This window comes from Pseudomonas versuta (assembly GCF_001294575.1).
Lineage (GTDB): Bacteria > Pseudomonadota > Gammaproteobacteria > Pseudomonadales > Pseudomonadaceae > Aquipseudomonas > Aquipseudomonas versuta.
Window position 1 is genome coordinate 2636354 of sequence record NZ_CP012676.1, and the last position, 54419, is coordinate 2690772.

69 protein-coding genes and 1 tRNA gene (2 of these 70 running past the window's edge) are annotated in these 54419 nt (G+C 57.3%); 25 read left to right on the forward strand and 45 right to left on the reverse strand.

What is annotated here, in order from left to right; all coding sequences use genetic code 11:
- The 17 genes from AOC04_RS23490 to AOC04_RS11580 form a co-directional block, all read right to left on the reverse strand.
- Window positions 1-836 carry the start of a phage tail-collar fiber domain-containing protein gene (locus AOC04_RS23490; protein WP_073514935.1) on the reverse strand. Its footprint begins 1033 nt before the window's first position, so the window shows 836 of its 1869 coding nt (coding positions 1-836); the start codon lies at window positions 834-836; the stop codon falls past the left edge of the window.
- On the reverse strand, window positions 833-1435 hold the full coding sequence (locus tag AOC04_RS11500) for a phage tail protein I (protein ID WP_060693469.1): 603 nt from the start codon (window positions 1433-1435) through the stop codon (window positions 833-835). Before AOC04_RS11500 ends, AOC04_RS23490 begins: the two co-directional genes overlap by 4 nt.
- Window positions 1432-2319 carry a baseplate assembly protein gene (locus AOC04_RS11505; RefSeq protein WP_060693471.1) on the reverse strand — a complete coding sequence of 296 codons (888 nt, stop codon included), beginning with the start codon at window positions 2317-2319 and terminating at the stop codon, window positions 1432-1434. The genes AOC04_RS11500 and AOC04_RS11505 overlap by 4 nt, the downstream gene beginning before the upstream one ends.
- Window positions 2316-2642 (reverse strand): GPW/gp25 family protein, encoded by a 327-nt coding sequence (locus AOC04_RS11510; protein ID WP_060693473.1) that lies wholly within the window; start codon window positions 2640-2642, stop codon window positions 2316-2318. Before AOC04_RS11510 ends, AOC04_RS11505 begins: the two co-directional genes overlap by 4 nt.
- A gap of 6 nt (window positions 2643-2648) precedes the next feature.
- On the reverse strand, window positions 2649-2873 hold the full coding sequence (locus AOC04_RS11515; RefSeq protein ID WP_237178866.1) for a hypothetical protein: 225 nt from the start codon (window positions 2871-2873) through the stop codon (window positions 2649-2651).
- 56 nt (window positions 2874-2929) lie between these two features.
- Window positions 2930-3493: a phage baseplate assembly protein V gene (locus tag AOC04_RS11520; RefSeq protein WP_060693474.1), complete on the reverse strand. Its 564-nt coding sequence runs from the start codon at window positions 3491-3493 to the stop codon at window positions 2930-2932.
- Window positions 3490-4020, reverse strand: coding sequence for a hypothetical protein (locus tag AOC04_RS11525; protein WP_060693476.1), 531 nt, complete (start codon window positions 4018-4020; stop codon window positions 3490-3492). Before AOC04_RS11525 ends, AOC04_RS11520 begins: the two co-directional genes overlap by 4 nt.
- Entirely contained in the window at window positions 4013-4678 is a 666-nt protein-coding gene (locus AOC04_RS11530) for a hypothetical protein (protein ID WP_060693479.1), read from the reverse strand. The genes AOC04_RS11525 and AOC04_RS11530 overlap by 8 nt, the downstream gene beginning before the upstream one ends.
- Entirely contained in the window at window positions 4675-4995 is a 321-nt protein-coding gene (locus AOC04_RS11535; RefSeq protein ID WP_060693481.1) for a head-tail joining protein, read from the reverse strand. The genes AOC04_RS11530 and AOC04_RS11535 overlap by 4 nt, the downstream gene beginning before the upstream one ends.
- A gap of 2 nt (window positions 4996-4997) precedes the next feature.
- Window positions 4998-5993: a major capsid protein gene (locus AOC04_RS11540; protein ID WP_060693483.1), complete on the reverse strand. Its 996-nt coding sequence runs from the start codon at window positions 5991-5993 to the stop codon at window positions 4998-5000.
- Window positions 5994-6056: 63 nt separating this feature from the next.
- Window positions 6057-6401 carry a head decoration protein gene (locus AOC04_RS11545; RefSeq protein ID WP_060693485.1) on the reverse strand — a complete coding sequence of 115 codons (345 nt, stop codon included), beginning with the start codon at window positions 6399-6401 and terminating at the stop codon, window positions 6057-6059.
- A complete protein-coding gene (locus AOC04_RS11550) occupies window positions 6398-7510 on the reverse strand; it encodes a head maturation protease, ClpP-related (RefSeq protein ID WP_060693488.1) in 1113 nt (370 codons plus the stop codon). Before AOC04_RS11550 ends, AOC04_RS11545 begins: the two co-directional genes overlap by 4 nt.
- Window positions 7507-8991, reverse strand: a complete 1485-nt coding sequence (locus AOC04_RS11555) for a phage portal protein (RefSeq protein WP_060693490.1) — start codon at window positions 8989-8991, stop codon at window positions 7507-7509. Before AOC04_RS11555 ends, AOC04_RS11550 begins: the two co-directional genes overlap by 4 nt.
- Window positions 8991-9197: a phage head-tail joining protein gene (locus tag AOC04_RS11560; protein ID WP_016781386.1), complete on the reverse strand. Its 207-nt coding sequence runs from the start codon at window positions 9195-9197 to the stop codon at window positions 8991-8993. The genes AOC04_RS11555 and AOC04_RS11560 overlap by 1 nt, the downstream gene beginning before the upstream one ends.
- A 2-nt stretch (window positions 9198-9199) precedes the next feature.
- Window positions 9200-11209, reverse strand: coding sequence for a phage terminase large subunit family protein (locus tag AOC04_RS11565; protein ID WP_060693492.1), 2010 nt, complete (start codon window positions 11207-11209; stop codon window positions 9200-9202).
- A gap of 3 nt (window positions 11210-11212) precedes the next feature.
- Window positions 11213-11821: a hypothetical protein gene (locus AOC04_RS11570; RefSeq protein WP_060693494.1), complete on the reverse strand. Its 609-nt coding sequence runs from the start codon at window positions 11819-11821 to the stop codon at window positions 11213-11215.
- 611 nt (window positions 11822-12432) lie between these two features.
- Complete coding sequence (locus AOC04_RS11580; protein ID WP_060693500.1) at window positions 12433-12777, reverse strand: phage holin family protein; 345 nt, start codon at window positions 12775-12777, stop codon at window positions 12433-12435.
- Between the two features lie 101 nt (window positions 12778-12878).
- Between AOC04_RS11580 and AOC04_RS11585 the strand changes: the two genes are divergently transcribed.
- Window positions 12879-13175 (forward strand): hypothetical protein, encoded by a 297-nt coding sequence (locus AOC04_RS11585; RefSeq protein WP_060693503.1) that lies wholly within the window; start codon window positions 12879-12881, stop codon window positions 13173-13175.
- Between the two features lie 505 nt (window positions 13176-13680).
- Here AOC04_RS11585 and AOC04_RS11590 read toward each other — a convergent pair.
- From AOC04_RS11590 to AOC04_RS11605, 5 genes are all read right to left on the reverse strand, one after another.
- Entirely contained in the window at window positions 13681-14040 is a 360-nt protein-coding gene (locus AOC04_RS11590; protein WP_060693505.1) for a PA0613 family protein, read from the reverse strand.
- Window positions 14033-16249: a virulence-associated E family protein gene (locus tag AOC04_RS11595; RefSeq protein WP_060693507.1), complete on the reverse strand. Its 2217-nt coding sequence runs from the start codon at window positions 16247-16249 to the stop codon at window positions 14033-14035. Before AOC04_RS11595 ends, AOC04_RS11590 begins: the two co-directional genes overlap by 8 nt.
- Window positions 16239-16457, reverse strand: a complete 219-nt coding sequence (locus AOC04_RS23495; RefSeq protein WP_073514933.1) for a TraR/DksA C4-type zinc finger protein — start codon at window positions 16455-16457, stop codon at window positions 16239-16241. Before AOC04_RS23495 ends, AOC04_RS11595 begins: the two co-directional genes overlap by 11 nt.
- Window positions 16450-16968: a phage regulatory CII family protein gene (locus tag AOC04_RS11600; protein ID WP_060693510.1), complete on the reverse strand. Its 519-nt coding sequence runs from the start codon at window positions 16966-16968 to the stop codon at window positions 16450-16452. The genes AOC04_RS23495 and AOC04_RS11600 overlap by 8 nt, the downstream gene beginning before the upstream one ends.
- Window positions 16969-17309: 341 nt before the next feature.
- Window positions 17310-17540, reverse strand: a complete 231-nt coding sequence (locus tag AOC04_RS11605) for a helix-turn-helix transcriptional regulator (protein ID WP_418054947.1) — start codon at window positions 17538-17540, stop codon at window positions 17310-17312.
- Window positions 17541-17688: 148 nt separating this feature from the next.
- Here AOC04_RS11605 and AOC04_RS11610 point away from each other — a divergent pair, with 148 nt between their 5' ends.
- The 11 genes from AOC04_RS11610 (at window position 17689) to AOC04_RS11650 (ending at window position 22754) form a co-directional block, all read left to right on the forward strand.
- The gene (locus AOC04_RS11610) at window positions 17689-18390 is read left to right on the forward strand and encodes an XRE family transcriptional regulator (protein WP_237178867.1); all 702 of its coding nucleotides are present in this window, start codon (window positions 17689-17691) and stop codon (window positions 18388-18390) included.
- A 92-nt stretch (window positions 18391-18482) separates the two neighbouring features.
- Window positions 18483-18662, forward strand: a complete 180-nt coding sequence (locus AOC04_RS11615) for a hypothetical protein (protein ID WP_060693516.1) — start codon at window positions 18483-18485, stop codon at window positions 18660-18662.
- Window positions 18659-19252 carry a hypothetical protein gene (locus AOC04_RS11620; protein ID WP_060693518.1) on the forward strand — a complete coding sequence of 198 codons (594 nt, stop codon included), beginning with the start codon at window positions 18659-18661 and terminating at the stop codon, window positions 19250-19252. The genes AOC04_RS11615 and AOC04_RS11620 overlap by 4 nt, the downstream gene beginning before the upstream one ends.
- 8 nt (window positions 19253-19260) lie before the next feature.
- Entirely contained in the window at window positions 19261-19545 is a 285-nt protein-coding gene (locus AOC04_RS11625) for a phage antirepressor KilAC domain-containing protein (protein ID WP_060693519.1), read from the forward strand.
- A 25-nt stretch (window positions 19546-19570) separates the two neighbouring features.
- Window positions 19571-19711, forward strand: a complete 141-nt coding sequence (locus AOC04_RS23955) for a hypothetical protein (RefSeq protein WP_167344882.1) — start codon at window positions 19571-19573, stop codon at window positions 19709-19711.
- Window positions 19704-20030, forward strand: a complete 327-nt coding sequence (locus AOC04_RS11630) for a pyocin activator PrtN family protein (protein ID WP_060693521.1) — start codon at window positions 19704-19706, stop codon at window positions 20028-20030. The genes AOC04_RS23955 and AOC04_RS11630 overlap by 8 nt, the downstream gene beginning before the upstream one ends.
- Before the next feature lie 42 nt (window positions 20031-20072).
- Window positions 20073-20210, forward strand: a complete 138-nt coding sequence (locus tag AOC04_RS23800) for a hypothetical protein (protein ID WP_157883480.1) — start codon at window positions 20073-20075, stop codon at window positions 20208-20210.
- Window positions 20207-20944 carry a hypothetical protein gene (locus AOC04_RS24190; RefSeq protein ID WP_237178868.1) on the forward strand — a complete coding sequence of 246 codons (738 nt, stop codon included), beginning with the start codon at window positions 20207-20209 and terminating at the stop codon, window positions 20942-20944. Before AOC04_RS23800 ends, AOC04_RS24190 begins: the two co-directional genes overlap by 4 nt.
- A gap of 49 nt (window positions 20945-20993) precedes the next feature.
- Window positions 20994-21341, forward strand: coding sequence for a hypothetical protein (locus AOC04_RS11640; RefSeq protein WP_125863001.1), 348 nt, complete (start codon window positions 20994-20996; stop codon window positions 21339-21341).
- A gap of 88 nt (window positions 21342-21429) precedes the next feature.
- Window positions 21430-21642, forward strand: a complete 213-nt coding sequence (locus AOC04_RS11645) for a hypothetical protein (RefSeq protein ID WP_060693524.1) — start codon at window positions 21430-21432, stop codon at window positions 21640-21642.
- Window positions 21642-22754, forward strand: coding sequence for a phage integrase Arm DNA-binding domain-containing protein (locus AOC04_RS11650; protein WP_060693526.1), 1113 nt, complete (start codon window positions 21642-21644; stop codon window positions 22752-22754). Before AOC04_RS11645 ends, AOC04_RS11650 begins: the two co-directional genes overlap by 1 nt.
- Before the next feature lie 87 nt (window positions 22755-22841).
- Here the strand turns inward: AOC04_RS11650 and AOC04_RS11655 are convergent.
- The 9 genes from AOC04_RS11655 to thrS form a co-directional block, all read right to left on the reverse strand.
- Window positions 22842-22918 (reverse strand) — tRNA-Pro (locus AOC04_RS11655).
- Window positions 22919-22996: 78 nt separating this feature from the next.
- Window positions 22997-23353 (reverse strand): MerR family transcriptional regulator, encoded by a 357-nt coding sequence (locus AOC04_RS11660; protein ID WP_019829202.1) that lies wholly within the window; start codon window positions 23351-23353, stop codon window positions 22997-22999.
- Entirely contained in the window at window positions 23334-23636 is a 303-nt protein-coding gene (gene ihfA / locus AOC04_RS11665; RefSeq protein WP_002553164.1) for an integration host factor subunit alpha, read from the reverse strand. The genes AOC04_RS11660 and ihfA overlap by 20 nt, the downstream gene beginning before the upstream one ends.
- Before the next feature lie 3 nt (window positions 23637-23639).
- Entirely contained in the window at window positions 23640-26018 is a 2379-nt protein-coding gene (pheT, locus tag AOC04_RS11670; RefSeq protein WP_060693529.1) for a phenylalanine--tRNA ligase subunit beta, read from the reverse strand.
- A gap of 26 nt (window positions 26019-26044) precedes the next feature.
- The gene (gene pheS, locus AOC04_RS11675) at window positions 26045-27061 is read right to left on the reverse strand and encodes a phenylalanine--tRNA ligase subunit alpha (protein ID WP_048369332.1); all 1017 of its coding nucleotides are present in this window, start codon (window positions 27059-27061) and stop codon (window positions 26045-26047) included.
- A gap of 109 nt (window positions 27062-27170) precedes the next feature.
- The gene (gene rplT / locus AOC04_RS11680) at window positions 27171-27527 is read right to left on the reverse strand and encodes a 50S ribosomal protein L20 (RefSeq protein ID WP_003442184.1); all 357 of its coding nucleotides are present in this window, start codon (window positions 27525-27527) and stop codon (window positions 27171-27173) included.
- A gap of 28 nt (window positions 27528-27555) precedes the next feature.
- On the reverse strand, window positions 27556-27750 hold the full coding sequence (gene rpmI, locus AOC04_RS11685; RefSeq protein WP_003442181.1) for a 50S ribosomal protein L35: 195 nt from the start codon (window positions 27748-27750) through the stop codon (window positions 27556-27558).
- Window positions 27751-27809: 59 nt separating this feature from the next.
- Window positions 27810-28361 (reverse strand): translation initiation factor IF-3, encoded by a 552-nt coding sequence (gene infC / locus AOC04_RS11690; RefSeq protein ID WP_171970586.1) that lies wholly within the window; start codon window positions 28359-28361, stop codon window positions 27810-27812.
- Window positions 28361-30283 carry a threonine--tRNA ligase gene (gene thrS / locus AOC04_RS11695; protein ID WP_060693531.1) on the reverse strand — a complete coding sequence of 641 codons (1923 nt, stop codon included), beginning with the start codon at window positions 30281-30283 and terminating at the stop codon, window positions 28361-28363. Before thrS ends, infC begins: the two co-directional genes overlap by 1 nt.
- A gap of 361 nt (window positions 30284-30644) precedes the next feature.
- On the opposite strand from thrS, the gene AOC04_RS11700 reads away from it, so the two are divergent.
- Entirely contained in the window at window positions 30645-30947 is a 303-nt protein-coding gene (locus tag AOC04_RS11700; RefSeq protein ID WP_060693533.1) for a hypothetical protein, read from the forward strand.
- Between the two features lie 293 nt (window positions 30948-31240).
- Window positions 31241-31453 (forward strand): cold-shock protein, encoded by a 213-nt coding sequence (locus AOC04_RS11705; RefSeq protein ID WP_003179963.1) that lies wholly within the window; start codon window positions 31241-31243, stop codon window positions 31451-31453.
- A gap of 70 nt (window positions 31454-31523) precedes the next feature.
- Here the strand turns inward: AOC04_RS11705 and AOC04_RS11710 are convergent, their stop codons facing one another.
- Both AOC04_RS11710 and AOC04_RS11715 read right to left on the reverse strand, forming a co-directional pair.
- Window positions 31524-31832: an I78 family peptidase inhibitor gene (locus tag AOC04_RS11710; RefSeq protein ID WP_060693535.1), complete on the reverse strand. Its 309-nt coding sequence runs from the start codon at window positions 31830-31832 to the stop codon at window positions 31524-31526.
- A 160-nt stretch (window positions 31833-31992) separates the two neighbouring features.
- The gene (locus AOC04_RS11715) at window positions 31993-32298 is read right to left on the reverse strand and encodes a hypothetical protein (protein ID WP_060693537.1); all 306 of its coding nucleotides are present in this window, start codon (window positions 32296-32298) and stop codon (window positions 31993-31995) included.
- A 162-nt stretch (window positions 32299-32460) separates the two neighbouring features.
- Between AOC04_RS11715 and AOC04_RS11720 the strand changes: the two genes are divergently transcribed.
- A complete protein-coding gene (locus AOC04_RS11720) occupies window positions 32461-32661 on the forward strand; it encodes a hypothetical protein (protein WP_060693539.1) in 201 nt (66 codons plus the stop codon).
- A gap of 17 nt (window positions 32662-32678) precedes the next feature.
- On the opposite strand, the gene AOC04_RS11725 is transcribed toward AOC04_RS11720, so the two are convergent.
- Genes AOC04_RS11725 through AOC04_RS11755 form a run of 7 tightly spaced genes read right to left on the reverse strand, consistent with a single transcriptional unit; the run spans window position 32679 to window position 39637 of the window.
- Window positions 32679-33707, reverse strand: a complete 1029-nt coding sequence (locus AOC04_RS11725; RefSeq protein ID WP_060693541.1) for a nucleoside hydrolase — start codon at window positions 33705-33707, stop codon at window positions 32679-32681.
- Between the two features lie 22 nt (window positions 33708-33729).
- A complete protein-coding gene (gene rbsD / locus AOC04_RS11730) occupies window positions 33730-34134 on the reverse strand; it encodes a D-ribose pyranase (protein WP_060693543.1) in 405 nt (134 codons plus the stop codon).
- Entirely contained in the window at window positions 34131-35051 is a 921-nt protein-coding gene (gene rbsK / locus AOC04_RS11735) for a ribokinase (RefSeq protein WP_060693545.1), read from the reverse strand. The genes rbsD and rbsK overlap by 4 nt, the downstream gene beginning before the upstream one ends.
- An 11-nt stretch (window positions 35052-35062) precedes the next feature.
- Window positions 35063-36097, reverse strand: a complete 1035-nt coding sequence (locus AOC04_RS11740) for a LacI family DNA-binding transcriptional regulator (RefSeq protein ID WP_060693547.1) — start codon at window positions 36095-36097, stop codon at window positions 35063-35065.
- A 3-nt stretch (window positions 36098-36100) separates the two neighbouring features.
- Window positions 36101-37078, reverse strand: coding sequence for an ABC transporter permease (locus AOC04_RS11745; RefSeq protein WP_060693548.1), 978 nt, complete (start codon window positions 37076-37078; stop codon window positions 36101-36103).
- Window positions 37075-38628 carry a sugar ABC transporter ATP-binding protein gene (locus AOC04_RS11750; RefSeq protein WP_060693551.1) on the reverse strand — a complete coding sequence of 518 codons (1554 nt, stop codon included), beginning with the start codon at window positions 38626-38628 and terminating at the stop codon, window positions 37075-37077. The genes AOC04_RS11745 and AOC04_RS11750 overlap by 4 nt, the downstream gene beginning before the upstream one ends.
- Window positions 38629-38683: 55 nt before the next feature.
- Window positions 38684-39637, reverse strand: a complete 954-nt coding sequence (locus AOC04_RS11755) for a sugar ABC transporter substrate-binding protein (RefSeq protein ID WP_060693552.1) — start codon at window positions 39635-39637, stop codon at window positions 38684-38686.
- A 431-nt stretch (window positions 39638-40068) separates the two neighbouring features.
- Here AOC04_RS11755 and AOC04_RS11760 point away from each other — a divergent pair, with 431 nt between their 5' ends.
- The 5 genes from AOC04_RS11760 to lpxO all read left to right on the forward strand — a co-directional run bounded on the left by AOC04_RS11760 (window position 40069) and on the right by lpxO (window position 44331).
- Entirely contained in the window at window positions 40069-41145 is a 1077-nt protein-coding gene (locus tag AOC04_RS11760) for an asparaginase (RefSeq protein ID WP_060693554.1), read from the forward strand.
- Window positions 41146-41348: 203 nt separating this feature from the next.
- Window positions 41349-41600, forward strand: coding sequence for a DUF1654 domain-containing protein (locus AOC04_RS11765; RefSeq protein WP_060693556.1), 252 nt, complete (start codon window positions 41349-41351; stop codon window positions 41598-41600).
- Between the two features lie 4 nt (window positions 41601-41604).
- Window positions 41605-42294, forward strand: a complete 690-nt coding sequence (locus AOC04_RS11770) for an endonuclease (protein WP_060693558.1) — start codon at window positions 41605-41607, stop codon at window positions 42292-42294.
- Between the two features lie 127 nt (window positions 42295-42421).
- Window positions 42422-43135: a GntR family transcriptional regulator gene (locus AOC04_RS11775; RefSeq protein ID WP_060696936.1), complete on the forward strand. Its 714-nt coding sequence runs from the start codon at window positions 42422-42424 to the stop codon at window positions 43133-43135.
- 296 nt (window positions 43136-43431) lie between these two features.
- Window positions 43432-44331 (forward strand): lipid A hydroxylase LpxO, encoded by a 900-nt coding sequence (lpxO, locus tag AOC04_RS11780; RefSeq protein ID WP_060693560.1) that lies wholly within the window; start codon window positions 43432-43434, stop codon window positions 44329-44331.
- An 83-nt stretch (window positions 44332-44414) separates the two neighbouring features.
- Here the strand turns inward: lpxO and AOC04_RS11785 are convergent, their stop codons facing one another.
- From AOC04_RS11785 to copC, 3 genes are all read right to left on the reverse strand, one after another.
- Window positions 44415-45785, reverse strand: a complete 1371-nt coding sequence (locus AOC04_RS11785; protein WP_060693562.1) for a GntT/GntP/DsdX family permease — start codon at window positions 45783-45785, stop codon at window positions 44415-44417.
- 92 nt (window positions 45786-45877) lie between these two features.
- On the reverse strand, window positions 45878-46729 hold the full coding sequence (gene copD, locus AOC04_RS11790) for a copper homeostasis membrane protein CopD (protein WP_060693564.1): 852 nt from the start codon (window positions 46727-46729) through the stop codon (window positions 45878-45880).
- A gap of 4 nt (window positions 46730-46733) precedes the next feature.
- On the reverse strand, window positions 46734-47108 hold the full coding sequence (copC, locus tag AOC04_RS11795; RefSeq protein WP_060693565.1) for a copper homeostasis periplasmic binding protein CopC: 375 nt from the start codon (window positions 47106-47108) through the stop codon (window positions 46734-46736).
- Between the two features lie 135 nt (window positions 47109-47243).
- Here copC and AOC04_RS11800 point away from each other — a divergent pair, with 135 nt between their 5' ends.
- Entirely contained in the window at window positions 47244-47789 is a 546-nt protein-coding gene (locus tag AOC04_RS11800; RefSeq protein ID WP_060693567.1) for a histidine phosphatase family protein, read from the forward strand.
- Between the two features lies 1 nt (window position 47790).
- Here AOC04_RS11800 and bkdR read toward each other — a convergent pair whose 3' ends face one another.
- Complete coding sequence (gene bkdR / locus AOC04_RS11805; protein ID WP_003442107.1) at window positions 47791-48279, reverse strand: Bkd operon transcriptional regulator BkdR; 489 nt, start codon at window positions 48277-48279, stop codon at window positions 47791-47793.
- 206 nt (window positions 48280-48485) lie between these two features.
- Here bkdR and AOC04_RS11810 point away from each other — a divergent pair, with 206 nt between their 5' ends.
- Genes AOC04_RS11810 through lpdA form a run of 4 tightly spaced genes read left to right on the forward strand, consistent with a single transcriptional unit; the run spans window position 48486 to window position 53450 of the window.
- A complete protein-coding gene (locus AOC04_RS11810; protein WP_060693569.1) occupies window positions 48486-49718 on the forward strand; it encodes a 3-methyl-2-oxobutanoate dehydrogenase (2-methylpropanoyl-transferring) subunit alpha in 1233 nt (410 codons plus the stop codon).
- 4 nt (window positions 49719-49722) lie between these two features.
- Window positions 49723-50778: an alpha-ketoacid dehydrogenase subunit beta gene (locus AOC04_RS11815; RefSeq protein ID WP_060693571.1), complete on the forward strand. Its 1056-nt coding sequence runs from the start codon at window positions 49723-49725 to the stop codon at window positions 50776-50778.
- Window positions 50779-52059 (forward strand): dihydrolipoamide acetyltransferase family protein, encoded by a 1281-nt coding sequence (locus AOC04_RS11820; RefSeq protein ID WP_060693573.1) that lies wholly within the window; start codon window positions 50779-50781, stop codon window positions 52057-52059.
- Window positions 52060-52061: 2 nt separating this feature from the next.
- Window positions 52062-53450, forward strand: a complete 1389-nt coding sequence (gene lpdA, locus AOC04_RS11825) for a dihydrolipoyl dehydrogenase (RefSeq protein ID WP_060693575.1) — start codon at window positions 52062-52064, stop codon at window positions 53448-53450.
- A gap of 64 nt (window positions 53451-53514) precedes the next feature.
- Here lpdA and AOC04_RS11830 read toward each other — a convergent pair whose 3' ends face one another.
- Window positions 53515-54419: the 3' portion of an ABC1 kinase family protein gene (locus AOC04_RS11830; RefSeq protein ID WP_060693577.1), read on the reverse strand. Its footprint extends 736 nt past the window's final position; the window shows 905 of its 1641 coding nt (coding positions 737-1641); its start codon lies off the right edge, out of view — the gene reads right to left on this strand; its stop codon occupies window positions 53515-53517.

Here is a 54419-nt window from a genome sequence, read left to right on the forward strand (position 1 = left end):
CGATCACCAACCGCCTGGGTAGGAGCGTTCTGCCCCGCAGCCCATTGGAAGGTCAGCGCTGTCGTGCCCAGCACGATGGGGGCGTCAGTGATCAGATGCCATTGGGTATCGGCGTTAACGGCCCCTTGCTCGACGTGCACTGTGAGGCCCGAGGTCACCTTCGCGCTGGTGTCGGCATCCGGGGTTCGCTTCCAGACATCGGCCGTCAGGTACAGGCCATTGTCGTGGGCAGCGGCCTGATTTTTCACCAGTACCCGCGAGCCGGGCGGCACCACGACACCGTCAACCGTTTGCACGCCGGACAACACCACCGGCCCGGTGGTGGCCACCAGCACCGACTGTTTCATATCCAGGGTGTTGATGGCTTCATCCACGTATTGGCGTGTCGCAAGCACCACGCTGGGATCGATCTTGAGCATGACGTTGGCCGCACTGGTGACGATGAAGTTCATCCGCACCACTTGGGTCTTGCCGCTGCCCTGGGCCAGCAAGGGTTTGAAGCTCGGCGCGCAGTTGGCTACCGCCACCAGGTCGCCGTCCTGGTCGTACAGGCCTATTTCACGAATCCACCAGCCGCCGACATTTTCCGGGATCACTTGCTCGGCGATGATCACGTTGCTGTTTTTAGGGTCGATCTTGACCTGATTCAGCGGTGCCCGGCGCTGCTCGTTAATCAGTCGGGTTTGTGTCCGGTCGGGGATCGGGTCGGTGCCGTTGGCGTCACCTACCCCCATCTGCGAGAACGTCCAGGGGATGCCCAGCGCATCGGCATTCGCTTGCTTGGCTTCCCCGATGGCGGTGAGGATCGCCATGAACTGGCTGCTTTGATCAATCATGGGTATACGTCCAGGGTTTCGGTTTGGTGTTCACGGCCTGTCGGGCCGAAGTGGCCGGTGACCTCGATGTCTAGCAGTGCCGGCGGATAGACGTCGATTTCTTCGCCTTCGTAGAGGCCGGCAAAGAGGTTAAGGCTGCCGGTGGTTTCGAGGCTGATCACCAGCTCGGTCAGCAGCCGACTGAGGGGTTTGGCGTCGTCGATCAGGGCAACCAGCTCCTGATACATTTCTTCGGTAATGCCGGTGTCCAGCACCCCGACCTTGAGTGCGAAAGTGCCGGGCACACCCAGCGGCACGGTCTGCCACCATTCGATCACTTCCAGCAGGTAGCCCAACGGTTCAACCACACGCCGTAACGCACCGATGGTGCCCTTGCGTGCATGGATCAGGAACGCCGATTCAATGGCTGCGCGCTTGGTCTGCTCGCTCCATTTGTTGTCCCAGCGATCCACCGACCACGCCCAGGCCAGCTGGTGCAGCAAGTGCGCCGGACAGGTCCGGGCGTTGTACAGGGTGGGGATTGGAATGCCCGGGGAGTGGTCAGTTGCCGCTTCGATACCCCGTTCTAACTGCGTGCTGTTGAGCGGTAGCAAAGTCATCCTGCACCGCCCTGGATCACGCTGAAGCCGGTGCAGTACGCCGCTTGGTGCGTAGCCCGGGGGATGTCGACCCAGCCCGGTAAATCGACGCGGCTGACGCCGGTGATGTGCAGCTGGGCGTCAATCGCCGAGCGCGAGACTTCTACCCCCAGCCGCCGACGCGGGTTGATCCAGCTCTGCAGGCGACGAGTCGCCTCGGCCAGAATCGCATCGTTTTCCGAGCCGGTACCGGCCATGTGCACCACGGCATCAATCCGGTATTCCAGGACCTCGGCGCTTTGCACGGTGAGCCGGTCGCCCACCGGCCGGATGTCTTCGTCGCTGAGGTGCAGCAGTACCTTGTCCAGCAGAGACTGGTCGGCCACGCCGTTGCCCTCCAGGTGCAGCACCGTGACCACCACGTGGGCCGGGCTCGGGCTTTCGGCCTGGGCATCGGCCACCAGCGCCGAGGCGTTACGCGCATGCAGGATGTAGCTGTTGCGCGGCCCGGCGGTGGTCAGCCCTTCGTACACCAACTGGATGCGCTCGCGTAAGGCGTCGTCCAGCTCCATGACCTTGGGCACCGGTGGCACGCTTTGGGCATCCGCTTCCTGAATCACCAAACGCTTGAGCCGCACGTTGGCCGCCAGATGATCGAGGTCAGTGCCCCGGGCATAGGCCAACAGCAAGGCCTTGGCCGCATCATTGATCCGGGCCCGGGTTTGCAGCCGGCGATAGGCCCCCAGCTCCAGCAACTTGACCACCGGATCACTTTCAAGCTGGGCGTTCCAGTTGTCGCCCATGTAGGCGCGAAACACGCTCAGTTCTTCCTGATACACCTCTTCAAAGTCCAGCGACTCCAGCACCTGCGGGGGTGGCAGGGCCGACAGGTCCACAGTGCTCATGCCCTTACCTCCATCTCTACGCTGTCGCCCAGGTACAGGCCCTTGAGCTCAAAGCTGATTACGCCACCGAGCACTGCCGTGACACGCACGGCGTGCAGCTTGAAACGCGGCTCCCACAGGTTCAGCGCGTGGGCGACCTCGGCCTGTACCGCGCTTTTCCAGCCTGCCGTGATCGGCATGTCGACAAACCGACGTAGCTGGCAGCCATAGGCCGGGCGCATTCGCCGACTGCCCACCGGGGTGGTGAGGATGTCGGCGATGGATTGGCGCAAATGCTCGACACCGGAAAGGGCCGCGCCGGTGTGGCGATCCATTCCGATCATCGCGGGTTACTCCGTGAGGCGTTCAAAGTCCGGGTGGGTGCTGAGGTACTGCAGCTGGGCCTCACTGGCCGCACTGGCCTGGCCCTTGGCGACCGGCAGCGGGCTGCCGTCGGGCAGGATCAGGGTGCGCGAGGTGTAGACCTTGTCGCGGAATACACCGCCCGATTGATTCTGCGGGGCATTCTTTTGCAGCGAGGGCGCATCAGGTTTGTCTTCAGTGATCTTGGCCATGTGTTTCTCCAGGCATAAAAAATCCCGCACGGAGCGGGTTGTTTGAAACGGGTCGATCAGTGCTTGTGGTTCGGGGTGTTGCCGGCGGTGTCGATGATCATGCCGAGCCCGGTGATGTCCTGGGTGACGGTCAGGGTGCCGTCGATCTTGACCGGACCGATCAAGTCGATGGCACCCGCCATTACGGTAACGGCACCGTCAGTCAGCACCGCCGTAGTCCCGCCCACCGCGATGGTGACCGTGCCGCCGGGCAAGGTGATGGTGTAGCTCCTGGCCTGCCAGTCGTAGACCAGTGAGCCGCCATCATCAAAGCGCCAGACTTCGACGTGGTCGCGGTTGTCCGGCGGCGGCCCGGCATCGCCGTACAACCCCGGGACAAAGGTGCCCATGCCGGCCTGACCGCTCGGGCCCAACAACACGCCCTGCTCCCCGATGCTCGGTGCCCGCCAATGCCGGGCCTTGCCCGCCGCGACGCTGTGCCAGCGCACCCAGGCACTGGTCCAGTCGCCGGTGGAAACACGGCAGGCGGGTGGCGAGGCCGCAAGATCCACCGCCACCACATAGCAAGGCAGCAGCATGGCCGCGATCATGCGGTCATGTTCGGCACTGGCATAGCTCATTCCATCGCCTCCGGAGGGGTGTAGTTACCTTCGTTGCCCGGGCCGGTATCAGGCGAGAAGCCCCAGACCAATGTGCCCGGTGGCTGATCGGGCCACGGCCATTCCTGCTCGCCGAGGTAGAGGGTTTGCGTCCACTCCACCAGCCACACGGTGTAGCCGTCCAGTTCGGGGCGGGTCCAGTCTTGGCTCGACCGTTGGAACTCGGCCGGCTCAACGGGCAAACCCCAGGACTGCATGCGCAACAGCACCGCCAGTTGCGTCGCCAGCTGTACCGCCTGCCGGTAATGATCGGCGCGGATCACGTCGACAATCACCCGCGCTTCGAAGGTGATGCTCAGGGTGGTTTCACCGGTACCGATATCCTGCCCGGGATTGATCTCGCCGATGTCGAGAAACACCGCTGGCAGCGGGATGTGATTACCAATGTCCGGCCAGAAACTCACCAGCTCGACACCGGGCAAGTGCTGCTGGATCTGCTGCTCGATGGCCTGGTAGAGAACGTCGAGGCTTAACGGTTGCTCAGACACGGCTCGCCCCCTTCAGGTATTTTCTCAGCTCGAAGTTCATCTCACTCTTAAGCAGACGCAACAACTCAGCGTCAACCTGGCGGCTCCAAGCCTCAAAATGCGGCCGCACCGCATCCAGTGAAATCTTGGCCTTGGCCAGCGGGTGGCGATCACTGTTTTCTGCAATCCAGCCCGAGCTAGGCCCTTTGCGTGAGGTGATCTCGCTGTCGGGATAGTCGGCCTTGTCGAAGTGTTTACTTGCCGTTCGTATCCAGATATCGGCCTGACTGCCGTAGACCTTTTTATAGAAGGCACCGCGATAGCGCCGGCCGGCCACCGTTACCCCTGCTCTGGTCTGCCGCGCGGGCCCTGCCCGACTGGCTTCCATTGGATTGATGCCGAACCAGAGTTTGCCGCGCAATGCACCGCCATCGACCGGGTAACTGCGAAGGCGCTGTCGCACGGCCCTGACCGCAATCTTTTCCTGTTTCCCTACGGCACTGGCTATGCGGGTACGCAACCAGCGCAGGGTTTTGTTGATCGCGCGACGCTGTGCATTGGCTGCTGCTTTGGGCACCAGAATGGCCAGGTCCGCGAACGCTTTTAAATCCTCGGCCCTGGGCTGGATGTGCAGCGTGCCGCTGTCCTTTTTTACTTCACTGAAACTGCCGATACTCATGGGCGTTTCCTTAAGATCAGGGAGACCAGGCCGTCGCCGCTGGGCTCCAGCTGCAGCAAGTCGTAATCACCGCCGCCATCCAGCGCCGGCAGGTCGATGGTGACCCGCAAGCCCTTGGTCAGTCCGTCCGAGTCCGCGACCCGCACCACAAAATGCGGTTCGCGAATCGAGGTGTTGAGACGGCCAATCTGCGGTTGTTTCCACGGGGCCGAGAACATCCCCAGCACCGGCTCGGCGCGTCCTTCGATGTGCCCGGTGTCGCCCAGCACGTCGAAGATCACGTCGTCGATGCTCGCCACCAGGTCGCGAATGCCCACGGTTATAGCTCCAGCAGGATCTGCGCTTTGGGCCGGGTGCAGATATGCAGCGGGTTGGACTGGGCCTCCCCGGCCATGCCTTTGTTGAACGGCATCGGCTCGATCTTGCTGTAGTACGGGATACCCTGGGTGTTGACCGTTTCCATATAGTCGGCCGGGGCAAAGGCCGAGATGTAGAGGTCGGGTACGCCTTCGGGGACCAGCAGGGCTTTGTCGTCGTGGACAAAAGGCTGGCCCGCAATACGACCCCGGTAGCGCTCCCAGGTGATGCCGCCAAACTCAAAGGTTTCGCGTGCATCCGCGCGCAACACGACCGCCTGCTGGGTGTTTTTGTAGGTGTCCACGACATCCGGATGGGTAACCAGCGCTTCCCAGAAGGTCTTGCCACAAAACGCGCGGGATCCGCTGGTTGTTGTGCTTCCCAAAGCCTCTTCCTGCAGATCCAGTGCTCTCATGCAGCGAACACGCAACTTGTCTTTGCCAGCAGCAAACTCCATTGACAGCGTCTGTTGCTCTACCCCGAAACGATCAAAAATATCCAGCAATACGGTACGGCCGTCAGCATCCAGAATTTTGCCGTTCAGCGCCCCCATGCGCTGATATTCATGGGTGACGTCCAACTGGCGGCGGGCCTTCAACAAGCGCGCATTGACCACATCCTGCACCGCCTGCAGCTCACTACGAGTGCCGAAGGCACGAATGCCCTGGATCTCGTCGGCTTTGATGGTGAAGCGTTCCGGCAGGTGCACGGTGTTGAACGGGATCAGCGTGCGCTTGCTGGCAGCAACCACCAGACCCGAAGTACCGCGCTCACCAGCCGGTACCAGCGCCAGGGTGTCGCCGTCTTTTTCGATCTGCACGGTCAGGGTGGTAATGCCCTCTTCCTGAAACAGGCCGAGGCTGCTCAGGCGCCCAGGCAGGTATTGTTGTTCGTTGATGGCAGCGGTCAGCGACGAAACCGAAAATGCTTCGTCGTCAAAGATGGCGATGTCGGCCATTGGGGACTCTCCAGAATGTAAAAACCCCGCTCGATGGCGGGGTGCATTAAAGGGGCGATCGGCTTAGCGCACGATCACGAAATGTTCAGCCAGCGACTTCTCGCCCTCCGGATCAAGGCCGCTCAGGTGCACTTCACTGACCTCGGCCAGCCGCACCACCGCGCGACCACGACGAACGATGTCGGACTCCCCCAACGGGCCATACAAAATGGCCACTGCCTTCTCGCTGCCGTCTTCGGCAGTGGGCTCATAGGCGGCGAACTCACCCGAAGCCGTCACCTGCCCGAGGACCTGGCCCGCATTCAACGCGGGGCCTGCAGCGACGTTGATCGCTTCGCGGGAGATATTGCCGGCGCCTTCGGACAGCAAGAATTCGCCCGCGTGCATCGGTTCTTTTTTAATGGTCATGCTTTTACCCCTGTCTGGGCGGCGCGACGGGCCGCGTAGATCGCATTGGTGTCAGGCTGCTTAGCCTGGGTTTTCGGCGCTGGGTCATCGCTGATCGGCAGGCTGTTATCGATTTCAAAACCGCCGCCGCTGACCAGCTTGTCGAACAGCCGGCCGCGTACCGCCTCAGCCGTCAGCCCGGCGGCGACAAACTCTTGAGTGAACTCCGGCAAGCGCGCTGCCACGCACAGGTCGCGCACGGCCTTGGCGTTGCTGATTGCGGCGTTAACCGTGGCCTCGTCGGCCAGTTTGGTGGTGTTGATCAATGCCTCGATCAGGTTGCTGATCCCGGCCGTGTTGCAGCTTTGAGTGATCAGCAAGGCCAGCTTGGCCGAGTCCACAACGGGCGGTTTTTCGGGTTCAGGCTCGATAGGCGTTGGTTCGGGCGGTTCTTCCAGCTGGGCCAGCAAGGCTTGCGGTGCGTGCTGATAACGCTGCAGCGCGCCACCCTGTCCCAGACAGGCTTTGACGCTGACGCCCTCGCCCACCGAATCAGCCAGACCCAAGGCCACCGCTTCGCTCGCCGTGAGCCAAGTCTCGGCATTGACCATGCGCCGCAGCTCGACCTCATCAATGTTCGGCGCCTTGGCCTTGTAGGCCGCGATGATGGCTTCCATCGCCTGATCCAGCGCCGTAGCCACCTTGCGCAAGTCTTCGGCGTCACCGGCGGCGTAGGTCCACGGGTTGTGAATCATCAGCATGGCGTTGGACGCGATCACCACCTTGTGCGCGCCGCACACCGCGACACTGGCCGCACTGGCTGCCAGCGCATCGACCCGACCGGTGCAACGCTCGCCCAGGCGCGACAGCGCGTTGTGAATGGCCAGACCGTCAAACAGGTCGCCGCCGATGCTGTTGAAGGCGACAACGATCGGCGAAACGCCGTCATCCATGGCCGCGAGGTCGCGCACAAACTGATTGGCGGTGATGCCCCAGGTACCGATCTCGCCGTAGACATAGACCTCGATGCTGCGGGCCTCGGCCTCGCCGCTGGCCTTGAGGCTGTACCAGTGCTTGTTTTGCGGCGCCGGTGGGTCACCAGCCTTGTTGAAAATGCGTAGCCTGTTCATGGTTTCTCCTTGTCGGCAGGCTCTTCTGGCAAGTCGACGAGCGTTTTGTAGTTGAGGCCCAGGTCACGGGCGCGGGCCTGATCGGCAGCGTTTTCAGCGTCAACGGTTTCGGCGTCATAGCCCGAGCGCAGGACCATTTCGCTGCGGGAGTTGAAGCCCGCGTTGACCTCCATCATTCGCGCCTGAATGTCCTGCACCGGCTGGATATAGGCCCAGCCCTGCGGTACCCAACGCGTGCGCAGGTATTCGCGGCGCCGTTGCGCGTAGTCGTCCAGCTTGAGGCGACCCGCCAGCACCGCCATGTCCATCCAGGCCGCACGCACCGGGCGGCACAACTGGTGCACGTACACCCCGAATTGCAGTTGCTCCAGGCGACGGCGGAATTCGTTGAGTACGACCCGCAACGCCCGGTCGTTGACCTCGCGCATGTCGCCGGTGAGGATCTCGTATGGGGTGCCGGTACCGGCTGCAGCGGCCATCAATTGTTGGCGCATAAAGTCCGGGTAGTTGTTGCCGGCGTCCGGCGGCTTGGAAAACTCCACCTCTTCGCCGGGCCCCAGTTCCTGCATGGTGCCGGGCTCCAGCGCGACCATCGGCGTGAAGCCATCGCGATCTTCGGACAACAACGCTCCGGTCATCGGGTCGCGGGGCTGCTGTGAGGTTTCAGGTGGTGGTCGGCTGATAAACCCGGCAAACAGGTTGGCCACCTCCTGACGAAACAGCACCGCATCGTCGTAGTTGTCCAGGCTGCGCAAGCGCTTAAGCACCGGCGCCAGACGCGGCACCCCGCGCAACTGGCCGGGCTCGACCGGTTCAAAGATGTGCAGCACCTGCTCGGCCGGCACCCGCACCAGCTGGTTGTAACCGGCGTTGAGGGATGAGGCATCACGGGGGTGAACGCGGTACATCCAATACGCCACCCGCTGGTGAGCCGGGTTGAATTCGATCCCGGCGCGGATGCTGTTGCCGTTTTTGGCTGGCTCAAACTTGTCGTGGGGCACAAACTCGGGGGCCAGTACCTGGAGCTGCAGCGGTACCGCCAGATCCTCAGTCTGTGCGCGAGGTCGAAGTCGAACGAAACACTCACCTGACGTTTCGACAGTGCGGGCAATCAACGCCTGCTGGCCGTAGAAGTCGGTCAGGCCATCGGCGTCCGACTCATCGACCCAGTCCTCCCACAACTCCTGCTGCAGTTTGCGCATGGCGTCGTCCTCGATCTTGGGTCGAGGGGTGATGCCGGTACCGATCAGGTTGCTGACGCGTTTGTCGATGACGTTGAACGCGTACGGATCGTTGCGCACCGCCGCCCGCGAACGGGCCCGCAGGTTGCGCAAGGCCGGGGTGTTTATGCTGTTGATGCCGGAATCGGGCGCGTCCCAACTGGCCGAGCGCCTGCCCTCACCGGCCCCTTCGTAACTGGCTTTGATCCGCTCCGGCAGCAAGAAGCCGTTGCGGGTCAGGGTTGGGTATTGTCGCGGCATCAGAGTCCCTTGCCTCCGTGGTAGAGCCTCACCACTTTTGAACGTGGCCCGGCAGACGCGACCAGCGAAGTGCGGATCTGGTCGCGGGCCTTGAGCAACTCATCCACCGTGCGGTACTCAACGGTGCGATCGGCGTAGCGCACGGTTTTCTCGCCGCGTGCGATGGCCGCCTCAACCGCGTCGAGGTGCTTTTGGGTAAAGGACATAATCAGCGTCTCTTGAGGTAGCCGCTGGTGGAACTGCGGCGTTGAGGAGGTCTTGCGACCGGTTGCGATGTTGCAGCCGGAATTACTTCGGGTGGAGGCGTTTCAACAGGTTGTGACCCGGGTGTGGCGGCAGGGAGTGCAAGCCGCTCGGCCTGGACCGGTTTTTCATCGAACAACCCGGCCTGCGCCAGAGCTTGTCGAATGCGCTCCCAGTCGTGTTCCTTGTAGCGGTTCAGGCCCAGGTAATGCGCCATTGCCAGGTTGTACACCATCAGGTCGAGCGCTTCGTTGCGCTCGGCCTTTCCTTTGACCCACTCGATGCGCTTGTAGCCTTTGACGTAGCGCGCCACCTTGCGCTCGGCCACGCACTGGTCGAAGAAGTCATCCGGCAAGTCGTTGGCAAAGTGCAGTGACCCAGGGCCGTCTTCAAACGGATAGCGGTTGTAGATCCAGTCCTTCGCGGTGTCGGTACCGACAAACCACAGCTCGGCGCCGTTGCGTTCGGTCTGGCCTTTCCAGGTCACGTCGACCATCGAAGGTCGTTGCGCGATCACCGGCCTGCCCGGTTTGCTCGCGCCCTTGATGGCGAAGATGTTGCGCCACCGGCGAAGGCGGCAGAACTGGTAAACCTCGTCAGTGTGGTGACCGCCTGAGTCGATGGCTGTGGCCAGAATCCCCAGACCGACACCGCATGGGTGCGGGTAGCGCACCTTGAGCTTGTCATCGAGCACTGCCCAGGTGCGCTCATCCGCCGGATCTCCCCAAATCACCTGGTAGTCGATGATCCAGCGTTCCATGCCAACACCCCAACCCATCACCATCAGCTCCAGGCGGTTGGCTTGCACGTCCACCGACGCGGTGAGCATCAGCACCCGATAAGCCATTGAGCCGAGGCCGTAGGTTTCACGGCGGGCGCGTTCTTTCAGGACTTCGGCTTTGGTCTGCTCTTGAGCGCTGTCCCAGACCTTGGCCAGACGGGTGTTGTAGAACACCTGCATGGGCTCAAGATCACCGCGATTCTGCGCCTTCTTGGCTTTTTCAAACTGCTTGGCCAGTGAGCGCCAGTCGGTCCAGCCGAGTGGCGCATACAGTGCGTTGAGGTGGAAACCGATGGTTTCACCGTCACCTGGCGCGTGCGATCGCCATTCGCCCTGGGCCAGCATCTGGCCCTTGTGGTGCTCATCGATCAGTACGTCGCAATCCGGCCCGGCGCACTGGTAGTGCACCACGTTGTAATCGGCCGAGTAGTGCAGGTTTTCCCATTCCAGAATCTGCATATGGCCGCAGTGCGGGCATGGCACGTAGTAGTAACGCTGGTCGCTGGCCTCAAACAGGTCGGCGATGCGAGAAGCGCCCTTGATCGTGGGGGAGCTGGAGAAGTAGAACTTGGCGTTGCGCCCGAAGGTACTGCCCCGGGTTTCGGCCAGCTCGATCGGGTCGCCCTCTTCTCCTACGTCGACATCCCAGCGGTCGATCTCATCGCCGTATATGTAGCGTGCCGACAGCTCGGCCAGGTTAGCCGCCGAGCCTGCGGTGGTGATGTAGAGCGAGCCACCTTCAAATTCCTTGGTGTCCATCGTGTTGCGTGGGCCACGGGAGCGGTTGGCCGCGACACGCTCACGCAGCACCGGCGTGGCCTTGATGGTCTTGCCGATCCGTGAGGACACCCGCTTGGCCAGGCTAAGGCTGGGCAGCAGTGTCAGGATGTTGGACGGCACCATGTGAATCAGGCCGCCGATCCAGTTCAACGCGATCTGGGTTTTCATCAGCTGCGAGGCCACCATGGTGACCACGCGTTTGCAGGGGTGAGCCGGCGATAAACAGCGCATGGGCTCGCGGGCATAAGGTGTACGCGATGTGCGGTATTGGCCAGGCTCAGCGGCGCCTGCGTCACGCGGGATGCGCATGTACTCGTCAGCCCACTGGTCGACCCACAGCGATGGGTCAGGCCGTAGCCCACGGAAATACGCCTCGCGGTACACCTCTGCACCGTTCGGGATTTCCGTGTGCATGAGTTAACTCTTGTTGTTGAGGGCGTGAACCAGGTCAGCCGAAGACATGCGCTCAGCGTCCTCCAGCGAGGCGCGGATGGCAGCCGTCAAACGGCGTTCGATTTCCCAAGGATCGGTCATGGCCGCCAGTTCGGGTGCCAGTTGCGGCGGCATGCCCAGCAACTGATCGCGCAACAGGCGACCTGCGCTGAATGCGCCGGTTTTGACAGCCTCCAGCTCGACCTGCGAACCCTGGACCTTGTGGAATTCAGCCTCGGCCAACTGCGCCAGGTAGTACTCGCGGTGGGCACGGGCTTTTTGGAAGTCAGGTTGTTTGCCAGCCGGGCCGATGGCGGGCTGCGGCGCAGCCAGGTTTGGCGTGGATTCGACCATCGGTGACAGCTGACTGGTTACGTCGCGCAGCACCCGGGCCTCTTGATGCCGAGCCGAGACGGCGGCCTTAGCCGGGTCAGCTGTTTCGCGGATCAGCGCGATGGTCTCTTCAACGTTGACCTGTCTTTCATCCGCCGACAGGACCAGTCGATTGTTCTTTCGAAGCCAGGTGATGTAACTCGGCGCCTTGCCGATGTAGGCCGCAAAGGCGCTCTTCGACAGAAAGATGGGGTCTGTCACAAGCCCTCCTTTTCAACGGCTTTTCAATGCAAGCCTTTCAATTTCAATGGATTGAATTTCAATAAGCTACAAACCCTGCGGCTAACGAAATCCCGCGGGTTTCCTGCCCCGTACCCGTGGAAAATGCCCAGGGTCCCCTGCAGGATTCAGGAAGAAACTCAAAAAAAATGGTAAATACGCCTGTAGCCCTTGAGCTATTCACTGTGAATAAGGAGTTTGTTTATGCCATCAAAAAAAATCATCGACAGTCACTCAACTGATCTCGGTACGCTGCTAGACCAATTGGAAGGACTGCCCAGAGACACCCAAGTTTACTTCGGGGGATTAGACTTCTACCGAGTGAAGCGCCAAGGACCTAACCAAGTCCAGATTGAATTTAACCAATCGGTTCATCGCACAAACGAAGATGTCTTGGTGGTTGTAGACCCTGAATAATAGCTGCCGCATATACAGCAGCTATTGACGTGGCAACGGGCGGATAACTCTCTTGCATCTGCCCGTTATCTACACGCTTGAAACTGACGCAGTCGTCATACACAACGACCTGCCAAGATGATATGACCTGCTTATCACGCGTATCCATAGCCTACTCCCGGATCAAAAGTTTACGTTCAGTCAGGGCTATTGCCTTGAGGCGGAACCTCGCTAATGCCCAACCGCTTTGCCGCCCAGCGCTCGTAAAGGCCGATGGCGACGTCCGCCCCGGCCATTGCCGTGAGGCAGCCCACAGCCGATGCAGCCCAAATCGAAACACCGTTGGCATGCAGCAACATCATCGTGGACAAGCCACATCCGACGCAGGCACCTGACCGCAAGGCCAGGCGGCGCACCAGCGACCAGCCACGGGCGCCATCCTTATCCGCTCGCCACATCTCGCCCGATACGCCGCCGACCAAGGACAGTGCAATCACCAGCCAGATCGGCATGTCCGCTAACGCTTGTTGCTCTGTTGTCATCAGTACCCCCCAGATTTAAACAATGTTGATGGTCTTGGCTTGTCGCAGTTCGTTCAGGATCGTAGGCTCAAGACCACACTGAACTCCGACTGAGGCTTTCGATGGAAAAGATCCCGCTTGTCACATCTATTGTTTCTATAATTTTTGCTTACTACTCAATCAGCCCAAAGCGCCTCATAGACCTAAAGATTTTTGCAATCTGGTGCTGTTTACTCGTACTCATCAGCGCTCATAGCCTTAGCCTGTATCAACTACTTACCAGCGCAGAACCTATTTCTCTGACCCGGATCCTGACACTCAACTTTGCAGCTATAGGGATGTTGGTGTTGCTGGGAGCCGGCGTGTTCTTGAAAATCCACTTGCGCCCAGAGCTGGAAAGACAAAGCTCTGGACAATAAAAAACCCAGCTCAATGGCTGGGTTTGCTCTGGTGGGTGCCTACCGCTCTCTGCGGTCGCACCTATCGAAGATGACTACTTTTTACAGGTGGAATTTACTGGCAGCAAGTAGGTTTTAATGCCACCGCCCAATAAGTGGGTTAGGCAGCTGAACACCCGGCGAATGTCGGCGAATACATCACCCCGGCTAGGGCTTTTGGGGGCTGTCTGCCCTGCCCCATTGCTCAGGATCGAGGTGGGACAAAGGAGAGCGCCTAAATCAAAGGCTGTGCCCCACTGTCCTACTTCTTTTACTTTTTCCTCGTACAAAGAGAGATTTATAAAAACACGCGTGCGCGTGAAACGCGCGTATTGCTGCCCGCTATGCTCACATGTGCGAGGGGCGCTTATAGGCGGGACGATGGGACAGCCCAGTAACGGCGCGGGCTGCGCTTGACCCACTGCTGTTGAAAGCAGCGGGACAAGGTGGGCCATAGATAATGGGTGAGCAAAGTGAGAGGCATCGATCACGCAGCTTTTTTCCCGAGCAGCAGTTCAGCAATACACTCATGAGCTTCGTGCAGCCGCTCGTAGTAGGTTTTCCTGCAGCACCCGCAGTGGGCGATCTTCTGCGAAAGCAAGCTGTCGTGGTTGCAGTAGTGCTCGCGCACCACCACCGCAAGCTGCGGGGGCAGGTGTTTATTGACGATCAACTCAATGTCGGCCGACTCATCGAGCAGTACCCGACTACCCCGCGTGCCGCGAATCAGCTCGCCCTTGGTCTCCATCAACATGGCAATCATGTTGCCGCTGCCAGTGCCTTCGGGCGCTGCGCTATGCAGGTCCTCAGCCCAGAGCTTGAGCATGGCGTCGATATGTTTAATCAAAGCAAGGCTCCTCGGTCTTCTGCACCTGCAGGGCTGACTGGCCGCCCCAGTTACCAGGCTTCTTGTAAGCCCAGGGACGCTGCCCGCTTTTGGCCAGGGCTGGCAGACGCACCCGACGCCAACCAAGCCGGTGCATGATCGCGCCGACACGCATCTGCTCGGGCTTGCCCCAGTGGCCGAAGTCGAGTTTGAGTGCGCTGGCCAACACTTCGCTGCCGCTGGTGGTTTCGCCGATCTGCGACTCTTCCAGCCAGTTCAGGATCGGGCCTTCCCATTCATCCACCACAAAGCGCTCGTCCTGGGCTTCGGAGAACATCGCGGTTTCGTCGCGGTTGACCCACCAGATCTCACCTGCCTCATAACAGAACATTGCCTCGGCCCAGAGCTGGTCACGGATCTCGCGCAGTTGCTCGAGGTCGACCTTGGTGCAGGCCACTGGCCAATAACGGCGGTTGCCCGTGGCGTCCTTGAGGTATTCGTCCTGGTTGGTGGTACCCACGAAAACACACTGGCGTGGCACGTCATTTGTTCTGCGGCCGTAGCTCTCGCGGTAGGTGTCGGTGGACGCCGAGAAGAACTGCTTGGCCTTGGTGCTCTCAGCCTTGTTGAAGCTGTCCAGCTCGCCCAGTTCGATGATCCATTTGCCACGGATCGCCTGAAAGCCGTCCTTGTCGCCCAGGGCAAACGGCGTATCCATAAACCAGTCGCCGCCAAGGATCCTCATGGCTGTGGACTTACCTTCGCCCTGCCCGCCCTCGAGGATCATTACCGAGTCAGCCTTGCACCCCGGGCGCATTACCCGCGCCACTGCTGAGATCATCCAGCGCTTGCCGACCTTGGCGCTGTAACCGCTTTGGGTCACGCCCATCACCGTGTTGAGCCAGGTATCGAGGCGCGGCACCCGATCCCATTCAAGCTTGTTCAGGTAGTTACGCACCGGGTGAAAGGAGTTGTCATGGGCCACAACGCTGACCGCCTCGATCACGCTTGAGGCTTTGACCCGCAGGTTGTATTGCTGGGCCAGCCACTTCATCACCCGAATATCGTCGATATCACCCCAATCCCCGGTACCGCCGCCATAAGGAGGCGTGCGTAATTTGACGATTTTGGAGCTGAAGGCGCTGAAGCTGATAACACCGGCCCAGCGCTCGTCGTTGCCCAGGATCAATTCGACGTTTTGCATATGGGCGATCAATGAGCCGTTTTCAGTTCGTGCCAGCTGGTCTTTCCATCCACCTGCAGCAGGCGGCCTGACCACCGACAACACCTGGCGGCGGACTGCATCCAACCCTTCGGCACAATGCAAGTCATTGAAGTCGGTCCACTTGATCTCGCGCTCGCCCGAAAACACCGGACCAACCACCTGACCGCCAACGATCAAGGCCGCGTTGCTGCCCTTCTCTTCGCCCGGGTTCCAAGGCTCGCCGTTGGCGCGTTTGGTCTTCCAGTCATCGTCGCGGCAGACGATCAGGGCGCGGCCCGGGAAACGCTCGCGCATGGCCTTGGCCACCACGCTCAAATTACCCGCGTCAAACGCGATGGCCACCGTCAACGAGGTGGCCATATGCAGGCTTGCGCCAGTGGCGTAGCCCTCACAGACCAGTACTGGCTCGCCCGGCTCAGGGTGAGGGCCAATCAGGTGGAAGGCGCCTTCCTTGGACATGCCATAAGGCCAATAGGACTTGTCGCGGCCAGTGTCCTGCTGCTTGTCGGGGTAGATGACCTGCAGCCCGACGATCTGATCCCGAACATTACTCATCGGTACCAACATAGCACCAGAGCGCGGCGCGTAGCGGACACCCATACCGACGATCTGTTTACGATCCAGATAAGCGCTACGACCCTTCTCCGGCATACGCTTAAACAGGCCAGATGCACGATTGGCAGCACGGCGGGCGGCGTTCGCGGCAATCTCGGCGGCGCGGCGTTTGCCTTCCTCCTGACGAGCGCGCATCACGTCGCGTTCTTCCTGGCTCATGCGGCCGGCCTTGACCTTGATCTTGTTGCTGTCGCCCGAACGCCAGTCACCGAAGCTGCCGAAAATCAGCGTCTCGTTTTTCTCGGTGCGGTGTTCATGGATGACATACCAGCCGTTTTTCTCTTTGCCCTTATCCTGCGTGGTCTTGCAGCGGGTCAACTTGCCGAACGTGAGTGGTTGCGCAGGCTCAAGGCCGTGGTCAGCAAATTGACCAAGTACGTCATCGAGCATAACGGGTACCTATCTGTTCATTAAGTTGCTCGCACTCGGTGCAACGGGTGCAATTAGTCACGGCAAGACGACGGGGCAAAGGAATGGTCGAGTCGCAATCCACGCAGAACTCGTAAGACTCGAACACCGGTTTCGCTTTGCGCGCGGCTAGTGCCCTGTCGATGCGCTCCTGCACCAGGTCGTTAGCAAAATCTGCGATATCAGCCACGGTCGGTACCCCGCGTGGTCGAGTTGACGTAACAGGCACGGTTGTACAACGACAGCAGCCCCTGAATGCCGCGAAACACTTGCAGGCGAATGGCTGCCAGCTCGCTGTCACTGATCGCACCGTCTCCGATGCTTTTTGCCCAGGTATCAGCCAGGTCGGCAACCTGTCGAAAATACGCGGCAAGACCGGTGGTCAGCGTCTCCGGCATGTCGTCGGTGTAAGCCTCAGCCAGTTCCTGCCAGATCGTGTCGCCCACCAGCGCGTGCACCGCATCAAGGATGCGGCGGTCTTTGGTCAGTTCCAGGATCTCGGCAAACTCTTGAATATTTACTGCGTGGTTTGGATGTGTCGGGGAGAGTTTGTGCTGCAGCGTGGTGGGATTGCGGCCTGTGGTGGCAGCGATGGCAGCAGCACCGCCCGGGTAGTCTCGGGCAGCGTGGTAGAGCGCCAAATCGAGCGGCAGAATTTCGCGGCGCGCTCGCTGGGTGCAACTAAGAGCAATACGGCTCATGGCATTAATCCTTAATGTTGCCAGTGCCGCGCGGCGTGTTGTGGTGGTACATTTGCCGCGTGGCTTGTAAGGGCCCAAAAAGCCGGTCTAGATTCTCAAGATCGAAACCGGCACCGTGCCGAGGTAAGCGATCCGTCGCTTACCTCTGGCGCAACAGCTGCCAGATCTGTGGTGGAGAAGGCAGCAACCCAAGGCTTCCGAGCCTTGGAAAGCGCGGTTAAGGGAGGCGGAATTGCATGTGGTGTGCCCGCCTACCTTGACCGCGACCCGGCGACACTGTGGTGGTGTGTGCCGGGAGGAACTGGGCGGCCCTTGGGTCGCCTTTTTTCTTTCTCGATTTCTTAAGCAGCTTTAACCGGAGTGTCCATGCCAGGTGGAAAAACATCGTCTAACGTGCACTTCACACCCAACTGGTTAAAAGCAACGACTATCGCGCGGCACTCAGCCAGTCCAGCAGTGCGCCTGCCTGCTTCATAGTTACTAACTCTCGCTTGAGTCCATCCGAGAGCAGCTACCAGCTGCCTCTGCTTAATACCCGACTTTTCTCTTTGCTGTGCGATGCAATTCATCATCTCTTCCTTCAGTGTCACGCCGCCACATTAAACACATAACGTGTGATTTTCAACACGCAAAGTGAGAAAAAAACATTTCGATACGTGGTAAAAAAATCACATGAACACATTAGGCTTACGTATCAAACAACTAAGAAAGGCAAAGGGCATGAGCCAACAAGCTCTAGCCCTTGCTTGTGGGTGGGAATCCCAATCTCGCATTGGTAACTACGAGAAAGGGACTCGTCAGCCAAACTTAGAAGACATGGAAAAAATCGCTTCCGTCCTCGGAATTACCCTTCCTGACTTGGTAGCTGGTAGAGACCGCTCCGAATTAGAAAGCTTGCCGGATATAGTCCAAGGTCGCGTCCGCTCTGAAGATGGCCTCGTAAAGAGTTGGGGCCGCTCAGGTGACAAAGATCAACCAGTAAGCAGCTGCGTAGGCTGGGCAAAGAAAGGGATAGTTCCAGTGGTAGGGAATGCACAATTAGGTAATGAGGGCTATTTCGAGACATCAGACTTACCTCCAGGGCACAGTGAGGGGTATTTAGAAATTCATAGCGATGACCCCGATGCTTTTGGTCTGAGAGTTTTGGGCGATAGCCTGCTTCCCCGGATCAAAAACGGAGAATTCGTGCTCATTGAACCCAACAAAAGCTTCATAAGCGGAGATGAAGTCATGGTTCGTACCAAATCTGGGCGCACCATGATCAAAGAATTTATCTACCTACGTGACGGGATGTATCGGCTTGATAGCGTAAATGCTGAGCATGTCACCATTCACATTGCACAAAGCGACGTAGAAGAGATTCACCTTGTCGGTGGCATCCTCAAATCATCACGGTTCTTACATTCAGCGTCCGACTTTTAATAACATTTATCTGCGCGCGAAATTTAAATTGACACAGATAAGCACGATACGTGATATTTGCCTCGTTCTCCACCACAGAGCGAGGCAACACCATGCACACCACAGCAACCCTGCACGTCCACCCAGCGTGCGCCAGTAACCGTCGTCTGATCGAGCAGCTGCAATCTACCACCGGCTGCCTGGTCATCCTCCACAACAATAAGCCCCGGCTGGTTCCGCACAGCAACCGCCCGGCCCCGTTCGATCCGAACAATGGGGGGCATGCAGCATGAACCGGTTTTCTTTGGCTGATAAAACCCATCGTCTATTGGCTGCACAGGTCAATTTGAACGGCACGTTTCACCACTCGTGCAACTTCAAAAACACCAATCTGCCGTTGATCTTCGTGCTGCAGGTTGAGCGCGGTTCCTCCGGCACGCTCTTCACCATTGTTACCGGCGACGAGAAACACAGCCTGACGGTGAACAGTGCCGACAAAGACAAGCACCTGGTGCTCGCTGACTTTATTGAGTCCATCGCCAATGGCCGCGTGGATACTGCCGAGCCAGCAACACCGCGCGCGCGTGCTGAATCTGTCGACCGCGGCCAACTACTGGATACCAATCAACAAGAGCAGCTGCACCAGCTGGTACGCCAAGGCGGCTCGTTGAAGCTCGATATCGGTCTGGATGAGGCCGTTAGCCTGGCAGTGCATTGCACGCAGAGTCGTAAAGGCATCACGGCGATTCTGGTCGCCGGCGACAGTTGCCAGTGCACTCAGTGCTTTACGGCCTATGGCGACGACCAGCACAGTTTTAACCGGCTGCTGCAGTCGCTCGATCACTTGGTCACGTCGGCAGCTCCTGCCGCGCTTGCAGCTTAGGGGGGGTTATGGAACGCACCCTCGCCAAAGCCGCCGTCTGCCTGGGCACTACCCGGCCAAAATTGATCAAGTTAATGCGCGAAAAAGGAGTGCTCAACGAGCGCAACTTACCCGCCTTCCCGGTTCGGGATCGGGAGTATCTGCGGATCAAGGACAGCAACTGGTTCCACGCCGAACTCGGCATGCAGTACAGCCAATCAACCCGTGTACGTCAGCCCGGTATCGCTTGGCTGGCCAAACAGTTGGGCCTGGCCCTTCCAGCAATTCCGGTTAATCACCGTGACGTGGCCTAGGGAATACGCTCGGCAGATCGTGGCCATGCCGACACGCAAGGAGCGCAACGCGGCGCTCCTGGAAGTGCCGGAACATTTGCGTGAACTGACCAAGCGCCACTGCCTTAATGCCTGGAACCACCCGGCCCGCCGCCCAACCAAAACGAGCAAGCCAGAACATGACTAAAGCCAACCAAAACCCGCTGCGGTTACTGCCTGCACCGGACGCGGCCACCGTGGAGCTGCTGTATCGCAATTTTGGTGATGTGCTGATCCCGCTCGACAAGCTGCGCGAACAGTACTTTCGCTACCTGAATGAGCAGTCGTTCATAGCGGAAATCATCAGCGGCCGTATTCAACTACCCATCACCACGCTCGATAGCAGCCGCAAGGCAACAAAGTTTGCCCACATAAAACACGTTGCCGCACTGATCGACATCCGCGCGTACAAGGCCGACGAAGAATTCGGCAGATCTCAAGGCAATACTCCAAACCAAGACGAATAAACCAGCGCTGCCACCACCAGCGATACACCAGGAGCACACCACATGACCTCTGTTCAGATCAGCGCGCTGATCATTCTGATCCTCAGTACAGTCCTGCTCTATTGGATCGGCTACCGCAACGGTCTGGCCGATGGCCGTAGCACCGACTCAACTCCCGGCCCCCGGAGAAAAGCGGCATGACCCACTCACTGACCAACCGCTTGACCCTGCCCGCTTTACTCCGCAACACCAGTGGGATCGACACGCCTGTAACAAACAGTCTCTGCTGCGCAGCAGCAGGCATTACTAAAGCTTTTCGTGCCACTGCGGGGGAGCTTATACCCCACATAAAGCTGCGCGAGGCAGCCCATTTTGATGCCCCGCTAAACGCTAAAAATCGCCCGCCCGCGCAGCCTGCCTTAGGGTATATCCGCTTCCTGCTAGCACTAAACCAGCATGAGTCGATGGCCAGACTTATGCTGATACCCGGTGTAGGGAGAAAAACGGCAGGTCTTATCCATGCTGCCTGTTTCCAATGGGTAGATCTCGAACATCCTCGCTGTGATTTACATTCTGATCCACTGCCGGTATGCCATATCGCACCAAGGGATATTGAGTATTTGCAAGGAGGATCGGATCGGCATGCCGTCGTTCGTGCTGGCGAGGTATCTAAATACAAGCTGCCGCTCTATGCCCGAACCGATACAGACGAAATTGGGTATTGGAGATCAGTCGCACATTCATATGAGCACAGCATCCTCGACTTGCAGAAGGAGCGAGAGACTACCCTCGCGCATCAAGCCGAACTGAGTTCACTGCTCTTTGAATGGCAGCACAGTTACAGCACCGGTACCACAGTCCATCAAGGACTACACGACAGAACTGACCTAGCTCTGTCCACAAAGGCTCAGAACTCGGAGCCGAGAAATGACTAGTCGGAGAGTGTACCAACGGCAAAAAAAACTGAGCGAAGGTGTCTATCTGATGAAAACCCCCGAATTTCAGCTCATCGACGGAATCACTCCAGATATAGGTGCTTACATCGAGGTTTCAATTCCACATGCCTGGTTGACTGATGAGGCTTTCAAAAGTCCTGGAGATTTCGAAGCAGATTTTTTTATTGATGTTCACGACCTAATCCAAAAACGCATTGATGAAGGAGAATGTGAATTCAGCCGCCCCTGCACCTCTGAAGTAAAAAGCACTATCGCTATGCTCAGAAAATATGCAGATCTGCTTGAGAATAGCTTTGTTTTGGCATCCGATACTGTCGCGAAAAGCATCGACGGCGAGAGAGCACAAGTTAACGGGGGGTGGACTGATGAAGAATAGTTACCGCCAAGACCAAACTCTCGCCGGACAAACAAGCAAACGTCCGAATACAAAAAGCCACAGAGCCACTGTTGGGATGGATTTGTCGATGCGCAAAGAGCTGATCAAAATTAGCGAATACCAACGCCGCCGCTGGGGTGAGAACGGGACACCGCTCTGCTCGCAAGCCATCCGCAACTACATCCGCAACGGAAAGCTGCCGGGCGAGCAGATAGGCTCGCTCTGGTATGTGGACTGGAACGCACTGAACATAGCTGACGGCAACGATCTGGTCGCAATGGTGCTGAGAGGAGTTGCCTGATGGTTCCACGGCCGCGCAATAGTGCGAACAAGCATCTGCCGCAGAACCTGTACTTTGATTCACGGCGCTCGACCTACCGCTACCGTCGCCCCAGCGACGGTAAGTGGTTTCAATTCGGTACCGATCGGATCAGGGCAATCGATGCTGCAAAACAGCTGAACCTAGCCTTTATGCAAGGCGCGGATCTGGTCCGCTCTGTCATGGGCAATCCATCGGGCTCCTTTGCAGGCTTTCTGGATAAATACGAAGCCGAGATCCTACCTCCTCGCGAGCTGGCCAAAGGTACGCTTGGACTGTACGCCGTTCACTTCAGACGCTTCCGAAAGCAGTTTGAAGGCAAAGCAGTCGATCAGATCACCATACGTATGGTTGCAGAGTTGCTGGACACACTGACCCCCAGGAGCGCCAATCAAAGTCGCGCTCTGCTGGTGGACATTTTCAATCATGCCGCGTCCAAAGGCTTATGCCCGGACAACCCGGCATCGAGCACCATCAACCGTATCGAGAAGAAACAACGCAAACGCCACACTGTGGAAGGTTTGAAGGCGATCAGGGAGGTGGCACCACCCTGGCTGCGCAACGCCATAGACTTGGCGCTGATCACTGCTCAACGTCGCTCCGATATTCTGGACATGCGCTTTGACGGTGTTCGGGATGGCTTCCTGTACCTGGTACAAAAGAAAACTGCCAAGGCCAGTGATACTGCGTGGATTCGTTTCAAGGTGACTGACGAGCTGCAGACCGTCATAACCCGCTGCCAGGACAACGTCGCCTCCCCTTTCCTGATTCATCGCAAGCCGCAACGACTGCTACAAAAGCAGGCACAGACCAAAGAGCACTGGACCAAAGTTGAGGATCGCTTTCTAACGCGGTCATTTAAAGAGGCCCGAGAACTTGCAGGCTGTTATGCGGATTGGAAAGAAGAGGAAATGCCGGGCTTTCACGAAGTGCGCGCGCTATCGCTGCACCTGTACAAAAGAGCCGGTAAAGATGGCCAATCCATTGCGGGCCATGCCAGCGAGACCATGACCAAGAACTACCAGAAAGACCACGCCGATGTGATCTGGTCGGATGCGATTCCGGACCTGAATATCAGTGAAATCACCGGATAGTTTTGCGCGCATTTTGCGCCAGTTTTGCGCAGGCCAGAAACGAGAAAGGGGATCAAGCACCTAAGTACTTGATCCCCTTACAGAATATGGTCGGGACGGAGTGATTCGAACACTCGACCCCTAGCACCCCATGCTAGTGCGCTACCGGACTGCGCTACGCCCCGACTAGGCGTTACAACTTGATGGAACGTCGAGAAATATACCTTAACCTTTTGAAATACGAAAGTATTTTAAGGCCAGAATTATTTACGAAGTACCAGCAAAACATCCTCCAGCTCGGAGATCGTCTGGCGGATCAATTGTTTGTATTGCGTGGTGTCATCTTTGGCTTCATCGCCGGAAAGACGCAAGCGCGCTCCGCCGATCGTGAAACCTTGATCGTAAAGCAATGCACGAATTTGCCGGATCATCAGCACATCCTGGCGCTGATAATACCGGCGGTTTCCGCGACGTTTTACGGGATTAAGCTGAGGAAACTCTTGCTCCCAATAACGAAGCACGTGCGGTTTTACCGCACAGAGCTCGCTGACTTCGCCAATGGCGAAGTAGCGTTTGCCCGGAATCGGCGGGAGCTCGTCGTTATGACTTGGTTCCAGCATAAGCCTCTACTCGGGCCTTCAACTTCTGCCCTGGACGAAAGGTGACCACACGGCGAGCCGTGATCGGGATTTCCTCTCCCGTTTTCGGATTGCGGCCAGGCCGCTGTCGCTTGTCACGCAAATCAAAATTTCCGAAACCGGACAGTTTGACTTGTTCATTGTCTTCAAGAGCGTGCCTGATTTCTTCGAAAAACAGCTCGACCAATTCTTTGGCTTCACGTTTATTCAGGCCCAGCTCTTCATAAAGACGTTCCGCCATTTCAGCTTTCGTCAGAGCCCCCATACGTCACTTCCTTAACGTGGCGTTCAACCTTTTTTCGAGCGAGGTGAGGATGTTTTGTGTCGTGGTATTCACCTCATCGTCATTAAGAGTGCGCGATGGATGCTGCCAGGTCAAGCCAACTGCAAGGCTTTTTCTATGCGGATCAATGCCTTTACCCTGGTAAACGTCAAATAACCTTAGGTCTGTGAGCCATTCGCCTGCATTTTCACGTATTACTTCCAGTACCGCACTGGCTGCTACATCACGATCAGCCAACAGCGCCAGGTCACGACGCACTTCAGGAAAGCGCGACAACTCCTGGAATTTAGGCATTTTTCCCAATGCGACTTCTGCAAGAACCAGCTCAAAAACAAATACTGGACGGTCAAGGCCAAGATTTTTTGACAGTTCAGGATGGATCGCACCGACATAGCCGACTTCGCGACCATCACGTTCGATACGTGCGGTTTGACCCGGGTGCAACGCAGGGTGTTTCCCCGGCACAAAGGTAAAGGAATCCAGAGCACCAGCGAAACCTAGCACGGCTTCTACATCGGCTTTGACATCAAAGAAGTCAACGACGTCGCGCCCTTGTGCCCAACCCTCTGGAAGACGACTGCCACAAACCACACCCGCTAGCATTGGTTCTTGCTTTAGACCTTCCAACTGACCGACAAAACGCAGGCCACTTTCAAACAAGCGGACGCGATCTTGCTGACGATTCAAGTTGTGCTGCAACGACTTGACCAGACCTGGCCACAAGGAAGCACGCATCGCGGCCATATCGTTCGAAATGGGGTTAGCCAACAACAGAGGCTCGACGCCCGGGCTGAACAGTTCGAACTGTTTCGGATCAATAAAGCTATAAGTAATAGCTTCCTGGTAGCCGCGAGCTACCAACAAACGACGCAATTCCGGCAGATCACTGCGTGCTTCAGCCTTGGCCTGAGGAGCCAAGCGGGCTTGCGGATAGCGGACTGGCAAACGGTTATAGCCGTAAAGACGAGCCAACTCTTCGATCAAATCAACTTCAAGGCTGATATCGAAACGATGACTAGGCACTTCTACACGCCACTGCCCGGCACCGTCAGTTGATATGGCCAGACCCAACGCGCTGAGCAGACGCTCGATTTCAGCTGAATCCATTTCCATGCCCAGCATCTGGCTGATACGCGCAGCACGCAAGGTGATCGGTGCGATCGAAGGCAGATACTGCTCGTTGACCGTCTCAATAACCGGACCGGCTTCGCCGCCAGTGATTTCCAGCAGCAAGCCTGTAGCACGCTCCATGGCTTCACGGGCCAGCTTCCAGTCCACACCACGCTCATAACGATGCGAAGCATCAGTGTGCAGGCCATAAGAGCGGGCCTTGCCGGCCACTGCAATTTGGTCGAAGAAAGCACTTTCGAGGAACACATCACGGGTCGAAGCAGAAACGCCACTGTGCTCGCCCCCCATCACACCAGCAATGGCCAGCGCACGGGTATGGTCAGCAATCACAAGCGTATCGCTACGCAAAGTAACTTCCTGCCCATCCAGCAATACCAGCTTCTCGCCTTCTTCAGCCATGCGCACACGGATACCACCATTGATCTCGGCGAGATCAAAAGCGTGCAACGGTTGGCCCAGCTCAAGCATCACGTAGTTAGTGATGTCGACTGCCGCATCAATGCTGCGCACATCCGCGCGCCGCAGACGCTCAACCATCCACAGTGGCGTTGGCTTTGACAGGTCAACATTGCGGATGACACGCCCCAAGTAGCGTGGGCAAGCTGCAGGTGCAAGCACTTCAACCGGACGTACTTCGTCGTGCACTGCAGGGACAGTCGCCACTGATGGACGTGCGACCGGGGCCGCATACAATGCCCCTACTTCACGAGCCAAGCCAGCCAGAGACAGGCAGTCACCACGGTTAGGGGTAAGGTCGACTTCAATGCTGGCATCTTCGAGGTCCAGATATACGCGAATGTCTTCGCCTACCGGCGCATCTGCCGGCAGTTCCATCAAGCCATCATTGCCTTCGCCCACTTGCAGCTCTGCTTGCGAGCAGAGCATGCCGTTGGACTCAACGCCACGCAGCTTGGCTTTTTTGATTTTGAAATCGCCGGGCAGCTCTGCCCCGATCATGGCGAACGGGATCTTCAGGCCCGGGCGCACATTGGGCGCACCGCAAACTACCTGAAAAGTCTCTGTACCATTGCTGACTTGGCAAACACGCAGCTTATCGGCATCCGGGTGCTGCTCTGTGCTGAGCACTTCACCAACTACAACGCCACTGAATACACCGGCGGCCGGGGTAACACTATCGACCTCAAGACCGGCCATCGACAGACGAGCAACCAGCTCATCGCGACCTACCTGCGGGTTTACCCAACCACGCAGCCATTGTTCACTGAATTTCATCCTGCTCTCCTAAGAATTCGTTACGACTAGCGAAATTGCGCGAGGAACCGCAAGTCGTTGTCGAAGAACAGACGTAAGTCGTTCACGCCGTAACGCAGCATGGCCAGACGCTCAACGCCCATGCCGAAGGCAAAGCCCGAGAACTCTTCCGGGTCAATCCCGGACATACGCAGCACGTTCGGATGAACCATGCCGCAGCCCATGACTTCCAGCCAGCCTGTCTGTTTGCAGACGCGACAGCCTTTACCGCTGCACATCACACATTCCATATCCACTTCAGCGGATGGCTCAGTAAACGGGAAGTACGACGGACGGAAACGCACGGCAAGTTCTTTTTCGAAGAACACCCGCAGGAACTCTTCAATAGTTCCTTTAAGGTCCGCGAAGTTGATATCGCGATCGACCAACAGGCCTTCTACCTGGTGGAACATCGGCGAATGGGTGATATCGGAGTCGCTACGGTATACACGTCCTGGACAGACAATGCGGATCGGCGGCTGCTGCGATTCCATGGTGCGGACCTGTACCGGAGAGGTATGGGTGCGCAACAGCATATTCGCATTGAAATAGAAGGTGTCATGCATCGAACGGGCCGGGTGATGGCCAGGGATGTTGAGCGCCTCGAAATTGTGATAGTCGTCTTCGACCTCTGGACCTTCGGCAATGCCGTAGCCAATGTGGGTGAAGAACTGCTCGATACGCTCCAGAGTCCGAGTAACCGGATGCAGACCGCCTGAGGTCTGGCCACGGCCAGGCAGGGTCACATCAATTGACTCGGCAGACAGTTTGGCGGCCAGTTCGGCCTCTTCAAACAGTGCCTTGCGAGTATTGAGAACCTCTGTGACACGCTCCTTGGCAACGTTGATCAGAGCACCGACCTGCGGACGCTCTTCAGCCGGCAAATTCCCCAGGGTCTTCATCACCTGAGTCAATTCACCTTTTTTACCAAGGTATTGAACCCGGATTTGCTCCAGGGCATTGATATCTTCAGCGCTTTGCACAGCCTCTAGTGCTTGAGAGACCAGCGCATCCAGGTTTTCCATGTACAGACTCCAGATACAAAATAGGGGAAGAGCTTGAAGGCTCTTCCCCTATTTAAGACGTTTAGCACCAGAGCTCACACAGGTAAGCTCTGGTAACTGTCGGGGGTACTTAAGCCAAGGTGGCTTTAGCTTTCTCGACAATCGCAGCAAACGCCGCTTTTTCGTTCACTGCCAGATCAGACAGAACCTTACGGTCGATCTCGATGGAAGCTTTTTTCAGGCCGGCGATGAAACGGCTGTAGGACAGACCGTTGATACGAGCACCAGCGTTGATACGAGCGATCCACAGAGCGCGGAACTGACGTTTTTTCTGACGACGGTCACGGTAGGCGTATTGGCCTGCCTTGATTACCGCTTGCTTGGCAACACGGAATACGCGTGAGCGTGCGCCGTAGTAGCCTTTAGCCAGTTTCAGAATTTTTTTGTGACGTTTACGGGCGACAACGCCACGCTTTACACGAGCCATGAGTTACTTCCTCTATTCTTGACCGAAATTAGCAAAGGCGCAGCATGCGCTTCACTTTTGCCACGTCAGACGGATGCAGCAAGCTGCTACCGCGCAATTGACGCTTACGCTTAGTCGACATTTTGGTCAGGATGTGGCTCTTGAAAGCGTGCTTGTGCTTGATGCCGTTAGCAGTTTTCAGAAACCGCTTAGCAGCACCACTCTTAGTTTTCATCTTTGGCATGTTCGGTACTCCGCATTCAGTTGATAAACATAATCAAAAGGCCTGCCGTGCCCTAGTGATTACTTCTTCTTTTTCGGGGCGATGACCATAATCAGCTGGCGTCCTTCCATCTTAGGATGCTGTTCGACGGTCCCGTATTCAAGCAGGTCACCTTCAACCCGCTTCAACAGTTCCATACCCAGCTCCTGGTGGGCCATCTCACGACCACGGAATCTTAACGACACCTTGGCCCTGTCCCCATCACTCAGGAAACGTACCAGGTTGCGCAGTTTTACCTGGTAATCCCCTTCCTCCGTCCCTGGACGAAACTTGATTTCTTTAACCTGGATCTGTTTCTGGTTTTTCTTTGCAGCGGCAACCTGTTTCTTCTTCTCGAAGATAGATTTGCCGTAGTCCATCAGCTTACAAACTGGGGGTACTGCATCAGCGGAAATTTCCACCAAATCCAGTTTGGCCTCTTCAGCTTTAAGAAGCGCGTCTTCAATTGACACAATCCCAAGCTGCTCGCCTTCAGCCCCAATTAACCGAACCTCGCGTGCCGAGATATTCTCGTTGATCGGGGCCTTCGGTGCAGCTCGTTTATCTTGTCTCATTTCACGCTTAATAATAATTACTCCGAATCATGGCGACCACGCCGGGAAACCGCTTGTGCGAGGAATTCAGCGAATTGCGCGACGGGCATCGAGCCCAGGTCAGCACCTTCACGTGTACGCACAGCGACAGTCTGCATCTCGACTTCTCTATCTCCGATAACCAAGAGATAAGGAACCTTGAGCAAAGTATGCTCGCGGATTTTAAAGCCGATCTTTTCATTTCTCAAGTCAGACTTGGCACGAAATCCGCTCTGATTGAGAGTTTTTTCAACTTCAAGGGCAAAATCTGCCTGTTTATCAGTGATATTCAGGATCACTGCCTGGGTTGGCGCAAGCCACGCAGGGAAGGCACCTTCGTAATGCTCAATCAAAATACCGACGAAACGTTCGAACGATCCAAGGATCGCGCGGTGCAGCATAACGGGATGCTTACGGCTGTTGTCTTCGGACACATATTCTGCGCCAAGACGGATCGGCAGGTTGAAATCGAGCTGTAAGGTACCACATTGCCAGACACGACCCAGACAATCTTTCAGAGAAAATTCGATCTTGGGACCGTAGAAGGCACCTTCGCCCGGCTGCAAATCATACGCCAGACCAGCACTATCAAGGGCTGCGGCCAAAGCGCTTTCAGCGCGATCCCACAACTCATCAGAGCCAACACGCTTTTCAGGACGAGTCGACAACTTAAGCTCAATATCCTTGAAACCAAAGTCTGCATACACATCGAGTGTCAGCTTGATGAACGCTGCAGACTCGGCCTGCATCTGTTCTTCAGTGCAGAAAATATGTGCATCGTCCTGGGTAAACGCACGAACACGCATGATGCCATGCAATGCGCCCGACGGCTCATTACGGTGGCATGCACCGAACTCGGCCAGACGCATTGGCAATTCACGGTAGCTTTTCAGCCCCTGATTGAAGACCTGCACGTGACAAGGACAGTTCATCGGCTTGATCGCGTAATCGCGGTTTTCCGATTCAGTGGTGAACATGTTTTCAGCGTAATTAGCCCAATGCCCGGACTTTTCCCACAAGCTGCGATCAACCACCTGAGGAGTTTTAATCTCCAGATAGCCATTTTCGCGCTGTATTTTACGCATGTACTGTTCGAGTACCTGGTAAAGCGTCCAACCGTTCGGATGCCAGAACACCATTCCCGGCGCTTCTTCCTGAGTGTGAAACAACCCCAGGCGCTTACCGATTTTACGGTGATCGCGCTTTTCCGCTTCTTCAATGCGAAGGACATAGGCAGCGAGCTGCTTCTTGTCAGCCCACGCCGTGCCATAAATTCGCTGCAGCTGCTCGTTTTTAGCATCGCCGCGCCAGTAGGCACCGGACAGCTTGGTCAGCTTGAACGACTTCAAGAAGCGCGTATTCGGCACGTGAGGCCCACGGCACATGTCAACGTACTCCTCATGGAAATACAGACCCATGGCTTGTTCGTTCGGCATGTCTTCAATCAGACGCAGCTTGTAATCTTCACCACGCTGGGCAAAAAGCTCGATGACCTCAGCACGCGGTGTCACTTTCTTGATGACGTCGTAGTCTTTTTCGATCAATTGCTGCATGCGCTTTTCAATAGCTGCCATGTCATCCGGAGTAAACGGACGTTCATAGGCGATATCGTAATAAAAGCCTTCGTCAATAACAGGTCCAATTACCATTCTGGCTGTTGGATACAACTGCTTGACTGCATGCCCCACCAGGTGGGCGCAAGAGTGGCGAATAATCTCCAGCCCCTCTTCATCCTTGGGAGTGATGATTTGCAAGGTGGCGTCATGTTCGATCAAATCGCAGGCATCAACCAGTTTGCCGTCGACCTTACCGGCTACGGTGGCCTTGGCCAGACCTGCGCCAATTGAAGCGGCTACTTCAGCTACAGATACCGGATGATCAAATGTACGTTGACTGCCGTCGGGAAGAGTAATAGTTGGCATGGCGCCTCCTCTCCTAGTGGTGACCCCTACCAAAGGTCACGTGGGTTGGGATGAGCCAGTACGCGATTCGGAGGTATACCTGCCTCACAGTGGCAGGAGCCTTGCGGCCAACACTAAACCGAACCAGAGTGACTGGAGTTCAAATAAAAGGGTTAATGGCTCTGCTTCGCGGCTCGGGAGCACGCAATAGCATAAAAACGCCAAGGGCGGCATGCTAGCACAGAAGAAAGGGCGCCGCCCTCCCGCCGGTGCTCACTCGAAGCAATGAGGCGGTTTTTGCAAAATGGTGAACTTGAGCTCCACTATCCCCTCAGATACTCAGTGCAACAAATTCAGATTTAAAGTCTATAAGGAGAATCACATGCGCATGACTCACCTGCTTGCCCTCGTAGCACCTATGGCAATGCTCTTGCCCTTGAGCGCCCAGGCCGAAAGTTGGCCTGCAGGCGCCAAAGAAGCCTATATGAAGGATTGCACTGCAGCCGCCAGCCAAAGTGTCGACCAGAAAACCGCCCAGCAACATTGCGCATGCGGTGCAGATAAAATTTCCGAGAAATTTTCGACTGCCGAGATCAAAGAGTTGATGAGCAAGACAAAAATGCCGAGCGTAGAGCTGCGGACCAAGGCCCTGGATGCCATCCAGGCCTGCAGGGCAACAAAATAGAGCATGTTTCGGGGGCTGATTTAAGCCTTGAGCCAAGCAAAAAAGACCTTGAAACGTCTTTTTGCTAAAAAATATGCATCCTTTACTGCTTTTTTTCGAAGGCGCTTTCGCCGCTAAACCCCCATAAAACGGGGACTTAAGGCACTTCAAGCGCCAGACAAATGCTAACAATGATGCAAACTGCAGCTCAGGGGGGCTCCCAAACCGCACATTTCGACTATGATAGCTCGGTGTGCCCAGTTGGCCTGAGCAGCACAGTACTACTGAAAATATAAGTTTCTTGGAGATACACCATGTCTAATCGCCAAACCGGCACCGTAAAATGGTTCAACGATGAAAAAGGCTTCGGCTTCATCACTCCTCAAGGTGGCGGTGACGACCTGTTCGTACACTTCAAAGCTATCGAAAGCGACGGTTTCAAAAGCCTGAAAGAAGGCCAGACTGTTTCCTTCGTGGCTGAGAAAGGCCAAAAGGGTATGCAAGCTGCACAGGTTCGTCCGGAGTAAATCTCCTTCGAACAAAAAAACCCCGTCCATGTGACGGGGTTTTTTATGCCTACAACAACGCTAAATGATCTTAACCGCAGTTAACTCGGGTAATGATGGCGTTGTCATCCGCATTAAGATTCAAACGATCAGAACGGTACTCCAGCGTCATGATGTCATGTGGCGCCAGGATGCGTGCATTTTGTGCCCCAGCCTTGATGCGGGCCTGCTCCAACAGCTCTGGCGACGCCTTTTGGCCAATCACAAAGCTGGCTGCTTTAGCATCGCAACGACTGTGACCAGCCTCAGCCACAGGGTCTTTTGCAGCGTTCGGCGTACTACAGCCTGACAGCGCTACAACCGCCAACAACGAAACCAATGACGCTAGCTTCCAAGACATGAAGCCTCCTTAAGATAAATAGTCGAAACCTTTGCGACAGCTTTTTCGCAAATAGGTTGCACAGAGTCTTACGGCAAAAATTGATTAACCGCAGGGCACAAGATATTGCCCGAGCACATCACAAACGCGCACATCTAATCGTGACGGAATGTGTAACCCGCTAATAAACATCAATGTAATCGAAAGGAGGGCACGGCCAATTGTCCTTCAGCGCATTACGAATCTGCATGACCCAGACCTCATCGCTTGCGGCAATATTACCGACATACCCGGAGCCGGCAGCCCAGGTCTCAAGCCTGAAAAGCAGCCCTTCGATATCTGCACCACCCACAACACCGGAAGAAATATAGGCAATACCTGCCTTCGTGACGCGTAACTGAGTATGTGCATCATCACTGGCCGAGGCCAGTAGCTGGCTGACTGCTAAAACCGTCAGCTCATCCGGGTTGTTTAAATCAATGTGCATGTGAAGGCCCCGACCTCAAAAATTCAAGTGTGGCATGCACACGGGCCTCATGCGAAAGTTGAAGCCCCAAAAGACCCGTAACATGATTAACTTTGACCTCCTGATAGCATCAGGAGGTCTTTTTGCTAAAATCGCCTTTTTAACACCCCTCTTGAGATACTCATGACAACAGTCACCATCGATGCAGACATCAAAGCCAAATGGCCTCAAGGTCAGTGCTCCTACAGCCCTGGAAGCCCGGAGGAGCTGGCAATCATCGGTATCGACCTGTTAGTCAAAGAGCTTGGCACCGAGTCAGCCAGAGCCTTTGTCAGCCAAATATTCGAAAAGTACAAGGACACGGCATTTTCGAAACTGACATAAGGTGGCGCAGACTCATATCACTGCAGCCGCCCCAGTCGTGCAGTCAGCAAGTCAAAAAATCCTTGGGCGTCGCCATTCTCAACCCAAAACGCATTTTTCGGCTGCTTTAGCGTGTCGTACCAGTCTGCAATGGTTTGGCCAAAGGTAGGCCCTTCGCGGGTATCCACTACCAGATTAACCTCGCGCCCGGAGAATAATTCTGGCTTGAGCAGGTAGGCGATAACACTGGCATCGTGTACAGGACCACCCGGCAATCCGTAGTGCGCCATATCGTTCTTCACATACTCATTCAAAATATCGCCAACCAGCTTGCCGGCCTGATTGCCAAGTGAGGCAATCTGTTTCAAACGCTGGTCACTGGTCAGGATCTTGTGCGTCACATCAAGCGGGACATAAACCAGCTTGACGCCACTTTTCAAAACCACATCTGCCGCATGCGGATCGGCGTAGAGGTTGAATTCGGCCACAGGGGTAATGTTGCCGCCGTTGAAATGAGCACCGCCCATGACCACGACCTCCCTGATACCCTTGGTGATATCAGGCGCCTGAACCAGCGCCAGCGCCAGGTTGGTTTGTGGTCCGAGCATGGCAATTGTCACACTGCCTGGCTTCGCCGCACGCAATGTATCGATGAGATAGTTAACCGCATTGGCCTGCTCGAGCCCTTTGGCAGGTTCATGTATCGGGACACCCGTTACACCTTCCTGACCATGAATATTCTCGGCATAGATGGGCGTGCGCACCAGAGGCTTGGGTGCCCCGGCATACACGGGGACGTCTTCGCGGCCTGCCCACTCCCGTGCAAGGCGGGCATTACGCGAGGTCTTGTCCAGACGGACATTACCCGCCACGGTGGTAATCCCCAAGACATTGAGTTGCTCAGGCGACGCAAGCGCCAGCAGCAAAGCAACGACGTCATCAGCACCGGGGTCAGTGTCGATGATCAGATCGATTTTTTCGGCAGCATGGACACTTGAAATACTGAGAACAGACAAAAACACGACACTCCTGATCAGGTGATGAAAAATCCGCATAAAACGCGACATGAGTTATTCCCTGTATGACGTATTAAAAAGTAACTCCGGCGATCAGAGCGATGTTGCAGTAGGGACGGCATTCTCCCGTTCTCACAATCACTTTTGCCCGCAGGCATAGCGCCTTGAACGCATTGTGATCGAGCAAACTCCTGCTCCCCAGATCTCCCCGAGTGTTGTGCATATCGATGCATGACAATGCCGGGCAAGGCATTTGCAGCAGCTCGTGCGCCAGAACATGACTTTGCACCTGCATCTCACTGAGCACGGTGCTCAGCGTACTGCAAACATCAGGCACGCCTTGGGTCAGCGCCAGATCAATCAGCTCCACGCCATTGGGCACAGGCAAACCGGCATCGGCAATAATCACGATGTCACCATGCCCCAGCGAAGCAATAAGTCGCGAAAGCGCGATGTTGAGCAAAGGTGTTTTTTTCATGACAAGGCAAAGTCCTTTACATCCTGCAGCCGAGGTATCGAGGGCTGCGCGCCCGCGCAGGTCACTGATAATGCTGCCGCAATCTGGGCAAAACGAATCGCATCGTCCTCCCCTTTGCCCGCTGCCAGTGCAGCCGAGAAAGCTCCGACAAATGTATCGCCGGCCGCTGTTGCATCGACCGCCTCAACCTTGGGTGCAGCAAAGTGCATGACGCGCTGCGCACTGACAAGCAACGCGCCCTGCGCGCCCAGCGTCACAATAATTTTGCCCGCTCCGAGCGCCAGAAGGCTGCGTGCAGCCAGTTCTGCAGAATCAAGCGAATCAACTGTAACGCCAGTCAGAGCCCCCGCCTCACTTTCATTGGGGATCAAGTAATCCACAGAGGCATACCATTGCACCGGTAACGGTCCACTGGCGGGGGCCGGGTTGAGAATGACAATTTTATCCAGCTCACGCCCGCGCTTGAGGGTGTGGCCGACCGTCTCCATCGGCACCTCAAGCTGGCAAATGATGACCTTCGTTTCTTGCAGCATGCCGTCAAACGCCATGATGTCTTGAGAGGCAAGGCATCCATTGGTGCCCGGCACTACCACAATGGTGTTCTGACTGTTGGTATCAACGACGATCAGCGCAACACCGCTCACACCCTGCGTGACAGTACGAACGGCCTGACAATCGATGTTCTCGGCCTCCAGCCCTTCACGCAGTTGCACGCCATACGCATCACTGCCTACGCACCCGATCATCGCCACCTGTGCTCCCAGGCGCGACGCTGCCACAGCCTGGTTCGCCCCCTTGCCACCATGAACCGTACCAAAAGACTGCCCGAATACTGTTTCTCCCGGGCGCGGCAGGCGCTCTGCGCGGGTGACCAGATCCATGTTGAGACTGCCAACCACCACTACGTTTGCTTGCATGTTATCGAGACTCACCCATGGGATTTTCGCAAGGATTGCACCGGCGCCCCGACATAGGCAGCCGTCGACTCTCGCAGCACGATGCTTGGTGTCACAATTCGCTGCTCCACCGCCCGTTCAGGCGAGGCAATACGGCGCAACAATAACTGCGCGGCCATTTCTCCCAGCTGCAAAATCGACTGCCCGACTGTCGTCAGCGCCGGATAGACATAACGGCTCATTTGCACATCATCAAAACCAATCACAGACAACTGATCCGGCACCCGGATATTGCGTTCTGCAGCCGCCCGCAAAACACCGATCCCCATCATGTCGTTGCACGCAAAAATAGCCGAAGGCCGGTTGTTTTCCAGCAAGCTGACTGCCGCCTGATACCCCCCGACACTGCTGAAATCACTCTCGATCATCCAGGGTGCGGACGCTGTGACACCGGCCTCAGCCAGGGCTCGCAGGTAGCCTGCAGTGCGCAGCTGTGCAACGCGTGTGATTGCAGGGCCACCAATACAGGCGATAGCCCTGTGCCCCAGATCAAGCAAATGCCGGGTGGCCAGATACGCACCCAGTTCGTGATCGATTCGTACCAGGTCTGCGTCGATACCTTCGAGGTTCCGATCGACAATGACCATGGGCGTTCGCACACCGACCAGCCCGCTTGCCAGGCCAAGATCGCCTCCGGCCGAAGCCACAACCAGACCATCCACGCGCTTCTCAAGCAGCACCCGCAGATAGTTGCGCTGCTTGTCAGGATCGTCGTCACCGTTGCACAGGATCACGCAGTAATTGTTGCGCTCGCAGTAATCCTCGATACCCCGCGCCAACTCGGCGAAGTACGGGTTCAAGCTATTGGCAACCAGCAGGCCGATAGTCGCGGTGGTCTTGGCCTTCAAGGAGCGTGCGACAGCGCTTGGCACATAGTCGAGACGCGCAATGGCCTCCTCAACTTTCAAGCGCACCGGCTCACTTACCGGGCGCGTTTTATTCAGGACATGCGACACCGTGGTGTAAGAAATGCCGGCCATTGCTGCGACATCTTTAATGGTTGCCATTGTTCAATTCCGTCGTCGTGCGCGTTGACTGCGGTAAGTATCCAGGACTACTGCCATCACTATGACAGCACCGGTGATAATACGCTTTGTCGGCTCGGTTGCACCGATTTGAGCCAGCCCCGCGGCCAGTACCGAAATAATCAGCACCCCGAAAAAAGTACTGATGACCGACCCGCGTCCGCCCATCAAACTCGTACCGCCGATAACCACCGCAGCAATCACCTGCAACTCAAGACCCGAACCGGCATTGGGGTCTGCAGCCTCCAGACGGGATATCTGAAACAGCGCAGCCACGCCCGCCAACAAACCCATCAGGCTGAACACTAAAATCTTGTAGGGCTTGGGATTGATACCGGAAAGGCGAACGGCTTCCTCGTTCGTACCGATCCCGATCAGGTAACGGCCAAACACGGTCCGTGTCAGAACGGCCTGAGCAATAAAAATGATCAGCAGCGCAATAATGAAAGAGGGTGAAATGCCGAATGCAATCGGATTGGACAGCCAGGCAAACGCATCACCGATATAGGCTGTGCGAGAACCCGTCATCTGATAGGCCGCGCCCCGGGCCATCTCCAGCACACCCAGAGAAACAATAAAGGATGGAATCCGCCAGGCGACGCTGATCGACCCCGTGATCGTACCTGCCAGCGCAGCGCATGCCATTCCCAGCAGGGCCGCAGGAAAGATCCCCCAGCCCCAGCCCAGAATGGCCACACTGACCGCTGAGGCCGCCAATGCGAGCACCGACCCTACCGACAGGTCGATTCCGCCAATAATCAATACAAACGTCATCCCCACCGACAGCACCATCAAGTCCGGAATCTGATTGGCCAGAGTGCTTAACGTGTCGTAGGAAAAGAAGTGATCGCTGAGGCTCGAAAACAGCACAATCATGGCCAGCAACGCACCGGCCAGCCCCAGATAAGTGCCCGTGCCGAAATAGTTGCGAGCGCTTTTTGGCACTGCAGAGGTGGACTTCATGAGGCTTCCTTTGGCGCGGCTTCAGCGAGCAACGCATCTCGTGTTTGATAACCTGCAAAAGCGGCTGCCAGCAGCTGCTCCTGACTCCAGTTGTTACGCTCGAACGTTTCTATCAGGTGCCCGGCAGACAACACGCCGATACGATCACAGATCAACATCAACTCCCGCAGATCGCTCGACACCACAACCAGTGCCCTGCCCTGACGGGTCAACTCGCCAAGCAACCGGTAGATATCAAACTTGGCACCAATATCGATGCCACGGGTGGGCTCATCAAACAGCAAGACCGCGCAGTCGCGCTCCAGCCAGCGGCCAATGACCACCTTCTGCTGATTGCCTCCGGAAAGTTGCGACACAACTTGTTCCGGCCCTGAACTGCGGATCCCCATCGCGTCTATCTGGCGCTGTGCCAACGCAGCTTCCTGCGCACCGCTCACCACCCCCAGACTGGACACCCGGTGCATATTGCCCAGACCGATGTTGGCACTGATCGACTGGGTCAAAAGCAGGCCTTCGCCTTTGCGGTCCTCGGTAATCAAGGCAATCCCTTGCTTAACCGCATCGGCCGGCGACCGGATACTGGCCACCTGCAAAGGAGAGCCCACAGACACGGTGCCGCTATCGGGCAAATCGGCCCCGTAGATCAAACGCAAAAGTTCGGTACGCCCTGCCCCGATCAGGCCTGAAATACCGAAAATTTCGCCCTTGCGCACTTCAAAGGACACGTCCCGGACCTTGTCCGAGCGGGTAAGCGCCGTGACTTTAAGCGCCGGCGCTCCCAGTTCACGTGAGCCCAGCTCCAATGGATCACCCAGTTCACGCCCCACCATCAGGTGAACCAACTGCTCACTGGTGTAATTGGCGATCGGCTCAACACACACCAGGCAGCCATCGCGCAAAACGGCAATGCGTTGCGCAACCCGCGCCAGCTCTTCGAGCCGATGGGATATATAGACAATTGCCACGCCCCTGGCCTGAAGCCGCTCGATCTGTACGAACAGCATCTCGACTTCACGCGCCGTCAGCATGGCCGTCGGCTCGTCCAGGATCAGCACATGGCAATCACCGATAAGATTACGGGCGATTTCCACCATTTGCTGGTGGCCTATACCCAGGTCTGCCACCAATGTGTCGGGATCTATCGCCTCCAGACCTACCTGGGCCATTGCTTCAATGGCGGCCTTGCGTAATTGCTTGCGATTGATCCAGCCAAGATGACCGGGCAGATTATCCAGAAACAGATTCTCGGCCACGGTCAGGGTGGGCAGCAGGTTGAGCTCCTGCATGACCATACGCACCCCCTGGCGCTCAGCCTGTGAACGACTGCCGGGGGCGTAGGGCTGACCATTGAATTGCATCTGCCCCAGGGTCGGTAACTCCAGGCCACCGATGACTTTTGACAGGGTGCTTTTTCCGGCACCATTTTCGCCCGTCAAGGCCAGCACTTCACCGCGATACAACGCAAGATCAATGCCCGTCAAAACGGGTTGGGTATAGGTTTTGCCAATCCCGCGGACGGACAGGACCACGCTGGCATTGGAAGCCGACATAAAACTTCTCCGGGCACCTGCTCAACCGAGCAGGTGCCTGTGGCAGCGAATATGACTATTTTTTGGTTACCAGCTGCACCGGGGTATCAATGACGCCATCCTTGAGGTTCTCAACCGGCTCTTTCTTTAGCAGCTTGAGCGCGGTCTGGATGCCATAAACCGCCTGCTCGGCAGCCGCCTGATCGGCCGTGGCAAGAACGCGGCCGTCCTCCAGCATCGGTTTGATTGCATCAATATTGTCATAGCCTACGACTTGAACCTTGCCAGCCTTGCCTGCCGCACGGATTGCCGATACGGCACCTACGGCCATGTTGTCATTGCCCGCCAGCAGCGCCTTCAGGTTCGGATATTCACTGAGCATGGCTGCCGCTTTTTTGCTGCCACCATCGATTTCCCAGTCACCCGATTGCGTCGACACAATTTTCATGCCGGCTGCATCCATCGCGTCCTTAAAGCCTGCGGTGCGCATCTGAGCATTGGTGGTGGTTGATACACCTTCAATGATGCCCACTTCATCGCCTGCCTTGAGCTGCTTAGCCAGATAGTCTCCAACTTCACGCGCGCCCTTTCTGTTGTTCGGGCCCACAAACGGTACGTCGATACCTTTGCTTTTCAAGACCTCGGGGTCCAGCTGGTTATCGATATTGACCACTACGATCCCGCGGTCCCTGGCTTTCTTGATGGCCGAAACCAGCGCCTTGGAGTCAGCAGGAGCGATCACCAGCGCATCGACCTTGGCGATAATCATCTGATTGATAATGTCAATTTGACCGGCAGTGTCGGTTTCATTCTTGATCCCGTTGGAGACCAGATCGAAATCCGCGGCGTGGGCCTGTTGATACGCCTTGCCACCGTCCTGCATCGTGACAAAAAACTCATTGGCCAACGATTTCATCACCAGCCCAACTTTGGGCTTTTGAGCGGTATCGGCGTGAGCAACAGAGAGGGTCAAGGAGGCTGCGGCCAACATGGCGACAGCGAGAAGACGTCCAGCAAAGGGCAGCTTCATGGGGGGGGAACTCCGATCTTATGATTATTGTGAGCAACGTCCAGCCCGGAGAAAGCCTGACAAAACACATGGGCAGCAAGTCATGGTACAAGCCCAATCGAGCCGACTTGAAAGCACCGCGCAAACGTTTGCTTGAGCCTCACTATGAAAAGCTGTTTCTCATTTGTCAACGTGAAAAACAGCCGCCAACCGGTCGACCAACGGTCGACTCTCCGAACAAAAAACCGCTGGTTGTTCGGGAAACCGTCCCGCGCCGTCACAGAAAAAACCCATAGATAAAAATATCCTTATGAATCAATGAGTTAAACAGTCTCAAAACAGGCTCTGCAGTGGCACAGTTAGTGCTTTGGTAGGCAGCCCGTGCGCAAGTGACGGCACGCGCGGTGCTCGATGTCGGTACATCAGCGCGCCCACCAATAAGAGAGAAAATAATGAAACCAGCTGTGTTGAAAACTATTGTTCCGGCCGCCTTGGCCCTTCTGCTTGCCCTGCCTGTTGTTCAGGCACAAGAAGCCGGCAAACCCAATGTCGTGATTCTGGCAACCGGCGGCACTATTGCCGGTGCGGGTGCCAGCGCAGCCAACAGCGCGACCTACACCGCTGCCAAAGTAGGCGTCGACCAACTGATTGCCGGCGTACCCGAGCTGAGCCAGCTGGCAAACGTGCGTGGCGAGCAGGTCCTGCAAATCGCTTCCGAGAGCATTACCAACGACAACCTGCTGCAACTGGGCCGTCGTGTCGCCGAACTGGCTGACAGCAAAGATGTCGATGGCATCGTTATTACTCACGGCACCGATACCCTGGAAGAAACGGCTTACTTCCTCAACCTGGTCGAAAAAACCGACAAGCCAATCATCGTAGTCGGCTCCATGCGCCCGGGCACCGCCATGTCCGCTGATGGCATGCTTAACCTGTACAACGCCGTTGCAGTAGCCGGCAGCAAAGAAGCACGCGGCAAGGGTGTGCTGGTTACCATGAACGACGAGATCCAGTCGGGCCGTGATGTCACCAAATCAATGAACATCAAGACCGAAGCGTTCAAAAGCCCTTGGGGCCCGCTAGGCATGGTGGTTGAAGGCAAATCCTACTGGTTCCGCTTGCCTGCCAAGCGTCACACCATGGACTCCGAATTCGACATCAAAGATATCAAATCCCTGCCAAACGTAGGCATCGCCTACTCGTATGGCAACGTCGACGACACCGCTTACAAAGCATTTGCCCAAGCCGGCGCCAAAGCCATCATTCACGTTGGCACAGGCAACGGCTCCGTGTCCTCGCGTGTAGTGCCTACCCTGCAAGCTCTGCGTAAAGATGGCGTGCAAATCATCCGTTCTTCCCACGTAAATAACGGCGGTTTCGTACTTCGTAACGCAGAACAACCTGACGACAAATACGACTGGGTTGTAGCCCACGACCTCAACCCGCAAAAAGCCCGCATCCTGGCCATGGTCGCCCTGACCAAAACCCAGGACAGTAAAGAACTGCAGCGGATGTTCTGGGAGTATTGATCTCCCCATGCCGGGCACTGCCCAGTGCCCGGCGTTCAAACCACTCAATCACCCCGGTGAGTGGTCTATTTAATTGATTTTTCTGTCCTTCTCGCACTAAACCAAAAAAACGCAGTCCGATCCGCAGCCAAACGCATCCAAACAGTTGCCAAATCTCATGCAGTTAAATACTGTATGCACATACAGCAACCAAGGATCGCATCATGGCTAAAAAACCGGTGAAAGCGCCACCCCTTCCAAGCCCCTACGAAATTTTCGGAACGCGCATACAAAAAATCATCAGCTCGCCAAAAGCGCAAAAAGACAAAATGGCGTTGCTTGAACGACTTGAGGGCGATAACCCGGAGTTCTGGGAGCGCCTGTTAGAAGAGATCTCCGAAAACGACAACGTCACAATCGCCCATCGCGATGATGGCGGGGTCAATGTTTTCTGGACCGTGCCAGAGGAAGATTGAGTCAATGAGGGTTCGTATACTGGCGTTAGCCAGCCTCTTTACCGCTATGAGCGCACATGCTGCTGCGCCGCAAACCTTCAGTGAAGCCAAAAAGGTCGCCTGGAAACTCTACGCGCCACAGTCCACCGAGTTCTATTGTGGGTGCAAATACACCGGCAACCGGGTCGACCTCAAAGCCTGTGGTTATGTCCCGCGCAAGAATGCCAATCGAGCAGCACGTATCGAGTGGGAACACATCGTTCCTGCCTGGCAAATTGGTCACCAGCGCCAATGCTGGCAAAGCGGCGGCCGAAAAAACTGCACCCGCAACGACCCTGTCTACAAAGTTGCAGAGGCCGACCTGCACAATCTGGTGCCCAGCATCGGCGAGGTCAACGGCGACAGAAACAACTTCAGTTTTGGCTGGCTACCTGCGCAGTCGGGGCAGTACGGTTCGTGCCTGACCCAAGTCGACTTCAAGGCCAGGAAGGTCATGCCCCGGCCGTCAATCCGAGGCATGATCGCGCGAACCTACTTCTATATGAGCAAACGCTACGACTTGCGCCTCTCCAAGCAAGATCGCCAACTCTATGAAGCGTGGAACAAGACCTATCCGGTCCAGGCCTGGGAGCGTCAACGCAATCAGGCCGTAGCCTGCGTCATGGGTCGTGGCAATGAGTTTGTCGGCCCGGTCAACCTCAAAGCCTGCGGTTGACAGCTCTGCCTTGAGCAGCCGCAAGGTTCAAGGCGCCCTGCTCGCTTTACATCCTTATGCCCCGTGCGCACTGCTTTCTATCCGCGTGTTTATTGCTCAACCGCCATTGCTCGACTATTACTCAGGCATGATAAAACACGCCCGATTCAACAAAAGACAACAAGCCGTCGAAGAACTCGTCCATCGCATAGAAAGCGGGCTGTTGGCAGACGGCCACCTGCTTCCAGGCGAAAAGCAACTGGCCGAGGAGCTGCGCGTCAGCACTGGCACGCTTCGCGAAGCGCTGGCAGAACTGGAAAGGCGCAAATACATAGCCATGCAGACCGAAGGCAGCGCCATCGTCACGTACGACGGCATGACCCTGGACCAGAATAATGGCTGGACCCAGGCGCTGGCCGACACTGGCGCCCGGATTCACACTGAACTTCTGCAACTCCAGGCCGTGGAACGCCCGCAGCTGAGCCTTAAATTTGGTTTGAGCCAGTTTATTACTCTGGTTCGCCGCCGCAGCCATGACGATGGCAGCGCCATCTCCCTGGAGCGCTCCCTCATGCCCGCTACCGGGGGGCTGGAAAGCCTGCCACGGACAGGGCTGATAGATGAGTCGCTGACGATAACTCTGGCCGCTTACGGTTTTGTGGCGCAGAACGGCGATCAATGGATTAGCGCCGAGCCACTCAATCAAGAAGATGCGTTTCTACTGGGGCGGGCGCCAGGGTCCGTTTTCATCAAGGCCCTGCGCACAACCTACGACCGGCACGGGCGCTTTATGGAGCAGGTGGAAAGCTGGCTTGATCCTCAGCGCTTCCGAATGTACCAATCGCTAGGAACCCCCAAATAACAGCGACTGCTCACGCACTCGGGCCGCTTGCCGGGCGGGCACCAAAGGCATCGATCACACGTCGCAATGCCGTAATCCGGCGCACTCTCAAGCGAAACCCGACCCGCAATCCGACCAAAGACTGTAAGCAAATAGATACAAAAGCATCATGAAACGCTGGAAAAAGCCCGAAGTGCTGTTTTAACCTTACACTTTGGCTCCCCTCCAGAGACACCAGCGCCCGACATCTCCTGTAAGAGGTCGGGCCACTTGCGTGCATGCAGGGGCAGCATTTCACCTGACTTGTGACGATACTCTTGAAACTCATCATCATTGCTGTTTACGTTTTATCCATTGCCCATGTGCACTTGCGGGGCAACGTTCGCCATAAATTGGGACGCCAGCTGAGCGACCATTCCACGTTCCTGGCTCCAATCAATTGCTTCCTGTATTTGTTCTCCAAAGTTCCGGCACAGCCTTACTTTAAACCGGCAGATTTCCCGCAGTTGCAGCCCTTGCAGGATCATTGGCAGGAGATCCGCGATGAAGCGCGCAACCTGATGCAGGCTGGTGAAATCAAACGTTCGGAACAACCGAACGATGTCGGTTTCAACTCGTTCTTCAAGAGCGGCTGGAAGCGCTTTTATCTGAAGTGGTATGGCGACAATCATCCGTCGGCGGTCGAACTGTGCCCACGCACCATTGAGTTGCTCAACGGCATCGGCACCATCAAGGCCGCCATGTTTGCCGAGTTGCCACCGGGCTCAAAGCTGGTGCGCCACCGCGACCCCTATGCGGGCTCCTTGCGCTTCCACTTGGGCCTGGACACCCCGAATGATCCGGGCTGCTATATCAACGTCGACGGGCAAAACTACTCGTGGCGTGACGGCGAAGCCGTAATGTTTGACGAAACCTTTATCCATTACGCCGAGAACACTACCTCAAAGAATCGCATCATCCTGTTCTGCGACGTGGAACGCCCCATGCAATATCGCTGGGCTGCAGCCTTTAATCAGTGGTTCAGCCGCACAGTCATGGCGTCTGCCAGCTCCCCCAACGATACCAGCGATAAAACCGGTGGTCTGAACCGCGCATTTACCAGGCTGTACAAAATCCGCCTGCGCGGCAAAGAACTGAAAAAACGCAATCGCACGCGCTACTACCTGGAGAAATGGGCAATTTTCAGCGGCCTGATTGCGTTGTTTCTGGTCATTTAGAACCCTCTGCCAGTCTTGACCGCAGGAGCGGTCTTGCCTCGCGATGCACTTGAGGCTATCGCGAGACAATCTCGCTCCTAATGCTAGACGAGCAGATGCCACAGCAACAACGTCCCCAGCAATCCCACCACAGACACGATGGTTTGCAGAACCGACCAGACCCAGAGTGTCTGTTTGAGCTCCAGCCCGAAGTACTCGCGCACCATCCAGAAGCCCGCGTCATTGACGTGACAGAAAAACACCGAACCGGCGCCAATGGCCAGCGCCACCAGTGAGCTCTGGGTAGCTGCCAGGCCCGCCATCATCGGCGCCAGAATACCCGCCGTCGTGGTGGTCGCCACAGTCGCCGAACCGGTCGCCTGGCGCAGTGCCACCGCGATCAGCCAAGCCAGTAACAGGTAGGAGAGATGCGCGCCTGTAGCCACCTTTCCGATCGTGTCGCTGATGCCCGCCTGCAGCAACGTCTCTTTCAACCCGCCCCCCGCACCTATCGTCAGTAACAGCACGGCAATCGGCGCCAGGCTTTTGCGTAAGACTCCGCCCACCTGATCGCGGGCCATGCCGATTGACCAGCCCAGGCAAATCACCGCAGCGATCACCGCCAGCCCCAGTGCAATCAACGGCTCACCCAGAAACTTCAGGGTCACGGCCAATACACTGTCAGGCGCCATGGCGACCTTGGCCAGGGTGCTGCCAAGCATCAGCAAAACCGGCAACAGAATAATCAGCAAAGACACGGCGAAAGTAGGTTTGCGTCGTGTAGCAACCTTTGCCGAAAACAGTTCACCCAGCTCGGCCGGTTCGACAACATGCATTCTTTTCGACAGCCAGATGCCATACAACGGTCCGGCGAGAATGACAGCAGGGATGGCCAGGCTAAGGCCCAGCAACATGGTCAGGCCCAGATCCGCATGCAGTGCGCTGACAGCGATCAAGGGACCGGGGTGCGGAGGCATAAGGGCATGCAAAGTGGTCATGCCCGCGAGTGCGGGGATTGCGACCCTGAGCAAAGGCTGACCCGACTGACGGGCAATCACAAAAATGATCGGGACCATCAGCACCAGGCCAACTTCGAAGAACAGTGGCAAACCAATCACCATTGCCACCAGCGCCATGACCCATGGCAACGCCTTGCCTCGTGCGTGGCGCAACAGCGTTGAGGCGATCTGGTCCGCCGCCCCGGACTCGGCCATCAACGCGCCGAGCATGGCCCCCAGGGAGATAATGATCCCGGCTTCGCCCAGAATGCTCCCGGCCCCCTTACTGAAAGCCTTGGCGACGATTTCCGGCGGCAAGCCGGCACCAATCCCGGCAATGAACGTACCGATAAGAATCGAGAGAAAGGGCGTGAGCTTACAGGCGCTGATTAAAACGATGATGGCGATAATTGCCAAAAGGCAGCACACAATCAACTGAGTATCGTGTGCCAGCCAAAGCGGGGATGAAAGATCCAACGAGAAGCCCTCTCTTGTATTTTTTTGTTACGAGAGGACTGAATATAACGGATCACCAAACCCCGCTGGATGAAGATTGAGTCAGCAGGTATTCACCTGATAATCAGCGGCGGCAAGGTCCCCAGTAGTGAAACAGCAGCCACGGCCATCAAACCAAATAACCATTCAAGCGCCACACTGTTGCGCAAGACGGCAAAGCGGCCTGCGCGGCTCATCAGCAGATTGAACAGCGCCAGCAGCAGCATCACACCGACTAACGTCACTTTAACCAGCAGGATCAATGCGAAACCTTCGAACAGCGGCGTAGGCCAAAGTGCGCCCGTCAGTACCCGAGTATTGATAAGGCCGGTAACAATGATCCCGGCCACCAGCACAAACCCCAGATTGCTGAAGCGGCGTAACACCTGGTCCACACTTCGCCCCTTCGGCCGTGAAAGCAGCAGCAACAGCCCCGACAAGCCGCCAATCCAGGCCCCGACACACACCAGATGAATCAACTGGTTGAGCATCAGCAATTGCCCCTGCCAGCCATCCAGCATCGCGCCATGCCCTACGGGCGCGAGGGTGGCCAGCAACAGGCCGCTGAAGGCCCATGGGGCCTTGAAACGGGAGGTTGCATAAAGCGCGAAGAGCAGCAGCAGATTGAATAGCAGGTGCCCGGCCCAGACCTGACCAAAAAAGGTACTGCCCAGCACCAGCCAGAGCGTGTTGGGGTCCAGTGTTTCTGACCAGCTGCCGGCCATCGAATGGGTGGTCAGCAGCAACCAGGCCAGGCCGCTGGCCAATGCCAGCCAGGCCAGAGCGCGACAAAACCTGTGCAAGCGGCGATCGATTTCAAGTGAAGGCTGGACAGCCAGCAGCAAAGGCCTGAATGCACTGATCCCGAAAATCAGGAGCACCGCGCAGAAATGCACAAACCGGCACACGACCATGTCGCTGACCATCAACTCAGTTGCCCACCGTGAAGCCGTACTGGCCAGCGCTGTTATGGGTGTCAACCGACACCGCTTTCCAGTCCACGTTGTACTTGCCGGCAGGCAACGCCTGGGCCGGGGTCACAATCAGTACTTTCTTGTTACCGGGCTCTGTCTTGATGCTGCTGACGGCAACGGGGGCACCGTCGTGGCTCAGGGTCACCTTGGTGAACTTTTCTTCAACGCCTTCGCTGAAGGTCAGGCGCAGTTCATTGGCGGTGGCGACTTTGCTGTCGGCCGCAGGGGTCGACTGTTGCAGGTGCGCATGGGCAAACGCCGAACCGGCACCGGTCATCAGAGCCAACAGCGCTGTGGTATTGAGAATTTTTTTCAAGAGAACGGCAGACATGGCGAAGTACCTTGAGATAGAAATGCGCGGTGATAATACTCGCCTAATCTCAATTGAGGGGCGCCCGCATCCTGCAAGTGAGAACTGAACGCGTGTAGCCTGTAACTGCATCGCATCACCCGCAAGGACTTCGTCATGCCCATCCGCCTGAGTTTTATTTGCCATGCCCGCACTGAAGCCCAGCGCCTGGGGCGCTTTGCTCTGGATGAACCGGCCGACCCCAAGGGGTTGCTGCAGGCACAGGAAATGGCTGCGGCCTTGAAAAAACCCGTCAGAATTCTTTGCGCCCCCGAAACCCGGACGCTACAAACGGCCCAGGCGCTGGGTGAGGACATTGAGATCGTACCGGCGCTGGAGGATTACGACGTTGGCGACTGGCGCGGCCTGCGCCTGTGCGACCTGCAGGAAAGCATCCCCCAGGTGCTTGCAGACTGGACCAGCGACCCTGGTTCGGCGCCGCACGGCGGGGAGTCCGTAGAGGCGCTGTGTCTGCGGGTCGGCGCCTGGCTCGATGAGTTTCGCGAAGAAGGCCATTTTGCGGTAGTGACTCACCCTTTTGTCATCCGCGCGGCCATTGTGCATGCGCTGGCGGCGAGCACCGCCTCCTTCAACCTGATTGATGTCGAACCTCTGGCCAGAGTCGAGCTGCGATTCAACGAGCGCTGGCGGCTGCGGGTCTGAATCATTCCTCCAGCGTCAGCCCACCCGGCGGCAACGGCAGCGCCGTTTTGTAGCGCACCTGTTTGAGGGCAAAGCTGGAACGGATATTCGCGACGCCAGGCACTTTGGTCAGAAAGTCCATCATGAAGCGCTCCAGCGCCTGAATACTCGGCACCAGCACCCGGATCAGATAATCCGGGTCGCCGGCCATCAAATAGCACTCCATGACTTCGTGACGATCCGAGATCGCCGCCTCAAACTTTTGCAACGCTTCCTCGACCTGTTTTTCCAGGCTGACATGAATGAACACATTCACATGCAGGCCCAGCATATCGGCGTCCAGCAAGGTGACTTGCTCACGAATCAGCCCGCGTTCTTCCATGGCCTTTACCCGGTTGAAACAGGGTGTGGGTGACAAGTTGACCGAACGCGCAAGGTCCGCGTTGGTGATGCGCGCATTCTGCTGAAGGCTGTTGAGAATCCCGATATCCGTTCGATCTAGCTTGCGCATGAGACAAAAGCACCTGTTTTTTGTGTTTATGCAGAATTCTTATCCTTAATCACTACAAAGCACAACGAACTACAGAGAAATATTCTTCACTGGCAGGAATATGATTGTTGTAGGACAAGATCGGGCCTAATCACCCGCCCGGTCTTCGACGTAAAAACTAGCTCCCGCGCCTAATAAACACGACAAGATCGAGCGTAGAGAAAGCCATGACTGAATATGCACCGCTGCGCCTGCACGTTCCCGAACCCTCCGGCCGTCCAGGCTGCAAGACCGACTTCAGCTACCTTCGCCTGACCGATGCCGGTCTGGTGCGCAAACCCCCTATCGATGTAGAGCCTGCCGATACTGCCGATCTGGCCAAAGGCCTGATTCGCGTGCTCGACGATCAGGGTCAGGCACTCGGCCCGTGGGCTGAAGGCGTCTCAACCGAGATCCTGCGGGCTGGCATGCGCGCCATGCTCAAAACCCGGATTTTCGATACCCGGATGGTGGTCGCCCAGCGTCAGAAAAAAATGTCGTTCTACATGCAAAGCCTTGGCGAAGAAGCCATCGGCAGCGCCCAGGCCCTGGCCTTGAACATCGACGACATGTGCTTTCCGACCTACCGCCAGCAAAGCATCCTGATGGCCCGCGACGTACCGCTGGTGGATCTGATCTGCCAGTTGTTGTCCAACGAGCGCGACCCCCTTAAAGGCCGTCAGTTGCCGATCATGTATTCGGTCAGGGACTACGGCTTTTTCAGTATTTCCGGCAACCTGGCAACCCAATTCATGCAAGCCGTCGGCTGGGGCATGGCATCGGCGATCAAGGGCGACACCAAAATCGCCTCAGCCTGGATTGGCGATGGCGCGACCGCCGAATCCGACTTTCACACCGCCCTCACCTTTGCCCACGTCTACCGCGCGCCGGTGATTCTCAACGTGGTGAATAACCAGTGGGCCATTTCGACCTTCCAGGCCATTGCCGGTGGCGAAGCCACCACCTTCGCCGGACGTGGCGTGGGCTGCGGCATTGCCTCGCTGCGCGTCGACGGTAACGACTTCATCGCGGTGTACGCGGCCTCGGTATGGGCCGCAGAGCGTGCCCGACGCAACCTGGGGCCCACACTGATTGAGTGGGTAACTTATCGTGCAGGCCCGCACTCAACCTCTGACGACCCTTCCAAGTACCGTCCTGCCGATGACTGGAGCCACTTCCCGCTGGGCGACCCGATCATTCGCCTCAAGCAGCACCTGATTGCCACCGGCAACTGGTCCGAGGAAGAGCATGCAGCCGTCAGCGCCGAACTCGAAGCCGAAATCATTGGTGCGCAGAAGGAGGCCGAGCGCTTTGGCACCCTGGCCGGCGGACAAATGCCAAGCGCGGCCACGATTTTTGAGGACGTGTACAAGGACATGCCCGAGCACTTGCGTCGGCAACGTCAGGAATTGGGGTTATAACCAGATGAACGACAACAATAAAATTCTGATGGAGAACGCCGTGAGCACCAGCACCATGACGATGATCCAGGCCCTGCGCTCGGCCATGGATGTGATGCTTGAGCGCGACGACAACGTTGTGGTGTTCGGCCAGGACGTGGGCTACTTCGGCGGCGTATTTCGCTGCACCGAAGGCCTGCAGGCCAAATACGGCAGCTCGCGGGTATTCGATGCCCCGATCTCCGAAAGCGGGATCGTCGGCGCCGCCGTCGGCATGGGCGCTTACGGCCTGCGCCCGGTTGCCGAAATTCAGTTTGCCGACTACTTCTACCCGGCATCCGACCAGATCGTTTCCGAAGCTGCACGGCTGCGCTATCGCTCGGCCGGTGAGTTTATCGCGCCCATGACCCTGCGCATGCCCTGCGGCGGCGGCATCTATGGCGGCCAGACCCACAGCCAGAGCCCGGAAGCCATGTTCACCCAGGTGTGCGGCCTGCGCACCGTCATGCCGTCCAACCCCTACGACGCCAAAGGCCTGCTGATTGCCGCCATCGAAAACGATGACCCGGTGATCTTCCTGGAACCAAAACGCCTGTACAACGGCCCTTTTGACGGCCACCACGAACGCCCGGTTACGCCATGGTCCAAGCACCCGGCCAGCGCCGTACCTGATGGCTATTACACCGTACCGCTGGACTGCGCCGCGATCGTGCGTCCGGGTACTGAAGTCACCATCCTGACCTACGGCACCACTGTCTACGTGGCCCAGGTGGCAGCCGAAGAAACCGGTATCGACGCTGAAGTCATTGATCTGCGCAGCCTGTGGCCGCTGGATCTGGACGCCATTGTTACCTCCGTGAAAAAAACCCGCCGCTGCGTCGTCGTGCACGAAGCCACCCGCACCTGCGGTTTTGGCGCCGAGCTGATTGCGCTGGTTCAAGAGCACTGCTTCCACTACCTGGAGGCACCGATTGAACGCGTCACAGGTTGGGATACGCCGTATCCGCATGCCCAGGAATGGGCTTACTTCCCTGGCCCGGCACGGGTCGGTGCGGCTTTGCAACGGGTTATGGAGGTCTGAATGGGTACGCACGTTATCAAGATGCCGGACATTGGCGAAGGCATTGCGCAAGTTGAACTGGTGGAGTGGTTTGTCAAAGTCGGTGACATGGTCAGCGAAGACCAGGTGGTCGCCGATGTCATGACCGACAAGGCCACCGTGGACATTCCCTCCCCGGTAGCAGGCAGGGTTCTGGCCCTGGGCGGCCAGCCCGGCGAAGTGATGGCCGTTGGCAGCGAGCTGATTCGCATCGAAGTCGAAGGCGCTGGCAACCTGCGCGAAAGCGCTCAGCCGGCCACTGCTGCAGAACCGCCGGCCGCAGCCCTGAAAGCGGCACCGCAAGCCCGGGTCGAAGTGGCAGTGGTCACGTCCCCGGCGATCAAACCTGCACCAGCCCAACGGCCTGCACCGGTAGCCCGCGAAGCCAATGAGCGTCCGCTGGCCTCGCCTGCCGTACGAAAACGCGCCTGGGATGCCGGCATCGAGTTGCGTTTTGTCGTTGGCAGCGGGCCTGCGGGTCGAGTACTGCATGACGATCTTGAGGCTTATCTGGCGCAGGACAACAGTCCCGTCGCAGCACCGGCCAGCGGCTATGCCAAACGCAATGATGAGCAACAAATCCCGGTCATCGGCCTGCGCCGTAAAATCGCCCAGCGCATGCAGGACGCCAAGCGCCGCGCCGCGCACTTCAGTTATGTCGAAGAGGTCGACGTCACTGCCCTTGAAGAACTGCGCGCACAGCTCAATCAAAAATGGGGCGAAAGCCGCGGCAAACTGACCCTGTTGCCGTTTCTGGTACGAGCCATAGTCGTGGCCTTGCGTGATTTTCCGCAAATCAACGTGCGCTACGACGATGAAGCACAAATCATCACCCGCTTTGGCGCTGCCCACATCGGCGTTGCCGCGCAAAGCGAGGGCGGTTTGATGGTGCCGGTGGTTCGACACGCCGAAACCCTGACCCTGTGGGGCGCGGCTGACGAAATTGCGCGCCTGGCCAACGCCGTACGCACCGCCAAGGCGACCCGCGAAGAACTCAGCGGCTCGACCATTACCCTGACCAGCCTCGGCGCGCTGGGCGGAATTGTCAGCACTCCGGTGGTCAACCTGCCTGAAGTTGCGATTATCGGGGTTAACCGCATCGTCGAACGGCCAGTGGTAGTCAAAGGCCAGATCGTGATCCGCAAAATGATGAACCTCTCCAGCTCCTTCGACCATCGCGTAGTGGATGGCATGGACGCGGCGCAATTTATCCAGGCCATGCGTGGCTTGCTCGAACAACCAGCCACCCTGTTTCTGGAGTGAACATGCTGCCAACCCAACACACCACGCTGCTGATTATCGGTGGCGGCCCTGGCGGCTACGTGGCAGCCATTCGCGCCGGCCAGCTGGGGATTGCAACGGTCCTGATCGAAGGCCAGTCACTGGGCGGTACCTGCCTGAACGTCGGCTGCATCCCGTCCAAGGCGTTGATTCACGTGGCCGAACAATTTCACACCACTCAACGCTACAGCACCAACAGCTCCCCCCTGGGGATCAAGACCCAGGCCCCGACCCTCGACATCGGCCAGAGCGTGCAGTGGAAAAACGGCATTGTTGATCGCCTGACCACTGGCGTCGGCGCGTTGCTGAAAAAGAACGGCGTCAAGGTCATCCATGGCTGGGCGAAGATCCTGGACGGCAAAGCAGTCGAGGTCGACGGTCAGCGTATCGAGTGCGAGCACCTGTTACTGGCCACCGGCTCGCAAAGTGTTGACCTGCCGATCCTGCCCATCGGCGGCGCCATTATTTCCTCCACCGAAGCCCTGGCCCCCACCACCGTTCCCAAGCGCCTGACCGTGGTCGGCGCGGGGTATATCGGACTGGAGCTGGGCATCGCCTATCGCAAACTGGGCGCAGAAGTGACAGTGGTCGAGGCCCGCGACCGGATCCTGCCGACCTACGATAAAGATCTGACGCTGCCCGTTGCCGAATCCCTCAAGGCACTGGGCATTACCCTGTACCTGGAACACAGCGTCGAAGGCTTCCAGGCCAGTACCAAAACCCTGTCGATGCGCAATGCCATGGGCGAAAGCCAAACCCTGGAAACCGATCAGGTCCTGGTCGCAGTGGGTCGGCGTCCGCGTACCCGGGGCTTCAACCTTGAAACCCTGGCATTGGCCATGAACGGCCCGGCGATCCGCGTCGACAATCGTTGTCAGACCAGCATGCGCAATGTCTGGGCGATTGGCGACCTGACCGGTGAGCCGATGCTGGCTCACCGGGCCATGGCCCAGGGCGAAATGGTTGCCGAGATCATTGCCGGCAAACAGCGCGAGTTCTGCCCCACAGCCATTGCCGCGGTGTGCTTTACCGATCCGGAAATTGTCGTGGTCGGCAAATCCCCCGCCGAAGCCGAAGCGGCGGGTCTGGACTACATAAGCGCCAGCTTCCCGTTCAGCGCCAATGGCCGCGCCATGACCCTGGAATCGAAAAACGGTTTTGTGCGGGTAGTCGCACGACGGGACAATCACCTGATTCTCGGTTGGCAAGCAGTGGGGGCCGGTGTGTCGGAGCTGTCGACAGCGTTCGGCCAGTCACTGGAAATGGGCGCTTGCCTGGAAGACATTGCCGGCACCATTCACGCTCACCCGACCCTGGGTGAAGCCGTGCAAGAAGCCGCGCTACGTGCGCTGGGGCATGCGCTGCATCTCTAAAGCGCAATAACACCTGTAGGAGCGAGCTTTTCAATGCCGCGAGCAAGCTCGCTCCTACAGACAATCAGCCTTTGAACAAACTCCACAAGAACGCCAGCAAGCCCCCCAAGGTCGCAATCCCCGCCAGCCAGCCAATGGCCGACAACCCCTGCCACACCGGCCCCGCTGCCGCAATTTGCGGACCAAATGCAATCAGCAGCGCGCTGATCAGCAACGCCAGCGACAATCGGGTTGAGGCCAGTCGCAGCGAGCGCTCCAGCCGCTCCAGCCCCGGCATGTCAACCTTGAGATCCAGCACCCCATGCTTGAGCCGGTGCACCATCAGGCGCGTGAGCTTGGGCAGGTCGCTCAGCACCCCGCGGCCCAGTTCCAGACCCTCGATGCCCAACCCTTTGGCAACCTTCCAGCTGAATTGATCGCGCAGCATTTTCTCGACCGCAGGCCGGGCCGTGGCGACCAGATCCAGCTCGGGGTCGAGCCGGGTCAGCACCCCGTCAGCGGTCACCAGCGCCTTGAACAACACCAGTAAATCCGGTGGCAGCAACAAGCGGTACTCGCGGATCAAACCGAGAAAACCGCTAATCAACGCACTCATTTTCAATGGCCCGCCGCTATGGCGCGCCATGTACTCGCGGGCGGCCTGCTCGATCTGCGACAGGTCTTGCACGCGCTCCCCGCTCCAGTCGATCAGCACTGCAACAAGGGTCTCGGTGCTGCCTTCGGTCAATGCGCGCATGAAGTTCATGACCTCAAGGCGACGTCGTTCATCCAGTCGACCCACCATGCCGAAGTCGATGAAACCTACGCGATTGTCACTCATTGCCCGCAGATTGCCCGGGTGCGGGTCGCCATGGAACAACCCGTCTTCAAGCAACATTTTGATGAATGCCTGAGCCCCGCGCCGGGCCAGCAAGCCGGGATCAAGCCCTTGTTCAATCAGTGCATCCCGCTCCAGAGGGGTAAAGCTCG

Coding starts and splice junctions, on each gene's coding strand:
- AOC04_RS11505 (WP_060693471.1), bottom strand. CDS start 2,319: ATGAGCACTGTGGACCTGTCGGCCCTGCCACCCCCGCAGGTGCTGGAG.
- AOC04_RS11755 (WP_060693552.1), bottom strand. CDS start 39,637: ATGAAGCTGCCCTTTGCTGGACGTCTTCTCGCTGTCGCCATGTTGGCC.
- AOC04_RS11560 (WP_016781386.1), bottom strand. CDS start 9,197: ATGTCCTTTACCCAAAAGCACCTCGACGCGGTTGAGGCGGCCATCGCA.
- AOC04_RS11660 (WP_019829202.1), bottom strand. CDS start 23,353: ATGCTGGAACCAAGTCATAACGACGAGCTCCCGCCGATTCCGGGCAAA.
- AOC04_RS11630 (WP_060693521.1), top strand. CDS start 19,704: ATGACTAAAGCCAACCAAAACCCGCTGCGGTTACTGCCTGCACCGGAC.
- bkdR (WP_003442107.1), bottom strand. CDS start 48,279: ATGCGCAAGCTAGATCGAACGGATATCGGGATTCTCAACAGCCTTCAG.
- ihfA (WP_002553164.1), bottom strand. CDS start 23,636: ATGGGGGCTCTGACGAAAGCTGAAATGGCGGAACGTCTTTATGAAGAG.
- AOC04_RS11705 (WP_003179963.1), top strand. CDS start 31,241: ATGTCTAATCGCCAAACCGGCACCGTAAAATGGTTCAACGATGAAAAA.
- AOC04_RS11815 (WP_060693571.1), top strand. CDS start 49,723: ATGAACGACAACAATAAAATTCTGATGGAGAACGCCGTGAGCACCAGC.
- AOC04_RS11820 (WP_060693573.1), top strand. CDS start 50,779: ATGGGTACGCACGTTATCAAGATGCCGGACATTGGCGAAGGCATTGCG.
- thrS (WP_060693531.1), bottom strand. CDS start 30,283: ATGCCAACTATTACTCTTCCCGACGGCAGTCAACGTACATTTGATCAT.
- rpmI (WP_003442181.1), bottom strand. CDS start 27,750: ATGCCAAAGATGAAAACTAAGAGTGGTGCTGCTAAGCGGTTTCTGAAA.
- AOC04_RS11760 (WP_060693554.1), top strand. CDS start 40,069: ATGAAACCAGCTGTGTTGAAAACTATTGTTCCGGCCGCCTTGGCCCTT.
- AOC04_RS11640 (WP_125863001.1), top strand. CDS start 20,994: ATGAAAACCCCCGAATTTCAGCTCATCGACGGAATCACTCCAGATATA.
- AOC04_RS11615 (WP_060693516.1), top strand. CDS start 18,483: ATGCACACCACAGCAACCCTGCACGTCCACCCAGCGTGCGCCAGTAAC.
- AOC04_RS11530 (WP_060693479.1), bottom strand. CDS start 4,678: ATGAGTATCGGCAGTTTCAGTGAAGTAAAAAAGGACAGCGGCACGCTG.
- AOC04_RS23800 (WP_157883480.1), top strand. CDS start 20,073: ATGACCTCTGTTCAGATCAGCGCGCTGATCATTCTGATCCTCAGTACA.
- lpdA (WP_060693575.1), top strand. CDS start 52,062: ATGCTGCCAACCCAACACACCACGCTGCTGATTATCGGTGGCGGCCCT.
- AOC04_RS11610 (WP_237178867.1), top strand. CDS start 17,689: ATGAGCCAACAAGCTCTAGCCCTTGCTTGTGGGTGGGAATCCCAATCT.
- rplT (WP_003442184.1), bottom strand. CDS start 27,527: ATGGCTCGTGTAAAGCGTGGCGTTGTCGCCCGTAAACGTCACAAAAAA.
- AOC04_RS23955 (WP_167344882.1), top strand. CDS start 19,571: ATGCCGACACGCAAGGAGCGCAACGCGGCGCTCCTGGAAGTGCCGGAA.
- AOC04_RS11620 (WP_060693518.1), top strand. CDS start 18,659: ATGAACCGGTTTTCTTTGGCTGATAAAACCCATCGTCTATTGGCTGCA.
- rbsK (WP_060693545.1), bottom strand. CDS start 35,051: ATGCAAGCAAACGTAGTGGTGGTTGGCAGTCTCAACATGGATCTGGTC.
- AOC04_RS11510 (WP_060693473.1), bottom strand. CDS start 2,642: ATGATCGGAATGGATCGCCACACCGGCGCGGCCCTTTCCGGTGTCGAG.
- AOC04_RS11555 (WP_060693490.1), bottom strand. CDS start 8,991: ATGCCGCGACAATACCCAACCCTGACCCGCAACGGCTTCTTGCTGCCG.
- copC (WP_060693565.1), bottom strand. CDS start 47,108: ATGTCTGCCGTTCTCTTGAAAAAAATTCTCAATACCACAGCGCTGTTG.
- AOC04_RS11585 (WP_060693503.1), top strand. CDS start 12,879: ATGGAAAAGATCCCGCTTGTCACATCTATTGTTTCTATAATTTTTGCT.
- AOC04_RS11580 (WP_060693500.1), bottom strand. CDS start 12,777: ATGACAACAGAGCAACAAGCGTTAGCGGACATGCCGATCTGGCTGGTG.
- AOC04_RS11710 (WP_060693535.1), bottom strand. CDS start 31,832: ATGTCTTGGAAGCTAGCGTCATTGGTTTCGTTGTTGGCGGTTGTAGCG.
- AOC04_RS11740 (WP_060693547.1), bottom strand. CDS start 36,097: ATGGCAACCATTAAAGATGTCGCAGCAATGGCCGGCATTTCTTACACC.
- AOC04_RS11700 (WP_060693533.1), top strand. CDS start 30,645: ATGCGCATGACTCACCTGCTTGCCCTCGTAGCACCTATGGCAATGCTC.
- AOC04_RS11625 (WP_060693519.1), top strand. CDS start 19,261: ATGGAACGCACCCTCGCCAAAGCCGCCGTCTGCCTGGGCACTACCCGG.
- AOC04_RS11600 (WP_060693510.1), bottom strand. CDS start 16,968: ATGAGCCGTATTGCTCTTAGTTGCACCCAGCGAGCGCGCCGCGAAATT.
- AOC04_RS11520 (WP_060693474.1), bottom strand. CDS start 3,493: ATGAGCTATGCCAGTGCCGAACATGACCGCATGATCGCGGCCATGCTG.
- AOC04_RS11595 (WP_060693507.1), bottom strand. CDS start 16,249: ATGCTCGATGACGTACTTGGTCAATTTGCTGACCACGGCCTTGAGCCT.
- copD (WP_060693564.1), bottom strand. CDS start 46,729: ATGGTCAGCGACATGGTCGTGTGCCGGTTTGTGCATTTCTGCGCGGTG.
- AOC04_RS11800 (WP_060693567.1), top strand. CDS start 47,244: ATGCCCATCCGCCTGAGTTTTATTTGCCATGCCCGCACTGAAGCCCAG.
- rbsD (WP_060693543.1), bottom strand. CDS start 34,134: ATGAAAAAAACACCTTTGCTCAACATCGCGCTTTCGCGACTTATTGCT.
- AOC04_RS11565 (WP_060693492.1), bottom strand. CDS start 11,209: ATGCACACGGAAATCCCGAACGGTGCAGAGGTGTACCGCGAGGCGTAT.
- AOC04_RS11745 (WP_060693548.1), bottom strand. CDS start 37,078: ATGAAGTCCACCTCTGCAGTGCCAAAAAGCGCTCGCAACTATTTCGGC.
- pheS (WP_048369332.1), bottom strand. CDS start 27,061: ATGGAAAACCTGGATGCGCTGGTCTCTCAAGCACTAGAGGCTGTGCAA.
- AOC04_RS11725 (WP_060693541.1), bottom strand. CDS start 33,707: ATGTCGCGTTTTATGCGGATTTTTCATCACCTGATCAGGAGTGTCGTG.
- AOC04_RS11550 (WP_060693488.1), bottom strand. CDS start 7,510: ATGAACAGGCTACGCATTTTCAACAAGGCTGGTGACCCACCGGCGCCG.
- AOC04_RS11750 (WP_060693551.1), bottom strand. CDS start 38,628: ATGTCGGCTTCCAATGCCAGCGTGGTCCTGTCCGTCCGCGGGATTGGC.
- AOC04_RS11775 (WP_060696936.1), top strand. CDS start 42,422: ATGATAAAACACGCCCGATTCAACAAAAGACAACAAGCCGTCGAAGAA.
- pheT (WP_060693529.1), bottom strand. CDS start 26,018: ATGAAATTCAGTGAACAATGGCTGCGTGGTTGGGTAAACCCGCAGGTA.
- AOC04_RS11540 (WP_060693483.1), bottom strand. CDS start 5,993: ATGGCCGACATCGCCATCTTTGACGACGAAGCATTTTCGGTTTCGTCG.
- AOC04_RS24190 (WP_237178868.1), top strand. CDS start 20,207: ATGACCCACTCACTGACCAACCGCTTGACCCTGCCCGCTTTACTCCGC.
- AOC04_RS11715 (WP_060693537.1), bottom strand. CDS start 32,298: ATGCACATTGATTTAAACAACCCGGATGAGCTGACGGTTTTAGCAGTC.
- AOC04_RS11645 (WP_060693524.1), top strand. CDS start 21,430: ATGCGCAAAGAGCTGATCAAAATTAGCGAATACCAACGCCGCCGCTGG.
- AOC04_RS11605 (WP_418054947.1), bottom strand. CDS start 17,540: ATGATGAATTGCATCGCACAGCAAAGAGAAAAGTCGGGTATTAAGCAG.
- AOC04_RS11650 (WP_060693526.1), top strand. CDS start 21,642: ATGGTTCCACGGCCGCGCAATAGTGCGAACAAGCATCTGCCGCAGAAC.
- AOC04_RS11545 (WP_060693485.1), bottom strand. CDS start 6,401: ATGACCATTAAAAAAGAACCGATGCACGCGGGCGAATTCTTGCTGTCC.
- AOC04_RS11810 (WP_060693569.1), top strand. CDS start 48,486: ATGACTGAATATGCACCGCTGCGCCTGCACGTTCCCGAACCCTCCGGC.
- AOC04_RS11500 (WP_060693469.1), bottom strand. CDS start 1,435: ATGACTTTGCTACCGCTCAACAGCACGCAGTTAGAACGGGGTATCGAA.
- AOC04_RS11770 (WP_060693558.1), top strand. CDS start 41,605: ATGAGGGTTCGTATACTGGCGTTAGCCAGCCTCTTTACCGCTATGAGC.
- AOC04_RS11515 (WP_237178866.1), bottom strand. CDS start 2,873: ATGGCCAAGATCACTGAAGACAAACCTGATGCGCCCTCGCTGCAAAAG.
- AOC04_RS11765 (WP_060693556.1), top strand. CDS start 41,349: ATGGCTAAAAAACCGGTGAAAGCGCCACCCCTTCCAAGCCCCTACGAA.
- AOC04_RS11720 (WP_060693539.1), top strand. CDS start 32,461: ATGACAACAGTCACCATCGATGCAGACATCAAAGCCAAATGGCCTCAA.